The sequence below is a fragment of the Actinomadura sp. DC4 genome (assembly GCF_030406325.1).
In the GTDB taxonomy this organism is placed as follows: domain Bacteria; phylum Actinomycetota; class Actinomycetes; order Streptosporangiales; family Streptosporangiaceae; genus Actinoallomurus.
Genome location: NZ_JAUEQY010000034.1, coordinates 57672 through 113012 on the forward strand (window position 1 = coordinate 57672; position 55341 = coordinate 113012).

At 73.0% G+C, this 55341-nt stretch carries 44 protein-coding genes and 1 pseudogene (1 of these 45 cut by a window edge); 15 read left to right on the forward strand and 30 right to left on the reverse strand.

The features are described 5' to 3' along the window. From QWU11_RS39260 to QWU11_RS47540, 8 genes and pseudogenes are all read right to left on the reverse strand, one after another. A protein-coding gene (locus QWU11_RS39260) for a glycosyltransferase (RefSeq protein WP_290119630.1) crosses the window boundary here: on the reverse strand, window positions 1–634 show its 5' portion. The gene continues 284 nt to the left of window position 1, outside the view; the window shows 634 of its 918 coding nt (coding positions 1–634); its start codon is at window positions 632–634; the stop codon falls past the left edge of the window. Beyond that, window positions 631–1620: a glycosyltransferase family 9 protein gene (locus QWU11_RS39265; RefSeq protein ID WP_290119631.1), complete on the reverse strand. Its 990-nt coding sequence runs from the start codon at window positions 1618–1620 to the stop codon at window positions 631–633. Before QWU11_RS39265 ends, QWU11_RS39260 begins: the two co-directional genes overlap by 4 nt. Beyond that, on the reverse strand, window positions 1617–3077 hold the full coding sequence (locus tag QWU11_RS39270; RefSeq protein ID WP_290119632.1) for an HAD-IIIA family hydrolase: 1461 nt from the start codon (window positions 3075–3077) through the stop codon (window positions 1617–1619). Before QWU11_RS39270 ends, QWU11_RS39265 begins: the two co-directional genes overlap by 4 nt. Next, window positions 3074–4684, reverse strand: a complete 1611-nt coding sequence (locus tag QWU11_RS39275; protein WP_290119633.1) for a carbamoyltransferase C-terminal domain-containing protein — start codon at window positions 4682–4684, stop codon at window positions 3074–3076. The genes QWU11_RS39270 and QWU11_RS39275 overlap by 4 nt, the downstream gene beginning before the upstream one ends. A 149-nt stretch (window positions 4685–4833) precedes the next feature. After that, window positions 4834–5037 carry a hypothetical protein gene (locus QWU11_RS39280; protein ID WP_290119634.1) on the reverse strand — a complete coding sequence of 68 codons (204 nt, stop codon included), beginning with the start codon at window positions 5035–5037 and terminating at the stop codon, window positions 4834–4836. 53 nt (window positions 5038–5090) lie between these two features. Then, on the reverse strand, window positions 5091–8435 hold the full coding sequence (locus tag QWU11_RS39285) for a S8 family serine peptidase (protein ID WP_290119635.1): 3345 nt from the start codon (window positions 8433–8435) through the stop codon (window positions 5091–5093). A 165-nt stretch (window positions 8436–8600) separates the two neighbouring features. Then, entirely contained in the window at window positions 8601–9041 is a 441-nt protein-coding gene (locus tag QWU11_RS47535) for a hypothetical protein (RefSeq protein ID WP_354670937.1), read from the reverse strand. Between the two features lie 91 nt (window positions 9042–9132). Beyond that, a pseudogene (locus tag QWU11_RS47540) lies at window positions 9133–9279 on the reverse strand (malic enzyme-like NAD(P)-binding protein); the annotation flags it as partial. 135 nt (window positions 9280–9414) lie between these two features. Between QWU11_RS47540 and QWU11_RS39295 the strand changes: the two are divergent. The 5 genes from QWU11_RS39295 (at window position 9415) to QWU11_RS39315 (ending at window position 15756) form a co-directional block, all read left to right on the forward strand. Further along, the gene (locus QWU11_RS39295) at window positions 9415–10110 is read left to right on the forward strand and encodes a TetR/AcrR family transcriptional regulator (RefSeq protein ID WP_290119637.1); all 696 of its coding nucleotides are present in this window, start codon (window positions 9415–9417) and stop codon (window positions 10108–10110) included. A gap of 9 nt (window positions 10111–10119) precedes the next feature. Then, a complete protein-coding gene (locus tag QWU11_RS39300) occupies window positions 10120–11256 on the forward strand; it encodes an NAD(P)/FAD-dependent oxidoreductase (RefSeq protein ID WP_290119638.1) in 1137 nt (378 codons plus the stop codon). Continuing rightward, window positions 11253–12149 carry an NADP-dependent oxidoreductase gene (locus QWU11_RS39305; RefSeq protein WP_290119639.1) on the forward strand — a complete coding sequence of 299 codons (897 nt, stop codon included), beginning with the start codon at window positions 11253–11255 and terminating at the stop codon, window positions 12147–12149. The genes QWU11_RS39300 and QWU11_RS39305 overlap by 4 nt, the downstream gene beginning before the upstream one ends. A gap of 59 nt (window positions 12150–12208) precedes the next feature. Then, window positions 12209–13651: an MFS transporter gene (locus QWU11_RS39310; RefSeq protein ID WP_290119640.1), complete on the forward strand. Its 1443-nt coding sequence runs from the start codon at window positions 12209–12211 to the stop codon at window positions 13649–13651. A gap of 182 nt (window positions 13652–13833) precedes the next feature. Continuing rightward, window positions 13834–15756, forward strand: a complete 1923-nt coding sequence (locus QWU11_RS39315; RefSeq protein WP_290119641.1) for a hypothetical protein — start codon at window positions 13834–13836, stop codon at window positions 15754–15756. Between the two features lie 58 nt (window positions 15757–15814). Here the strand turns inward: QWU11_RS39315 and QWU11_RS39320 are convergent, their stop codons facing one another. Continuing rightward, entirely contained in the window at window positions 15815–16534 is a 720-nt protein-coding gene (locus QWU11_RS39320) for a response regulator transcription factor (RefSeq protein ID WP_290119642.1), read from the reverse strand. After that, the gene (locus tag QWU11_RS39325) at window positions 16531–17802 is read right to left on the reverse strand and encodes a histidine kinase (RefSeq protein WP_290119643.1); all 1272 of its coding nucleotides are present in this window, start codon (window positions 17800–17802) and stop codon (window positions 16531–16533) included. Before QWU11_RS39325 ends, QWU11_RS39320 begins: the two co-directional genes overlap by 4 nt. A gap of 226 nt (window positions 17803–18028) precedes the next feature. Between QWU11_RS39325 and QWU11_RS39330 the strand changes: the two genes are divergently transcribed. After that, window positions 18029–18721, forward strand: coding sequence for an ABC transporter ATP-binding protein (locus QWU11_RS39330; RefSeq protein ID WP_290119644.1), 693 nt, complete (start codon window positions 18029–18031; stop codon window positions 18719–18721). Beyond that, window positions 18718–21069, forward strand: a complete 2352-nt coding sequence (locus QWU11_RS39335) for an ABC transporter permease (RefSeq protein WP_290119645.1) — start codon at window positions 18718–18720, stop codon at window positions 21067–21069. The genes QWU11_RS39330 and QWU11_RS39335 overlap by 4 nt, the downstream gene beginning before the upstream one ends. Window positions 21070–21107: 38 nt before the next feature. Here the strand turns inward: QWU11_RS39335 and QWU11_RS39340 are convergent, their stop codons facing one another. The 8 genes from QWU11_RS39340 to QWU11_RS39375 all read right to left on the reverse strand — a co-directional run bounded on the left by QWU11_RS39340 (window position 21108) and on the right by QWU11_RS39375 (window position 32085). After that, window positions 21108–21503 (reverse strand): hypothetical protein, encoded by a 396-nt coding sequence (locus QWU11_RS39340; protein ID WP_290119646.1) that lies wholly within the window; start codon window positions 21501–21503, stop codon window positions 21108–21110. A 262-nt stretch (window positions 21504–21765) separates the two neighbouring features. Then, window positions 21766–23766: a beta-galactosidase gene (locus QWU11_RS39345; RefSeq protein WP_290119647.1), complete on the reverse strand. Its 2001-nt coding sequence runs from the start codon at window positions 23764–23766 to the stop codon at window positions 21766–21768. Next, window positions 23763–25559, reverse strand: a complete 1797-nt coding sequence (locus tag QWU11_RS39350) for a sialidase family protein (RefSeq protein ID WP_290119648.1) — start codon at window positions 25557–25559, stop codon at window positions 23763–23765. Before QWU11_RS39350 ends, QWU11_RS39345 begins: the two co-directional genes overlap by 4 nt. 13 nt (window positions 25560–25572) lie before the next feature. Next, window positions 25573–26502 (reverse strand): dihydrodipicolinate synthase family protein, encoded by a 930-nt coding sequence (locus tag QWU11_RS39355; protein WP_290119649.1) that lies wholly within the window; start codon window positions 26500–26502, stop codon window positions 25573–25575. Next, window positions 26499–27524 (reverse strand): ABC transporter ATP-binding protein, encoded by a 1026-nt coding sequence (locus QWU11_RS39360; RefSeq protein ID WP_290119650.1) that lies wholly within the window; start codon window positions 27522–27524, stop codon window positions 26499–26501. Before QWU11_RS39360 ends, QWU11_RS39355 begins: the two co-directional genes overlap by 4 nt. Then, window positions 27521–29476 (reverse strand): dipeptide/oligopeptide/nickel ABC transporter permease/ATP-binding protein, encoded by a 1956-nt coding sequence (locus QWU11_RS39365; protein ID WP_290119651.1) that lies wholly within the window; start codon window positions 29474–29476, stop codon window positions 27521–27523. The genes QWU11_RS39360 and QWU11_RS39365 overlap by 4 nt, the downstream gene beginning before the upstream one ends. Further along, window positions 29476–30435 carry an ABC transporter permease gene (locus QWU11_RS39370; RefSeq protein ID WP_290119652.1) on the reverse strand — a complete coding sequence of 320 codons (960 nt, stop codon included), beginning with the start codon at window positions 30433–30435 and terminating at the stop codon, window positions 29476–29478. The genes QWU11_RS39365 and QWU11_RS39370 overlap by 1 nt, the downstream gene beginning before the upstream one ends. A 42-nt stretch (window positions 30436–30477) precedes the next feature. Further along, the gene (locus tag QWU11_RS39375) at window positions 30478–32085 is read right to left on the reverse strand and encodes an ABC transporter substrate-binding protein (RefSeq protein WP_290119653.1); all 1608 of its coding nucleotides are present in this window, start codon (window positions 32083–32085) and stop codon (window positions 30478–30480) included. 178 nt (window positions 32086–32263) lie between these two features. Between QWU11_RS39375 and QWU11_RS39380 the strand changes: the two genes are divergently transcribed. Further along, window positions 32264–32989, forward strand: coding sequence for a FadR/GntR family transcriptional regulator (locus QWU11_RS39380; protein ID WP_290119654.1), 726 nt, complete (start codon window positions 32264–32266; stop codon window positions 32987–32989). Between the two features lie 5 nt (window positions 32990–32994). On the opposite strand, the gene QWU11_RS39385 is transcribed toward QWU11_RS39380, so the two are convergent. Beyond that, entirely contained in the window at window positions 32995–34182 is a 1188-nt protein-coding gene (locus QWU11_RS39385; RefSeq protein WP_290119655.1) for a sialidase family protein, read from the reverse strand. 207 nt (window positions 34183–34389) lie between these two features. Here QWU11_RS39385 and QWU11_RS39390 point away from each other — a divergent pair, with 207 nt between their 5' ends. Beyond that, the gene (locus QWU11_RS39390; RefSeq protein WP_290119656.1) at window positions 34390–34947 is read left to right on the forward strand and encodes a MarR family transcriptional regulator; all 558 of its coding nucleotides are present in this window, start codon (window positions 34390–34392) and stop codon (window positions 34945–34947) included. 114 nt (window positions 34948–35061) lie between these two features. Further along, window positions 35062–35334: a hypothetical protein gene (locus QWU11_RS39395; RefSeq protein WP_290119657.1), complete on the forward strand. Its 273-nt coding sequence runs from the start codon at window positions 35062–35064 to the stop codon at window positions 35332–35334. Window positions 35335–35486: 152 nt separating this feature from the next. On the opposite strand, the gene QWU11_RS39400 is transcribed toward QWU11_RS39395, so the two are convergent. After that, the gene (locus QWU11_RS39400; RefSeq protein WP_290119658.1) at window positions 35487–36035 is read right to left on the reverse strand and encodes an EF-hand domain-containing protein; all 549 of its coding nucleotides are present in this window, start codon (window positions 36033–36035) and stop codon (window positions 35487–35489) included. Between the two features lie 355 nt (window positions 36036–36390). Here QWU11_RS39400 and QWU11_RS39405 point away from each other — a divergent pair, with 355 nt between their 5' ends. Further along, window positions 36391–37908, forward strand: a complete 1518-nt coding sequence (locus tag QWU11_RS39405) for an MFS transporter (RefSeq protein WP_290119659.1) — start codon at window positions 36391–36393, stop codon at window positions 37906–37908. Window positions 37909–37966: 58 nt separating this feature from the next. Here QWU11_RS39405 and QWU11_RS39410 read toward each other — a convergent pair whose 3' ends face one another. From QWU11_RS39410 to QWU11_RS39420, 3 genes are all read right to left on the reverse strand, one after another. Then, window positions 37967–39301, reverse strand: a complete 1335-nt coding sequence (locus QWU11_RS39410; protein WP_290119660.1) for a PP2C family protein-serine/threonine phosphatase — start codon at window positions 39299–39301, stop codon at window positions 37967–37969. A gap of 157 nt (window positions 39302–39458) precedes the next feature. Further along, window positions 39459–40937: an NADH-ubiquinone oxidoreductase-F iron-sulfur binding region domain-containing protein gene (locus QWU11_RS39415; protein WP_290119661.1), complete on the reverse strand. Its 1479-nt coding sequence runs from the start codon at window positions 40935–40937 to the stop codon at window positions 39459–39461. Further along, window positions 40934–41701, reverse strand: a complete 768-nt coding sequence (locus QWU11_RS39420; RefSeq protein WP_290119662.1) for a hypothetical protein — start codon at window positions 41699–41701, stop codon at window positions 40934–40936. Before QWU11_RS39420 ends, QWU11_RS39415 begins: the two co-directional genes overlap by 4 nt. Before the next feature lie 545 nt (window positions 41702–42246). On the opposite strand from QWU11_RS39420, the gene QWU11_RS39425 reads away from it, so the two are divergent. The 4 genes from QWU11_RS39425 to QWU11_RS39440 all read left to right on the forward strand — a co-directional run bounded on the left by QWU11_RS39425 (window position 42247) and on the right by QWU11_RS39440 (window position 48377). Next, window positions 42247–43101, forward strand: a complete 855-nt coding sequence (locus tag QWU11_RS39425; protein ID WP_290119663.1) for a ricin-type beta-trefoil lectin domain protein — start codon at window positions 42247–42249, stop codon at window positions 43099–43101. A 107-nt stretch (window positions 43102–43208) separates the two neighbouring features. Then, the gene (locus tag QWU11_RS39430) at window positions 43209–43976 is read left to right on the forward strand and encodes a hypothetical protein (RefSeq protein ID WP_290119664.1); all 768 of its coding nucleotides are present in this window, start codon (window positions 43209–43211) and stop codon (window positions 43974–43976) included. Between the two features lie 404 nt (window positions 43977–44380). Then, window positions 44381–47284: a M36 family metallopeptidase gene (locus QWU11_RS39435; RefSeq protein WP_290119665.1), complete on the forward strand. Its 2904-nt coding sequence runs from the start codon at window positions 44381–44383 to the stop codon at window positions 47282–47284. A 118-nt stretch (window positions 47285–47402) separates the two neighbouring features. After that, window positions 47403–48377, forward strand: a complete 975-nt coding sequence (locus QWU11_RS39440; RefSeq protein WP_290119666.1) for a DUF5914 domain-containing protein — start codon at window positions 47403–47405, stop codon at window positions 48375–48377. Between the two features lie 106 nt (window positions 48378–48483). On the opposite strand, the gene QWU11_RS39445 is transcribed toward QWU11_RS39440, so the two are convergent. The 7 genes from QWU11_RS39445 to QWU11_RS39475 form a co-directional block, all read right to left on the reverse strand. Continuing rightward, window positions 48484–50013: an FAD-dependent oxidoreductase gene (locus QWU11_RS39445; RefSeq protein WP_290119667.1), complete on the reverse strand. Its 1530-nt coding sequence runs from the start codon at window positions 50011–50013 to the stop codon at window positions 48484–48486. Next, a complete protein-coding gene (locus QWU11_RS39450; protein WP_290119668.1) occupies window positions 50010–50717 on the reverse strand; it encodes a class I SAM-dependent methyltransferase in 708 nt (235 codons plus the stop codon). Before QWU11_RS39450 ends, QWU11_RS39445 begins: the two co-directional genes overlap by 4 nt. After that, window positions 50714–51025 carry a lycopene cyclase domain-containing protein gene (locus QWU11_RS39455; RefSeq protein WP_290119669.1) on the reverse strand — a complete coding sequence of 104 codons (312 nt, stop codon included), beginning with the start codon at window positions 51023–51025 and terminating at the stop codon, window positions 50714–50716. Before QWU11_RS39455 ends, QWU11_RS39450 begins: the two co-directional genes overlap by 4 nt. Then, window positions 51022–51342 (reverse strand): lycopene cyclase domain-containing protein, encoded by a 321-nt coding sequence (locus tag QWU11_RS39460; RefSeq protein WP_290119670.1) that lies wholly within the window; start codon window positions 51340–51342, stop codon window positions 51022–51024. The genes QWU11_RS39455 and QWU11_RS39460 overlap by 4 nt, the downstream gene beginning before the upstream one ends. 11 nt (window positions 51343–51353) lie before the next feature. After that, entirely contained in the window at window positions 51354–52307 is a 954-nt protein-coding gene (locus tag QWU11_RS39465) for a phytoene/squalene synthase family protein (RefSeq protein ID WP_290119671.1), read from the reverse strand. A gap of 115 nt (window positions 52308–52422) precedes the next feature. Continuing rightward, window positions 52423–53928, reverse strand: coding sequence for a phytoene desaturase family protein (gene crtI / locus QWU11_RS39470; RefSeq protein WP_290119672.1), 1506 nt, complete (start codon window positions 53926–53928; stop codon window positions 52423–52425). Between the two features lie 82 nt (window positions 53929–54010). Then, a complete protein-coding gene (locus QWU11_RS39475; RefSeq protein WP_290119673.1) occupies window positions 54011–55135 on the reverse strand; it encodes a serine hydrolase in 1125 nt (374 codons plus the stop codon). Window positions 55136–55341 lie beyond the last annotated feature (206 nt).

Below are 55341 nucleotides of genomic sequence, written 5' to 3' on the forward strand. Positions count from 1 at the left end.
GGTGGACGTAGACCCGGCGCCGGGCCAGTTCGGCGTGCATGCGGTCCTGGGGGAGGTCCTCGTGGGTACGGCAGCCGGTCAGCCCGCCGACCTTCATCCCGAACACGTCCAGCGGCGCGCCGAGCCGGGGCAGCAGGTCGGTGCCGACATAGCGGCCCCGGCGCAGCGGCTCGTTGACGACCACGGCGGCGCGCGGCAGCTCGCCGGTCCACAGCGGCCCCGGGTCGACCACGCCGTGCTCGATCACCGTCGTCGGCGTGGACCCGGCGTCCCAGAACAGCGCGTTGAAGTGGGTGACGTGCACCAGGCGCACGTCGTGCCGGTCGGCCATCGGGTGCCGGGTGAGCGGGACGTCGCCCCAGGGCGCGTCGTGCTCGAGGTAGACCATCGGGACGCGTCCGAGGGGGCCGATGAGCTCCAGCTCGTCCGGCCGCTGGAGGATGACCACGTCGGGTTCGGCCTCGGCGAGCCGGTCCAGCGGCACCTCGCGGGCGGACGCCGGCCAGTCCCACGTACGGGCACGGCCCCGCCCGTACGGCCCGCGGCCGGGCGTCACCGGGATCAGGTACTCATGCGCGCCCTGCACGAGGGCGGTCGTGTACGAGCCGTGGACGTGCCAGAGCAGGACCCTCACGCCGTCATCTCCTCGACGGCGGCCACGACGTCGGCCGGGCCCACGGACGTCAGGCAGGGATGCCCGGGGACCGGGCACTCCCGCGCGCGGGTGCCCCGGCACGCCGCCTGCTGGTCGCCGAGCAGCACGTGCCGGACGCCGTACGGCGCCCAGCGCACGGCCGGGATCACCGGGGCGAACAGCGACACGACCGGTGTGCCGACGGCGGCGGCGAGGTGCGCGGGACCGGTGTTGGCGACGACGATCGCGCTCGCCCCGTCCAGGACGCCGGCCAGCTCGGCGAAGGTCGTACGGCCGCCGAGGTCGAGCCCGGCGTCGCCGGCGACCCGTGCGGTCAGCGCCCGCTCCGCCGGCCCGCCGGTCACCACCGGCCGCCAGCCGCGCGCGGCGAGATCGCGCACGGTACGGACGTAGTGCGCCTCGGGCCAGGCGCGGGCGGACACCGAGACCCCGGGATGAAGCACCACGTAGGACCCGGCGATGGAGTGGGCGCGGGGCAGCGGCCGGCGGACGGCGAGGCGGCCCTCGTCGCCCGGCGGCAGGGAGAAACCCGCCGCGCGGGCCAGGGACAGGGCACGTTCGGCCTCCGGGATGTCGTCCTCGACCCGGTGCCGGACGTCGAGCAGCGACCCGGGGTAGTCCTCGCTGATCGCCGCGACGTGCCGGACGCCGGCGAGGCGCAGCAGCAGGGCGGCCGGGAGCGGCGACTGGTGGAAGGAGGTCACGACGATCGCCCGGTCGAACCCCTCCAGCCGCGCGACCACGTCGTCGATGCCGGCGCGGTCCACCGGCGGCGGATCGAACCCGGCCCAGGGCGCGCGCCAGACCAGCACCTCGTCCACGCCGGGCAGCATCCGCGCGGCGTCGGCACCGTGCGGTCCGGCGAGCATCGTCACCGTCCGCGATCCGGCCGCGATCGCCCGTACGGCCGGGCCGCACAGGAGCACGTCACCGGCGTTGTCGAGCCGGACGACGAGCGTCCTCATCGTCTCTCTCCGAGGGCGAAGCGGACCGCGTCGGTCAGGGAGACGGCCACGCGGGCTCCGCGGACCTCCGCCGCCAGGGTCGCGGCCGTCGGGACCAGGACGCTGCGTGCCCCGGCCGCCCGCGCGGCGGCCACGTCCGAGCCCACGTCGCCGATCAGCACGCACTCCTCCGGGCGTACCCCCAGCGCCCTGGCGGCCTCGACCACCAGCCCCGGCGCCGGTTTGCGGCAGCCGCATCCGTCCGCGTGCGGGCACACCTTCCAGGTGCCGAACGGGCCGAGAAGCTCCTCCACCCGCTTGTTGACGTGCTCGACCTGGTCCTCGGTGATGAGGCCGCGGGCGATGCCGGACTGGTTGGAGACCACTCCGGTGCGCAGCCCCGCCGTCCTCGCCAGGCGTACCGCCTCGGCCGCGTCGGGCATGGGCTCCACCTGGCCGGGATCACCGTTGTACGGCACGTCGCGTACGAGCGTGCCGTCGCGGTCGAACAGGACGGCCCGCGCCGGTCCGGGCCAGGCCCGCTGGTGACGGGCCGCCGCCAGCCCGCGCAGCCAGTGCCAGGTGGCGAGCGGCGGGATGAACACGCTGGTCACGGCCATCGTCAGGACCTCGTCGCGGGTTCGCGGGCCGGGCGCGATCCGGGCCGCGGCGAACTCCGCGACGCCCGTGAGAGCGACGGCGCCGGCGAGGGCCGCGGACCCGCGGCGGCCGGCGAGCGCCAGGCCGGCGGCCAGCGTCCCGGCGGCGGTGATCGCCAGGTGACCCGCGCGGCGGCCCGCCCGGGCCCTGGCGCGCAGGTGCCAGCCGGGGCCGTGGACCGCGCGCATCAGCGCGTCGTCGGCGTTGCCGGCCTGCGCCCGCAGGCTCGCCCACCGGGACGCGGCACGTACGGGATGGATCGTGTGCCGCTCGCCCCTGACCAGGACCCAGCCGGCGTCCAGCGTCCGCAGCGCCAGGTCGGCGTCCTCACGGAACGCGCGGGGAAACCGCTCGTCGAAACCGCCGGTCTCCACGAGGGCGTCGCGCCGGTAGGCCATGTCCGCGGTGATCCACGACGCCTCGGCCAGGCCGGCGGTGCCGCGCTCCCGATCGGTGGGCCGCCGGCCCGCGGGCAGCGGCACGGTGACGTGGCCCTGGACCCCGCCGGTCTCCGGTGAGGCGTTCGCCAGGTCCCGTACCAGGTCCTCGCGCCAGGCCCCGGTGACCCGCACGTCGTCGTCCAGGAACACCACCCACGGCGCCACCGTCGCCCGCCAGCCCGCGTTGCGCGCCGCCGCAGGTCCCCGGCCGCCGGTGCGGACGACCCGGCCGGGCACGTCGAGGGGCGGCCCGCCGCCGGGCCGGTCGTCGACGACGACGATCTCCTCCGGTTCAGGACCCCGCGCGCGGGCGAGCGCGGTCAGACAGTCGGCGAGGCACGCGCGGCCGATGGTCGGGACCACGACGGCGTACCTCACGCCGGCCTCCTCAGCACGAACGGACCGATTGCCAGCAGGTCGACGGGGGTCGCGCCGAAGCACTCCAGCGCGTCGCGCGGGCTGTCGACCATCGGCCGGCCCGCGGTGTTGAGGCTGGTGTTGACCACGACGGGCAGGCCGGTACGCCGTTCGAACGCCGCCAGCATCCGCGCGACGAGGGGCTCGGCCCCGGCGTCCACGGTCTGCACCCGCGCGGTGCCGTCGACGTGCACGACGGCCGGGATCCGGTCCTGCCAGGCGGGCGCCACGTCGTGCACGAACAGCATGTAGGGGCTCGGCAGCGGGCCGCGCGTGAAGATCTCCTCGGCACGGTCGGCCCGCACCATCGGCGCGACGGGACGGAACTGCTCGCGCCCCTTGACGTCGTTCAGCCGCTCCAGGTTCGCCCGGCGGCCCGGATGGGCCAGGAGCGACCGGTGCCCCAGCGCCCGCGGGCCGTACTCCCCGCGGCCCTGGAACCAGGCGACGATGCCGTCCCGGGCGAGCGTCTCGGCCACGGTCTCGGCCACGTCGGCCGGCCGCTCGTACGGCACCCGCGCGGTCCGCAGTGCCCGTTCGATCTCCGCGTCACCGAAACCGCGGCCCAGGTCGGGGACGAACTCCACCGGCCCGCTCCGCGCCAGGTGCAGCGCCGCGCCGAGCGCGGTGCCCGCGTCGCCCGCGGCCGGCTGTACCCAGACGTTCTCGAACGGGCCCTGGCGGGCCAGCACCGTGTTGGCCACGCAGTTGAGCCCCGTGCCGCCGGCGATCATGAGCGTCCGGTCCCCGGTGCGCTCGTGCAGCCAGCGGGCGAGCTCCAGCAGCACCTCCTCCAGCCGGCGCTGGAGACTCGCCGCCAGGTCCGCGTGCTCGTTGGTCCACGGATCGCCTGGAGCGCGGGCCGGCGCGAGCCGGGGCCAGTCGATCCCGCCGGTGACGAAACCGCCGTCGCCGGTCGTCCGCACGACCGCTCGCAGCTGCTCCAGGTGGCGGGGCTTGCCGTAGGAGGCCAGCGCCATCACCTTGTACTCATCGCTGGATCGCAGGAAACCGAGGTGCTCGGTGAGATCCTCATACATCAGGCCGAGGGAGTGCGGCAGATCCTGGCTCGCCAGGACCTCCAGGCCGTCGGGGGAGTTGCGCCCGGCCAGGTGGGAGGCGCGCTCGCCGCGGCCGTCGCACACGAGCACGCTGCCGGTACGGCCGAGGGTCGCCGAGGCGGCGTGGGCGACGTGGTGCGGGACGAACCGGACCTTGCCCGGGTCCAGCCCGGGAAGGGCGCCGGCCAGGAGACTCGGCGCCTCCTCGGCGTACATCGTCCGCAGGTGGTCCCACGGATCGGCCAGCCCCATCTCCGCGACCGGCCGGACCAGCGACGGGTCGTAGGAGAACCCGACGAGGTCGACGTCCTCGGACCGCAGACCGGCGTGGTCCAGGCACCAGCGCGCCGAGAGCACGGGCTGCTCCCACGCCGAGAACGGAACGGGACGCTTGCCGTGTTTCCGGCGGCTGAAGCGCTCCTCCTCGGCCGCCGCCACGATCCGCCCGTCCACCACCAGCGCGGCGGCCGGATCGTGAAAGACGGCGTTGATCCCCAGGACCCGCACGTCCCACCCCCCTCGCGCTCACCCGTCTCACCAGGCGTTCTACCCCCGCGACCGCCCGATCACGTGTACGGTCCGGCGGTGCGTGCGGGGGCGTAATCGGGGTGTAAAACGAGCGTGAAGTTTCGCCCAGGCCGGGGGCGAGGAGACGCTCAGAGCGGCCGTTCGAGCCGGTCGGGGGTGACCGACACGACGTCCTCGAGGGCGGCGAGGCGGGGCAGGTCCGCAGCCGAGCGCAGCGTGAGGACCACTCGGTCCGGCGGCAGGTCCCGTACCGGCCGAGCGCCCTCGATGGCGCGCAGCCGTACGCGGAAGTCCGCGATCGTCCCGGAGACACCGACGATGTAGACGAACAACGATCTCAGCTCCGTACGGCGGGGCCCGGCAGGACCGGGCCCCGCCGAGCCGGTCAGTGCACCGTGATGTCGTCGACCTCGGCCGTCACGCCCCGTACGAGCGGCGTGGAGATCAAGGTCGTCACCGGCGCGGTGCCACGGCCGGTGCCCTTCAGGATGAAGGAGTACTTCAGCGAGCCTCCCGCGGCACCCGGCGTGCTGGTGACGCGGAGGTCCTCTGTCGGCGTGCCGGAGATCTGCGAACCGGCGGTGCCCTCGTCGTTCTCCGCGCCGACCGTGAGGCCGTAGCCGGCGGGCGGCGCGGCCGGCAGGTTGTCCGGATCGTAGGTGTAGGAGATGTCCTCGGCGCCGTTCACTCCGATCCACTGCTCGAACACCCGGGAGCTGTTCGTGCCGAAGACGTTGAGACGCCACTCCACGACGACCCAGGTGTCGACGCCGTCGGTGAGGCTGGCCACGTACACGCCCGGCGCGCCCGTGCCGTCCAGGTCGGTCCAGAACGGTGCCAGTTCGCCGTTCGGCCGGGCCGGGTCCGGCAGGGTCTGCGGCGTCGGGTTCACGTCGTCCGGCGTCGCGCCGCCGGCGACCGTGTAGCCGTCGGAGATCACGCCCAGACTGGTGTAGGTCTTACCGGCGAAGGTGTACGCCGGCACGGTGAAGTTGATCGACTGCTCGTCGCCGATCGGCGTCGGGCTGACCCCGAAGGCGTCGAGCGGCAGGTAGCCGGCCGGCGTCGCCCCGGGGGCGATCTCCGGCCTGTCGGGCTGGCGGCGCGCCAGGTTCGCCTGGGCGGCGACGTCGTGCGCGCCGACCTTGGTCGCGCCGCTCACCGCGGTCAGCGACAGCCGCGAGTCCAGATGGCTCTCGGCGATCACCTTGGTGTCGGACAGCGAGGTGTTCTCGACGCCGACGCTGCACGTCGACCGGCCGCTGTTCAGCGCGATGGCCGTCGGTGTGCAGGTCTGGTTCAGGCTCACCACGCCCTGCTTGCGGACGAACGCGACCGGCAGGTGCAGATCATGACTGCCGCCCCGCTGGCGCAGGTCGACCCGGCCGAAGTACTGCCCGTTGGCGAGGGCCGGCGCGGTGATCGTGATCCGTACCCGGGCGGTCTTGCCCGGCTTGACGCTGAACGTGCCGGGGGAGACCGAGACGGACGCGCCCTTCACGGTGGTCCCCGACGCGCTGTAGGTCAGCGTCCGGCTCGTGACGTTCTTGAGCGTACGGGTGGTGCTGATCGCGCCGGGCATCACCGGAGCGTTCACCGACGGCACGTTCAGGTCGATGCGGTGCAGCGGGTCGGCCGCCGAGGCCGCGTAGTCCGCCGCGGTCTCGTCGAGGGTCAGCCCGGGGTCGCCCGCCTTGGTGAGGTCGATGCGGCCGCCACCGAGGTCGAACGGGTCGGCGGGCGTCTTGCGGTCGTGCTTGACCACCGAGGTCTTGCCGGTGGTCTCCAGCGCCGACTTGACCTGGCCCGGCGTCCAGTTCGGATGCAGGGCGAACAGCAGGGCCGCCGCCCCGGTGACGTGCGGCGCCGACATGGAGGTGCCGGCGATCACCTGGTAGAGGGTTCCGGGCGGCCCCAGCGACGGGTCGTCCGGGACCGGCGTCTGGCCGCCCATGATCTGCAGGCCGGGCGCGGTCACGTCGGGCTTGAGGAAGTCGCCGCCCGGGCCGCGTGAGGAGAACGCGGTCATGACGTCGCCCTGCCCGTTCGCCTTCACTCCCTGGGTGAAGGTGGCACTGGTGCCGGTGTGGGAGCCCAGGAACGCCAGCAACTGGTCGGCCTGCGGCTTCTCCAGGTGCACGGCCGGCAGCCAGTGGTTGTCGGTCATCGTCTGGGACAGCGTGTCGTTGTACAGCAGCATCCCGGCCGCGCCGCCCTTGAAGACGTTGTAGCCCTTCATGACCCGGCCGCGGTTGAGCAGCCGGCAGGCGACGATCTTGCCGGTGAACGTGCCGGGGGCGGCCTCGGTGTCACAGTCCGGGTCCCCGTACGGCGCCGCGGACGCGAGCACCACCGGGAGCGGCGAGGTGATCCCCTTGGTGATCGACGCGCCGGCCAGCTTCAGGCTCGTGCTCCCCGCCTTCAGCGTGACGGTGGACTGGAAGACCCGCTGCTGCGTGGACGCGGCGACCGTCGTCACCCAGGGCCCGTTGTGGTTGACGGTGCCCGCGGTGGGGCCGTCGTTGCCGGCCGACGCCGAGACGAGCACGCCGGCGGCGTACGCGTCGAGGAAGGCCAGCTCGACCGGGTCGCTGTACGGGTCGACGCCACCGGAGATCGAGTAGTTGATCACCCGGACCTTGTCGAGGATCGCGCGCTGCACGGCGGCCACGGAGTCGGACTGGAAGCAGCCCTGGGCGCCGCACACCTTGTAGACGGCGACGTGGGCGGCGGGCGCGATGCCGTGGATCGCGCCGCGGTCGATGCCGAGCGGGTCGGCGTGGCTCACCGCGGAACCGGCCGCGGTCGTGGAGGTGTGCGTGCCATGCCCGTCGGAGTCGCGGGCGCTGTCGGGGAACTTCTCCCCGCCGACCACCGCGTTGTAGGTGTCCAGGAACGGCTGGCCCGAGATCAGCTTGTGGTCGCAGACGTACGGGTCGTCGGCCGGCGTCAGCGGGTTGTCGCCGAAGTCGCACGGCCGCGCCGCGCCGTCGGCGGTGGGCGGTGGCGCGGGCAGGTGCCCGCGTTCCTTGTACGAGGGGTGCTCGGGCCAGGCGCCGCTGTCCAGATCGCCGACGATGACGCCCTTGCCGGAGCTGTCACTGCCGCCGAGCTGGTTGTAGATCGTCGGAGCGCCGATGAAGCCGGGGCTGGAGTCGGTCAGCGGCTTGGCCACGGCGTCCTCCTGGACGGCGGCCACGCCCGGCAGCTTGAGCAGGCCGGCGACCTTGTCGCCGGGCAGCGTCACCGCGAGCCCGCCGTACACCGTCCGCAGTCCGCCGCCCGCCTTGGCGCCCGGCAGGCTCTTGCCGAGGGCGGCGCGGAACCGGTTCTCGACGCCGCCGATGTAGCCCTGGTAGCGGCGTGCGCCGGCACCGGACGGATTCAGCGCGTGGCCGGTCACCGAGGGGCTCGTGGCGGCGTACCCGGGAATCCCGCCCCGGTACGCGGCGAGCGCGTCGTAGTCGAGCTTGACCATGACGTGCACGGGTTTGCTCGACCGCAGGCGCAGCAGGCCGGCGTCGCTCTTGGCGAGCCGTCCGGTCGTCGACTTGAAGCCCTGGACGACGGTTCCGCTGAGCGGGGTGGCCGTCCAGTGCCTGCCACCGGCCGCCGGCGGCGGCGCCGCCGACGCGGGCGCTCCGGCGAAGATCACGACGGCGACGCTCATGAGGGCGGTGAGGGACAGCCCTCGCCGATAGTGCTTCCGTGAGCCGCGCGGATTGTGCACGGCGCCTCCATAACGCGGGGGGGGTGAACCGGGGGGAGTACCACCCGCGGAGGTGCCGTGCGGGCGCCCGGCGGCGACCTGCACAACCCCTGTTCCCACGAGCGTCGAGCGGCCGATCGCCGGGTGAAGCGCTCGGATTACCCCGGGAGTCTAAGTACGGGTGCTTTACCGGGAATAGACGATTTCTTTGCCTATTCCGGCCACAAACGCCCACTTCCGGTCAGGGGTCGGCATGGGCATGATGGACCGCGCCGGGCAGGCGTCAGCCTGCCCCGACCGCCCGGTATCCGGGCGGTCGCGTCGCCTACGCGACGCACCTCCTGACGCGGGCGGGTTCCTCCTCCGCCCGTGCTGCCGCCACCGCGAGGCGCCGGGTGGGTGTCGGCCGGCTCTGGTCGGCCGGTGCTCCGGCTGCCACATCGCGTCGCGTACCTGGGGGGCGGGGTCGTGCATCGTGACCCGGGCCAGGTCCTCCTCCGCCGCCTGGGCGGCTGCGGCGACCGTGACCGAGACCTCGCGGAGGTCGTCGACCGGTGGCAGCGGCGGCGCGCCCGGGGCGGTGGCGTCGACCATCCCCGCGACGGCCTCGGCGGCGGCGCGCAGCATCGTGTCGTCCACCCGGCTCGCGGGAGACGACCGCGCCGAGGCCCGGGTACAGCAGGGCGTTGTTCGCCTGGCCGATGGTGTGCGTCACCCCGTCATGGGTGATCGAGTCGACCGGTACGCCCATCGCGACGAGTGCGCGGCCGTCGGTCCAGCGGATCAGGTCCGCCGGATCGGCCTCCATCCGCGAGGTCGGGTTCGAGATCGGCGGGATGAGTGGCCGCTCGACGCCGGCGGCCATCGCGCGGACGATCTCCTCGGCGAAGGCCGGCAGGCATCGGGCCACCCATCCGTTGACGCCAAGTGATCTCTTCCCATCCGCGCACGAGAGGAACGAACATGTTCGTAACGAACATGTTCGTGATAGCGTGTCCGCATGAGCTCGGACGAGAACCCGCGAACCCCCCGCAGCAGGCGAGAACGCCCGGCCAAGCCGGCCCTGACCCGCCAGGGGATCATCGACGCGGCGCTCGTGATCCTGCGGGACGAGGGGCTGAGCAAGGTGACGATGCGCCGCATCGCCGCCGCGCTCGACACCGGCCCCGCGTCGCTCTACGTCTACGTCCGCGACACCGAGGACCTGCACGCGCAGATCCTCGACGCCCTCCTCGGCCCGGTCGGCGCGCCGCCGGCCGGCGCGGGCACCTGGCGGGACCGGCTGCGGACGCTGCTGGCGGCGTACCGCGACACGCTCTTCGAGCATCCGGAGATCGCGCGGATGGCGATGTCCACCCAGCCCAGCGGGCCGAACTACCTGGCCATGGCCGACGCGATCCTCGCCCTCCTCGCCGAGGGCGGCGTATCGGGCCGGGCGGCGGCCTGGGGCCTGGACCTGCTGCTGCTGTATCCCACCGCGGTCGCCGTCGAGCACGCGCCGAAGTCGTCCGCGCGCCAGGACGAGGAGCTGTCCGCCCTGGGCGCGACGATCGCCGCCGTGGACCCCGCCCGCTACCCCCACATCGCCGGGCTCGGCGGCGAACTCATCTCCGGCGACGGCCTCGCCCGCTTCGACTGGGCCCTCGACGTCCTCGTCGAGGGCATCCTCGCCGCCGCCCGCACACCCACCCGATAGGAGCACGTCATGTCCCCTCCCTCCATCGCGATCGTCGGGGCGGGCCTGAGCGGCCTCACGCTCGCGCGCGTCCTGCAGACGCGCGGCATCGCCTCGACCGTCTACGAACTCGACACCGGCCCCGACGCCCGCCGGCAGGGCGGCGTCCTGGACATGCACGAGGAGTCCGGGCAGCTCGCCCTGCGCGCGGCCGGGCTCTACGAGGAGTTCCACCGCCTCACCCACCCGCTGGGCGAGACCATGCGCGTCTTCGACAAGACCGGCGCCCTCCGCCTGGAGGACGCGCCCGAGGGCGGTGAGGGCGGCCGTCCGGAGATCGACCGTACGGACCTGCGGAACCTCTTCGTCGACTCCCTGGACCCCGGCCGGATCGCCTGGGGCAGGAAGGTCACCGAGGCCGCCGCGCTCGGCGGCGGAGGGCATCGCCTGACCTTCGCCGACGGCACCACGGTCTCGGCCGACCTGGTGGTCGGCGCGGACGGCGCGTGGTCCAGGGTGCGCCCGCTCCTTTCGGCCGTCACGCCGGAGTACGCCGGGATCTCCTATGTCGAACTGCACCTGACCGACGCCCGCGAGCGGCACCCGGACTCGGCCGCGCTCGTCGGCCCCGGCATCATGTTCGCGCTCTCGGACGACAAGGCGCTGATGGCCCACGGCGGCGAGCACATCCACGTCGGCGCCTCGTTGCGGGTCCCGCAGAACTGGGCGGCCGAGAGCGGTGTCGACTGGTCCGACCCCCAGGCCGCCCGCGAGGCGCTGCTCAACGAGTTCGCCGACTGGAGCACCGGGCTGACGAATCTCATCCGTGACTGCGACGACACGATCGTTCCCCGGCTGATCTACGCGCTGCCCACCGGGCACTCCTGGGAACGCGTCCCGGGCGCGACGCTGGTGGGCGATGCCGCGCACCTGATGTCGCCGTACGCGGGCGAGGGTGCGAACATCGCCATGCTCGACGGCGCCGAACTCGCGCTGGCCATCGCCGAGAGCGACGGCGACGTCGAGGCCGCGCTGACCCGGTACGAGACGGCCCTGTTCCCGCGCGGCGCCGCCGCGGCCGAGGCCTCCGCCCAGGGCCTCGAGATGTGCTTCGCCGCGGACTCCCCGCGCGCGATGCTCGACTTCTTCGCTGAGGAGAACCGATGAAGGCAGTGCAGTTCGCCGAGTACGGAGGGCCGGACGTGCTCCGGCTCGTCGACGTCGAGCCCCCGCACCCCGGCCCCGGCCAGATCCGGATCGCCGTGCGCGCGGCGGGCGTGAACGGGATCGACTGGAAGCTCCGCACCGGCAACATGCCCGGCCGGCGGGAGCTTCCGTCCGGCACCGGCGTCGACGCGGCCGGAGTCGTGGACGAGGTCGGCGCGGGCGTGGAGGGCGTGACCGTGGGCGATGCCGTCTTCGGCTCCGGCAGCGCGACGTACGCGGAGCAGGCCGTGCTGTCCCACTGGGCGAAGAAGCCGACCGGGCTGTCCTTCGAGGAGGCCGCCGGCTACCCGATCCCGGTGGAGACCGCGATCCGGATCCTCCGCGAGGCCGGGGTCGAGCCGGGACAGACGCTGCTGGTCAGCGGTGCCGCGGGCGGGGTCGGCTCGGCCGTCGTGCAGATCGCGCGGGAGCGCGGCGTCACGGTGATCGGCACCGCGAGCGCGCGCAACCAGGACTACCTCCGCGAGCTCGGCGCGGTCGCCACCACGTACGGGGACGGCCTGGCCGATCGTGTCCGCGCCCTCGCGCCGGACGGCGTCGACGCCGCGCTCGACATCGCCGGCTCCGGCGTCATCCCGGAGCTGACCGGCCTCGTCGGAGACCCCGCCAAGGTGGTCTCGATCGCCGACTTCACCGCCACGGAGCACGGCGCCCGGGTCTCCTTCGCCTCCGCCGACCACGCGGCGGCGTTCGCCGAGGCCGCGCGGCTCTTCGAGAAGGGCGTCTTCCGCCTTCCGGTGGCCAGGACCTACTCCCTCGCCGAGGCGGCCGAGGCCCAGACGGCCAGCGCCGCAGGTCACGTCGCCGGACGGATGGTCGTCGTGGTCCCCTGAACGGCCGTCGCCCGGCGGGACTTGAACCTGACACCGATGGCAACTTCTACCGTGTCGGGATGACGAGCGAGACACTCCTCCACCCGCGCCCGCCACGGCTCCGCCACCCTGGATGGTCACTGGCGCTGCTGGCGTTCGCGCAGTTCATCATCGCCGCCGACTACAACGTGGTCTACGTCGCGCTGCCCCGGATCGGCCGCGACCTGGACTTCTCCGGCCAGACGCTGCAGTGGGTGGTCAGCGCGTACGCGGTCGCGCTCGGCGGCTTCATGCTGCTCGGCGGGCGCGCGGCGGACCTGCTGGGGCGGCGCCGGATGTTCGTCCTCGCCCTCGTCCTGTACGCCGTCTCCTCGCTGGCCGGCGCCCTCGCCGGAAGCCCGGGCGTGCTGATCGCGGTCCGCGCGGCGCAGGGACTGGGCGCGGCGCTGCTGTTCCCCGCCACGCTCTCGCTCATCGGCGGCACCTTCCCGGAGGGCCGGGAGCGCAACCGCGCGCTCGCCGTCTGGGCGGCCGCGGGCGGCGGCGGCCTCGCGGGAGGCGCGCTCCTCGGCGGGGTGCTCACCGACCTGTTCGGCTGGCAGTCGGTCTTCTTCCTCTTCGTCCTGCTGGCCGGGGTCGCGCTCCCGGCCGCGGTCCCGCTCCTGCCCGCCGACGCCGCCCGCGCCGCGGTGGGGAGGCGCCGCTTCGACCTGCCGGGAGCGCTGACCGCGACGGCCGGGATCACGCTGCTGGTCCTCGTCCTGGCGCAGGGACCCGGGTGGGGATGGACCTCCTCGTCCGTCCTCGCCGCCTTCGGCCTCGGCGTCGCGCTGCTCGTGGCGTTCGCCGTGATCGAGGTACGCGGCCGTGACCCGCTCATGCCGCCGCGCCTGTTCGCGCGCGCCGGCCTGGTGACGGCCATGGGGGTCACGGCCGTGTTCGGGGCCGGCCTCGGCGCCCAGTACTACCTGCTGACCGTCTTTCTCCAGGACGTCCTCGGCTACGACCCCCTGCGTACGGGACTGGCGTACCTGCCGCTCACGCTGCTCAACATCGCCGGCACCCGGGTCGCCGAGCGCCTCGTCACCCGTACGGGCATGCGGGCCGCCCTGACCGCAGGACTGGTGTCCGGCGCGGCCGGAATGGTCCTACTCGGCCTCACACTGTCCCCGCACGCGCCGTTCGCCGCGGTACTGCCCGGCGTCATGGTGACCGGCTTCGGGATGGGCGTCGTCTGGACCGCGATGTGGATCGCCGCGGGCGACGGGGTGGCGGCGGAGGAGCAGGGCGTCGCCTCGGGGATGGCGTCCGTGACCCACCAGGCCGGGCTGGCGGTCGGCGTCGCCCTCATGGTCCTCATCACGAACGCCGGAACCGGCGGTCTCACCGGCGAGCCGCTGCGGCGCGAGCTCACCGGAGGCCTGAGCACGGCGTACGTGCTGGCCGGCGGCGTGACACTCCTCGGCGTCCTGATCGCCCGGCTCGGCCGCGGCCGCCGCTCGATCCGGGCCGGCGCCGCGTGACGGCGAACGTGTCGAATCTCATTCGGAGTTTTCTGAACCAAATGCGAGCCTCATCCGTGCCTAGTGCAGTTCGCGGTCCTGCAAACGGCGGGGGAAGCCGGGGACCGCCCGGACATGACGGCGGCGATGGGGATCGCCGCCACGGGGGTATGCCTGTGGGAACGTCAGGGAAGTTGGCGGTGGTGAGCCCCACCGCCGGGGAGAGCGAACGGTCGGCCCTGCTGGTCGGCGAACGCGCGCTGTTCGTCGAGGGAGACCTGCGGACCGGCCGGAAGTGGCTGGACGCGGCCTACCACGAGGCCGAGCGGAACCACGACGAGCAGGCGATGGCGCGTGCGGCGCTGGGCCTGGGCGGACTCTGGGTGCACGAGCACCGTACGGCGGGAGACGCGGCGATCGTACGGGAGCGTCAGCGCGACGCCCTGACGATGCTCGACGCGGACTCCTCGCTCGCGCTCCGGCTGCGCGTACGGCTGGCCGGGGAGGAGGACTACCGCAACGGGACGCACGCCGCGATCCTCGCGATGGTGACGGAGACGCGACGGGCGGGCGACGAGGTCGCGCTCGCCGAGGCGCTGAGCCTGGCCCACCACTGCGTTCTTGGCCCGGCGCACGGGGCGCTGCGGCTCAAGCTGGCCGGTGACCTGATCGCCGCGGCGGCGCGGACGAGGCGCCGCGGCGACCGGATGATGGGCCTGATGTGGTACACGGTCGACCTGTTCCTGGGCGCCGATCCGCACGCCGAACGCCGCCTGGAAGAGCTGCGCGGCGCGCTCGCGGACGACGACCATCTGGCGGTCGGCTTCGTCGTCGGCGCGATGGAGGTGATGCTCGCCATCAGAGACGGCCGTTTCGCCGAGGCCGAGACTCTGTCCGGCAACTGCGCCGAACGCGGGGTGGCGGCCGGCGACGTCGACGCGGTCGGCTGGTACGGGGCGCAGCTGGGCTCGATCCGGTGGTACCAGGGCCGGATCGCCGAGCTCGTGCCGATGCTGTCGGAGCTGGTGGACTCGCCGACGCTGAGCACGGTGGACAACGCCTACTTCGCGGCCCTCGCGGTGGCGGCGGCGAGCGCGGGGGACCGGCGGCTGGCGGAGGGCATGCTGGCCCGCCTGCGCGGCCGGAACCTGGCGGCGCTGTCGCACTCGAGTAGCTGGCTGACGATGATGTACTGCGTCGTGGAGGCGGCCCACCTGCTCGGCGACACCGAGACGGCGGCCCAGTCCTACGCCCTGCTCAGCCCGTTCGCGCGGCTCCCGATGATCGCCAGCCTGGGCGTCACGTGCTTCGGGTCGGTCCACCACAGCCTGGGGGTCGCCTCGCTGACCAGCGGCGACGTGGCGACGGCGATCGAGCACCTGAACGCGGCCGTCCGCGCGAACCTCGCCCTGGGACACTGGCCGGCCGTGGTCCTGTCCCGGTCGCGCCTCGGCCAGGCGCTTCTGCTGCGGGACGGACCGCGGAGCGAGGCGGCGCACCGGGAGCTGGCCCTGGCCGCGCAGGACGCGGCGGCGCTCGGCATGGCGGCGCCCGCCGTCGCGGAGCACGGTCTCGCGGCCGGGGCGGGGGCGCCCGCGGTGGTGTGCCGGCGGCGCGGCCGGCAGTGGCACGTCGAGCTGGGCTCCCGGTCCGTGCTCGTCGAGCACAGCGTGGGGATGCGGCACCTGGCGAGCCTGCTCGCCAACCCGGGCTATGAGATCCTCGCGACCGACCTGGCCGCCGGGGCCGGCCTGCTCGACGCGGCGGGCGTGGCCGAGGGCGTCGCCGTGGAGTCCGCCCAGCCGGTCCTGGACGAGGTGGCCAAGCAGAAGTACGAGGCGCGGCTGGCGCAGTTGCGCGATGAGATCGAGGAGTACGGGCCGAACGGGTCCGCGACGGACGCCCTCCGTGTCGAGCGCGACTGGCTGATCGCCGAGATGTCCGCCTCGGCCGGGCTGGGCGGGCGGTCGCGGGAGTTCGCCGGCAACCCCGAACGGGCCCGGATCGCGGTCGGCAAGGCCATCCGGCGCGCGCTGAGCCGGATCACCGAGGCCGACCCGGTGATCGGCGCCGAGTTACGCGCCACCATCCAGACCGGCATGCGCTGCTGCTACCGGCCTGGCTGACCGCCGTCGGCGCAGACCCCGCCGCCGGGCGCGGCGGGGCTCATCTACATCATCACTGTCAGTCGGCGTCGGCCGGGGCGCCGGGGGAGATCAGGCCCGTCTCGTAGGCGAGCACCACGGCCTGGACGCGGTCGCGCAGGCCGAGTTTGGACAGGATGCGCGCCACGTGGGTCTTCACCGTCGCGGCGCTCAGGGTCAGGCGGGCGGCGAGCTCAGCGTTGGACAGCCCGGTGCCGAGCAGGCGGAGCACCTCCAGCTCGCGCGGTGTCAGCTCGGACAGGTCGCGGTGCAGGCTCGCGCGCGTCTCGTCGCGGGCGGCGAAGCGCTCGATCAGGCGGCGGGTGATCTTCGGTGCGAGCAGGGCGTCACCGGCGCGGACCAGGCGTACCGCGGTCACGAGGTACTCGGGCGTGACGTCCTTGAGCAGGAACCCGCTCGCGCCCGCCGTGAGCGCGCCGTACACGTAGTGGTCGAGGTCGTAGGTGGTCAGGATGATGACCCGGGTCTCGCCCCCGTCGGCCAGGATCCGCCGCGTGGCCTCCAGGCCGTCCATCCGCGGCATGCGGATGTCCATGAGCACGACGTCGGGCCGGGAGCGGCGTACGGCGGAGACCGCCTCGACCCCGTCGACCGCCTCGGCCACCACCTCGATGCCGTCGGCGGCGAGGATCATCCGGAACCCGGTCCGTACGAGCGACTGGTCGTCGGCGATGACCGCGCGCAGGCGCGCGCCCCCTCCTTCGCCGGAGGAGGGGGCGTTGTCGGTTCGTTCGCTCATGTGCCCGTCCAGGGGAGCCGTGCGCTGAGGCGGAACCCGGCCGGGAGCCGCCGCCCGGTCTCCAGGGTCCCGCCGTAGACGGCCAGCCGCTCGCGCAGCCCGATCAGGCCGCGGCCCGCACCCGCTCCGGCGCCCGGCGTCCCGCCGGTGTCGGCGACCTCGATCTCCAGCCAGTCGCCGTCGTAGCCGATCGTGACGGTGGCCGTCGCGCCGACCGCGTGCTTGATCGTGTTGGTCAGCGCCTCCTGGACGACCCGGTACGCGGTCAGGTCGACCCCGGGGGGCAGGGACCCGGGCGGCGTGGACACCGCGACGTTCACCGGGACCCCCGCGGCGCGCACCCCCTCGATCAGGCCGTCGAGCCGGTCGAGCCCGGGCTGCGGCTCCAGCCCGTCGGGCCGCTCGTCGTCGGTGGCCGACAGCAGGCCCATGACGTGCCGTAGCTCGGACAGGGCGGCCCGGCCGCTGGCCTCGACCGAGAGCATGGCCTCCTTGGACAGCTCCGGCTCGGCGTCCATCACCTTGCGCGCCGCACCGGTCTGGATCACCATCACGCTGACATTGTGGGTCACCACGTCGTGGAGCTCGGCGGCGATCCGGGCGCGCTCCAGCTCGACGGCCTGGCGGGTCGCCTCCTCCTGTGTCCGCTGCAGCTCGGTCAGCCGGAGCTGGCTCGCCCGCAGCCGCCGCTGCCACGAGCGGATGAGGGTGGCGACGACGCCGGCGACCAGGAGGACGAAGAACGGCCCCGACCAGCCCGGCAGCGACGGGTCGGTGTGGCGGAACGCGACCCCGGCCAGTACGGCCGCCAGCACGAGGCTCGCCGTCGCCTGCGCCCGGTAGCGGCTGTACGCGATGGCGCTGTACGCGGCGATCACGTACGCGAGCACGGTGATCAGGGTCGCGCCGTCGCGTACCTCCTGCGCGGCGAACATGACGATCCAGAAGACGACCAGCGGATAGCGGCGCCGGGCGACCAGCGGCAGCACCGTGAGCACGGTGAGGAGCCAGGGCGTGTGGTGGAACACGACGCCCGGAGGCGGCGGCTCGGGCGGCTCGGGCGGTGCGGGCGGGTCCCCGACGCGCGGGTCCACGTGGACGACCGTGTCGGAGGGCCGGTGTGCCGACGCCAGCGCGAGGAGGGTCAAGACGACGGCGAGCACCGCGTCGGAGACCGTCGCCACCCGGGACGGCGGAGCGCCCTTCGGCTCCGGGCGCAGCATGTCGCGCAGCTGCTGCCACCGGACGCGCCACTCGACCCTGTACACCGTCTCATTGTCACGCCTCCCCGGAGGCCGGCGCATCGGCCCGATTGACCAGGGGCCCGTTCCCGCGATCTACATCGCAGTGATGACACCGCGGCGGGTCCTCCGCATGGGGTATCCGATCTCGACGCGGCGGGCGACGCGCGCGGCCGGGACCCACGCCTACCTTCGCTTTCACCAGCCTCGGCCGCGGTTCGCGGCCCGCCGATCGCGGAAGGACGAACCCCTCGTGGGAAACCTGATCGAGTTGGAACGCACGACCAAGGGATACGACGGCGCGGACACGCGGGCGCTGGGACCGCTGACGCTCACGGTCGAGGCCGGTGAGGCGCTCGCCGTCACCGGGCCCTCCGGCAGCGGGAAGTCCACGCTGCTCAACCTCATCGCCGGTCTCGACAAGCCGACCTCCGGCACCGTGACCGTGGCCGGCCGGCGGATCGAGCGGCTCGGCGAGCAGGCGCTGGCGCGGTACCGCCGCGAGCGGATCGGCATGGTCTTCCAGTTCTTCAACCTGCTCGACGACCTGACCGTCGCCGACAACGTCCTGCTGCCGGCCCAGCTCGCCGGGATGCCGCGCGCCAAGGCCGCCGCCCGTACCTCCGAGCTCCTGGAGACGCTCGGCATCGAGCGGTACGCACACGCGTACCCCGGCCGGCTGTCCGGCGGCGAACGCCAGCGCGTCGCGATCGCGCGGGCGCTGGTCAACCGCCCGGCGCTGCTGCTCGCCGACGAGCCGACCGGCGCGCTGGACACCGCGTCCGGCCAGGACGTACGGGAACTGCTGGTCGAACTCCACCGGGGCGGCCAGACCATCGTGCTGGTCACCCACGACCTCGCCCTCGCCGAGGCGTGCGCGAGCCGGACGGTCCACCTGGTCGACGGCCACGTGGCGTCCGACCAGAGGGCGGAGCTCACCCGATGAGGGGACTCGGCGCGATGAGCCGGGTCGTACGGTCCGGAGTGGGCCGGCGGCGCGTCCAGACCCTGGTGGTCACCCTGGCCACGCTGATGGCGGTGGCCTCGGCGGTCGTCGCGGGATCGCTGATGGTCGCCTCCTCCCAGCCGTTCGACCACGCCTTCGCCCGCCAGCACGGCCCGCATCTGATCGCGCAGGTGGACACGGCCAAGGCGAGCGCGGCGCAGCTGGCCGTGACCGCGCACCTGTCCGGCGTCACCGCGAGCGCCGGGCCGTACGAGACCGCGGTGATCAACCCGCTCGACCCGAAGGGCGTCCGGGCGCCGCAGCTCACGGTCGTCGGCCGGGCCACGCCCGGCGGCGGCGTCGACGACCTCACCCTGGACTCCGGGCGGTGGGCGGCGAAACCGGGCGAGATCGTGATCCCGACCGGCTTCCCGCCCGAGATCTTCCCGCTCGGCTCCGTCCTGCGGGTCCCGGACGGCCCGGCGCTGACGGTCGTCGGCCGGGCCCAGTCGGTCAGCCAGACCGGGGACGCGTGGGTCGTGCCCGGCCAGCTCCGCGCGCTCCGGGCGAAGGGCGCCCCCGCCACCGCGGAGATGCTCTACCGCTTCGCCTCCGCCGGCACCAAGACGCAGATCGCCGCCGGCCGGACGACACTCGCGTCGGCGCTGCCGCAGGGGGCGCTCGTCGGCACGCGGTCCTACCTCGACACCAAGTTCAGCGCCGACGCGTCCTCGGGCCCGTGGGTGCCCTTCCTCATGGCCTTCGGCGCGCTCGGCCTGTGCATGTCGGTCATCATCGTCTCCAGCGTGGTCAGCGGCGCGGTCGGGTCGAGCCTGCGCAGGATCGGCATCCTCAAGGCGATCGGCTTCACCCCCGGCCAGGTCGTCCGCGCCTACATCGCCCAGGCGCTCATCCCGGCCGTGATCGGCACCGCCCTGGGCGTCGTGCTCGGCAACCTGCTGGCGCTGCCGCTGCTGGGCGACGCGGGGCAGGTGTACGGGAGCCCCAAGCTGTCGGTGGCCTGGTGGGTCGACCTCGCCGTGCCTGCGGTCGCCCTGGCCGTGGTCGTGGCCGCCGCACTCGTGCCGGCGCTGCGCGCCGGGCGGCTGCGGTCCATCGAGGCGATCGCCGTCGGCCGCGCGCCGAGCACCGGTCGCGGCCAGTGGGCGCACCGCGCCGTCGGACGGCTGCCGCTGCCGCGCGCGGTGACCCTCGGCCTGGCGAGCCCGTTCGCACGCCCGGTCCGTACGGCCGCCATGGTCGCCGCGGTGGTGTTCGGCACGGCCGCGGCGACCTTCGCGGTCGGCCTCACCTCGTCGCTGAACGCCGTCGCGGACGCCCAGCATCCCTCGGCGGAGGCCGCGGTCTCGGTCCTGGTCAAGCAGCCCGCGTCGGGTGCTCCGGACGGGCCGCCCAGCCTGTCCGCCGCCGACCGCGCGCAGATCACCGGCGCCATCAAGGCGCAGCCGGCCACGCAGTCGTACTACGGGAAGGCCCACCACGAGGTCAACGTCGAGGGCGTCGAGGGTACGGTGCCCGCCCAGCTCTTCGAGGGCGACTCGCGCGACGCCGCCTACGAGATGATCGCGGGGCACTGGTTCACCGGCCCGGGACAGGTGGTCGTGCCGACCCACTTCCTCAGCGCGAGCGGCAAGAGGATCGGCGACACCATCACGGTCGTCGACCAGAGCGTACGGGTGCCGCTGCGGATCGTCGGCGAGGCCTTCGACCCGGGCGACGACGGGATGAAGATCGACGCGGACGCCGCCTCGTTCGCGGCGATCAAGGGAGGGGCGCCCATCGACTCCTTCGACATCGTGCTGAAGCCCGGGGCCGACGCGAGCGGCTACATCGTGCGGCTCAACGGGGCGATGGCGTCGACGAACGGAGAGGCGGTGCGCAACGACGACTCGGGCGGCGGCCTTCTCATCATCATCGAGGCGATGGCCGCGACCCTCACGCTCCTGCTGGTCGCCGTCGCCGGGCTCGGCGTGCTGAACTCCGTCGTCCTGGACACGCGGGAACGCGTCCACGACCTGGGCGTCTGCAAGGCCGTCGGGATGTCGCCCCGGCAGACCATCACCATGGTGATGGCCTCGGTGGCGGCGCTGGGCCTGGTAGGCGGGGTCATCGGCGTGCCGATCGGCGTGGCGCTGCACGGCTTCGTCCTGCCACGGATGGGAGAGGGCGCGGGCACGGCGCTCCCCCCGGACGTCCTCTCGGTCTACCACGCGCTGGAGCTGGTGTTCCTCGGGCTGGCGGGAGTGGCGATCGCGGTGCTCGGCGCCTCACTTCCGGCCGGCTGGGCCGCCAAGGCCCGTACGGCCACGGCGCTGCGCACCGAGTAGACGGCGCGCGGCCCCGGCCGGACCGGGGCCGCGCGTGGTCAGCCGACGGGGGCGCCGCTCACGGTCCCCACCGGCGGGCCGATCGGGGGCCGCGGGTCCGGCTTCAGCGGGGGAGCAGGAGGGACGTAGCAGTGATGGTTGTGCGCGCAGGGGTCCGCCTGGGAGCCCCAGGAGTGGTGACGCGACCGGCCGTGGCGGGCCGCCGCGGAGCGCGCGGGCGTGGCCTTACGGTGTTTGCGCACGGCGTGACGGGGCGCGGGTGTGGGCGTGGGGCTGGGCGCTGGCGTGGCCAGGAGGAACGGCGACGGCGTCATCCGCGTCCGGGCGGCCACGTCGCGGGACCCGTGCCCGCCGAAGACGCCGGCCAGTACGGCCGCCGCCGCGACGAGGAGCACGACCGCTCCGGCCACCGAGAACACCCAGCGTCTGGCCACGGAGACCTCGACCTTCGAGAGGGAACAGAGGGGCGCATCCTGCGGACAAGGCTCAGGCGGCCCCACACGCCCCTTCGGCCAAGATCGGACGGAAGCCGGTAGAACGTATCAATCCCCCCGCAGCCCCGCCACCGAATACGACGAGGCCGAAGAGAGCTGCCATGAGGATGTGGATCAGCGGCGGGTGTGGCGGGAGCCATCGTCCCCGGTCAGGTCGAATCCCGAGCCTGTGCCAGGCGGCGGCCTTCATGGATCGATTCGGTCAGGCCGGGCGCAGGACCGCCACGCCGCGTGCGGGGAGGCGCAGGAGCCCGGACGGTTCCGTTCCGGTCAGTTCGTCGCGCATCGGCGTGGGCAGGGGGACCTCGGCGGCCTCGGTTCCGTGGTTGAGGACGATGTAACGCGGCCCGTCCTCGGTCTGGCGGACGCGCGCCTGGACGGTCTCCGGCAGGCCGGGCAGTACCGGGTCCACCCCCGCCTCCTCCCGTACGCGGTCGAACAGGTGGCGCATGGTGGTCCGGTCGGGCCGGGTGGCGAGGTACCACGCCGTACCCCGGCCGAAGCGGTGCCGGGTCACGGCCGGCCGCCCCGCGAGGGCGCCCGCCGCGAACAGCTCGACGGCCTCCGCGCCCTCAAGGCACACCTCCTCCGACCACACGCCGCCGAGGCCGCGCGACAGGGGGACGGTCCCGCCCGAGGGCAGCGGATGGAACTCCTCGACGCGCAGGCCGAGCATCCGCCGGAACGGCGCCGGGTAGCCGCCCAGGTGCACGCGGTCGCACGGGTCCACGATGCCCGAGAAGAATCCCATGACCAGCGTGCCGCCCTCCTCGACGTACCGCTCCAGGCCGCGCCCGGCCTCCGGGGAGGTCAGGTAGAGGTTCGGCACGACGACGAGCCGGTACGCCGACAGGTCGCCGTCCGCCCGTACGACGTCACACGCGACGCTCGCGTCGTGCAGCGGGCGGTGGCAGGCCCAGGCGGCGTCGAGGAAGCGCACCTCCGAGCTCGGATGCGCCGGGCCCTCCAGCGCCCACCAGCTCGGCCAGTCCAGCACCAGCGCGGCGTCGGCTCGCGGCGCACGCGCGCCGGCCAGCGTACGGGCGGCGGACAGTTCCCGGCCCAGCTCGCGCACCTCGCCGAAGATCCGGCTCGACGGGCCGCCGTGCGGGACCATCGCGGAGTGGAACTTCTCCGCCCCGCCGCGTGACTGTCGCCACTGGAAGAACATCACCGCGTCGGCGCCGTGCGCCACCGCCTGCCAGCTCCACAGCCGCATCGCGCCGGGCGGCTTGGCGGCGTTGCGCGGGCGCCAGTTGACCGCGCCGGGGGCCTGCTCCATCAGCATCCAGGGCTGCCCGTCGCGCAGCGAGCGCATGACGTCGTACGACAGCGCGACCTTGGCGACGGCGTCATCGTCGTCCGGATCGGGGTAGGCGTCGTACGCGACGACGTCCAGGTGCGGCGCCCAGGTCCACTGGTCGACCGGGCGCAGCGACGGCGGGAAGTTGGTCGTGACCGGGACGTCCGGCGTGACGCGGTCCAGCACCTCCTTCTCCGCCAGGTGGCAGGCCAGAAGTTCGTCGGAGGTGAACCGCGCGTAGTCCAGCTCCTGCGCGGGGTTGGCGAACGGCGCCGGCGAGCGCGGCGGCAGCACCTCCTCGAACGCGCCGTACCCCTGCGCCCAGAACCGCGTCGACCAGGCGTCGTTCAGGCCGGCGACCGAGCCGTACCGGGCGGCGAGCCAGCGCCGGAACGCCGCCGCGGACACGTCGCAGTGGCAGGGGACGACGTTGCCGTACTCGTTGCCGACGTGCCAGAGCGCCAGCGCCGGATGGCCGCCGTAGCGGGTGGCGACCCGCTCGGCCAGCCGTACGGCGTGCTCGCGGTAGACCGGGCTGGACGGGCAGTAGTGCTGCCGCCCACCCGGCGTGATCGCCCGCCCGTCCTTCCGTACGGTGAGCATCTCCGGGTGCAGCGTGGTGAGCCAGGGCGGCGGCGAGGCCGTCATGGTCGCCAGGCAGGCCGCGACGCCGCCGGCCGCCAGCCGGTCGAGAACCCGGTCGAGCCACCCGAAGTCATACTCCCCCGGACGTGGCTCGACCGAGGCCCAGGAGAAGATGCCGACGCTGACCAGGGAGACGCCGGCCTCCCTCATCAGCGCCAGATCCTCGTCCCAGACGTGCTCGGGCCACTGCTCGGGGTTGTAGTCGCCGCCGTAGGCGACGCCGAGCCGGTCCCGCAGGCGGGCGATCCGCCTCACCCCTCACCGCCGATCCGGTCCAGCGGGAGCGACAGGCGCAGGCGGCGGCGGGCGGTGGCGAGCTCGTCGTCGGGGACGGCGCGGGAGTAGATCCGCACGTCGGAGACGGACCCGTGGAAGCGCTGCACCCCGTCGAGGCGCTGGCCGACGTCGATGCCGTCGATGGTGAACTGCTGCCCTTCGGTGACCGACCCGCCGGGATCGGCCACGGACGCGGCCCGGCCGTCGACCGACAGGGCGAGCGTCCCGGCCGAGCGCCGCAGGACGACGTCGTGCCACTGCCCGTCGTTGTAGGCCTGCGTCGTGCTCACGGTCGCGGTGCCGCCGCCGGTCCCGATGAGGGCGACGAGCCGCTTGTTCGCCGGTTCGGCCCGCAGCCAGACTTGCGGAGCGCTGCTGCCCACCCTGTAGGCCCACAGGATGACGTGGGTCCCGGCCGTGTCGGAGTAGCGGATCCGCGCGTGCCAGGTGAAGTCGCCGGCGCCCAGGTCGAGGGAGCGCGCCCATGGGACCTGCACGTAGTCGTCGACGCCGTCGAACTCCCCCGGAACGGTCATCTCGCCACGAACGTAGCCGTCGTTGCGGTACCCGGACAGGTCGGGCGTCGTCGGGCCGGGCGCGGGCGGCCTGGGCAGGCCCGGGGGAGTCCCGTTGGGCGTCTTGAGGTACGCGTCGTTGAACCGGGCGAAGCGGATCTCCTCGTACGGCCCGGCCTGGCCCGCCTCGTACAGCAGCCCGAGCCGGCCGCCGCCCTGGTCGATCAGGTCCGAGTACGCGGACGGGCCCCAGTAGACGACCTTGCCGACCTTCTGGAAGTTCCGTCCGTTGTCGGACGACGTGCGGACCGCCATGATCTCGCGGCTGACCGGGTGGTCCGGGACGGACAGGAAGATCCGGTGCCCGACCCGCAGCACCGAGCCCTGAACCTTCGGCGCGTCGAGCCTCGGCAGTGTGCGGAACGGGGCGTCGAAGGTCCGCCCGCCGTCGCTGCTGGTGGCGATGGTCCGGTTGCCCGGGTCGGTGCCGGTGTTGTCACGCGCGTTGACGTAGATCCGGCCGTCGGCGAGCTCGGTGGCGCTCAGCTCACCCGGGCTCACGTCGTTGGTCGTGCGGGTGTCCTCCGCGCCGATCTTCCAGGTCGTGCCGCCGTCGTCGCTGTAGTCGAGGTGGCCGCCCTGCGGGCCGCCCGCGAGCGCGCCGCCGTCCCCCTCGTGGTTGGCCGCCACGATGAGTCGTCCCTTGTGCGGTCCGTGCCGGAGCTGGATGGCATGGCCGGGACCGGTGGCGTACCAGGAGTTCCAGGCGGGCTTGACGAGCTGACCGGTGAGGTCGCGCGCCGCGGACCACGTGGCGCCGTCGTCGTCGCTGTACTGCACGAACGGGTGCCGGATGGTGGCGTCGGCCCCGGGGTTCCAGGTCGTCATGAGGACGATGCGGCCGGTCCGCCGATCCACGACCGGGGCCGGGTTGCCGCGTGTGTCCCCGTCGCCGGGCAGGACGACCTGGAGCGGGCCCCACGTACGGCCGCCGTCGGTGGAGCGCTTGAGCACGAGGTCGATGTCGCCGGCGTCGCCGCAGCCGTTGACGCGGCCCTCGGCGAAAGCGAGCAGGGTGCCGTCCTTCGCCCTGACGACGGCGGGGATGCGGAAGCAGAAGTAACCCTCGGTGTGCTGGGAGAACAGCACCTGTTCGGCGAACTCCGGAGCGGTCCTGACACTGGTGGCGGCCGTGGCGAACGGAAGCGCCGCGGCGACGAGCGCCACGACCGTACGAGGGGATCGGAGGTGGGGCACGCTGTTCTCCCGGTCAGATGAGGGCGGCCTTGGACAGGTGGTCCTTGACCCGGGCGATGTCGTCGGCGTCGAGAGGGATCTGCGGGAGAGCGGTCGTGGGATGGGCGATGACGCCGCGCAGGTAGAGCGCGGCCTTGAACGCGCCGAGCGCGGAGGAGCTGCGGCCCATGTGCGGCCCGCCGACGTGCACGAGCTGGAACAGCTGGAACAGGCGCTCCTGTTCGGTACGCGCCGCGTCCCAGTCGCCTCGCGACGCGGCCTGGTACAGCCGCACGTAGCCGTGCGGGTCGACGTTGCCGAGGCCCGGGACGACGCCGTCCGCGCCCATCCACAGCGCCGAGTCGACGGTCAGCTCCGAGCCGGTCAGCACGGCGAACGAGGACAGGTCGCGCTCACGGCGGCGCAGGAGCACCTCGCGCAGCCCGCCCTCGTCGCCGCTGGAGTCCTTCAGCCCCGCGAGCACGCCCTCGTCGGCGAGTTCCAGCAGCAGGTCCGCGCTGAGCTTGCTGTGCACCGAGACCGGCAGGTCGTAGGCGTACACGGGCACGTCCGACCGGGCCGCGATCGTACGGAAGTGGATCGCGATCTCCGCCGGATGGGTACGCGTGTAGAACGGCGCGGTGGCGACGAGGCCGTTCGCGCCCGCCTCGACCGCCACGCGCACGTGGTCGACGACACGGGGCGCGGTCATGTCGATGACGCCCGCCAGCACCGGGACCTGGCCCGCCACATGGCCGATCACGGTGTCCAGCACGGTTCTGCGGTGGCCGTCGGGCAGGAACGCGACCTCGGAGGAGGAGCCGAGGATGAAGAGCCCGTCGACCCCGCCGTCCAGCAGGTGGTCCACCAGCCGGGTCAGCGAGGCGGTGTCCACCTCGTGGTCCGGGGTGAGCGGGGTGCACACCGGGGGGATGACGCCGGACAACGTGGCGGCGTTTGTCATGAACGCTCCTGTGCTTGGCTGATCAGTTCGCGGTCGGTGGCGCCGGAGAGGACCGGGTGGTGGCAGCGGAAGAAGCCCTCGCCGTCCGGTTCCACGGCGGGCATCTCCCCGGCGCAGAGGTCGTCGGCCTTCCAGCAGCGGGTGCGGAAGGGACAGCCGCTCGGCGGCCGGGTGGCCGAGGGAACCGGTCCCACCAGGGGGATCGGGTCGATGGGGGACAGCAGGCCGGGCGTGGAGGAGAAGAGCGCCCGCGTGTACGGGTGGCGCGCGCCGCCGGGGACCGCGTCCGCCCGCGTCTCCTCGACGATCCGCCCGAGGTACATCGTCACGACGCGGTCGCTCATCCGGCGCACGGTCTGGATGTCGTGGGAGACGAAGACCATGGCCAGCCCGAAGCGCTGCTTCAGGTCGTCCAGCAGGTTGAGGATCTGCGCGCGGACCGAGACGTCGAGCGCGCTGGTCGGCTCGTCCGCGACGAGCAGCCGTGGCCGCAGCGCGAGAGCCCGCGCGATCGCGACCCGCTGCCGCTGGCCACCGGAGATCTGGCCGGGCAGCAGGTTCGCGGCGCCGGCGGGCAGCCCGACCAGGTCGAGCAGCTCGCGTACGCGCTCGTCGCGCTCGGCCGGCGTGCCCACGCGGTGGACGTCGAGCGGGTCGCGGAGCACGCGGTGGATCGGCAGCCTGCGGTTCAGCGCCGTGGACGGGTCCTGGAAGACCAGGCCGACGTTCGAACCGATCGCGTGGCGGCGTTCGGTGTCGCGCATCGCCCAGATGTCGCGGCCCGCGCAGGAGACCGTGCCCGCGGCCGGTCTCTGCAGCCCGACCAGGACCTTGGCGAGGGTGGACTTGCCGCAGCCGGACTCGCCCACGACGCCGACGGTCTCGCCGGGTTCGATCGCCAGGTCGGCGCCGGTGAGCGCGTACACCCGGTCCCGGGTGAACAGGCCGCCGGAGCGCGCCTTGTGGACGACGTGGACGTCGGCCAGCTCGACGAGTGGTCCTGGGGCGTTCTCGTCGTTCATGAGCCCTCCGGGGTGCCGGCGGCGGACAGGGGAGCGGAGACGTCGAGCGCGGGATGGTGGCAGGCCACCGAGTGGCGGTCGCCCTTGCCGGCCAGGCGCGGCGTCTCGGTCTCGCAGATCTCGGTGGCCGCGGGGCAGCGGTCGGCGAACCGGCACCCGGCGGGGAAGTCGGCAGGGGAGGGCACCACGCCGTGGATCTGGGTGAGGCGCTCCGCGCCGGACTCCAGCGAGAGCACCGAACCCAGCAGGCCGCGGGCGTAGTGGTGTGCGGGCGCGCCGACCAGCGCGGAGGTCACGCCGGTCTCCACGATCTGCCCGCCGTACATCACGACGACCCGGTCGGTCACGTCGGCGACGAGCGCCAGGTCGTGGGAGACGAGGATGAGCGCGAAGTCCAGCTCCGCGCGCAGCCGCAGCAGCAGCTCGATCACCTGGGCCTGCACGGTGACGTCCAGCGCCGTCGTCGGCTCGTCGGCGACGATCAGCTTGGGCTCGCGCGACAGCGCCATCGCGATCAGCACGCGCTGCCGCTGGCCGCCGGACAGCTCGTGAGGATAGGACGAGAGCGTACGGCCGGGGTCCAGGCCCACGAGCTCCAGCAGTTCGGCCGGGCCGCGGTGGCCGCCGCGCCGGACCACCTGCTTGAGCTGGGCCCGTACGGTCATTGCCGGGTTGAGCGACGACAGCGCGTCCTGGTAGATCATCGCCATGTCGTGGCCGAGCAGCCGCCGCCGCGCCTTCCGCGGCACCTCCAGCAGGTCCTTGCCGTCGAAGCGGATCTGGCCGCCGACGCGGGCGCCGCGCGGCTCCAGGCCCATGATCGTGAGCGCGGTCAGGGACTTGCCGCAGCCGGACTCGCCCACGAGCCCGAGCACCTCGCCCGGACGTACGTCGAAGGAGATGCCGTCGACGATGTCCACGCCGTTGTGACGGCCCTCGAAGCCGATGGTGAGGTTCTCCACGCTCAGGACCGGGCGGCCCTCCGGCAGTGGACGGGCCCGGCCGGCCAGCCGGCGCGCGGCCTCGGTGAGGTCCGCGAGCTCGACGCTCCGGCCCGGCGCCGTCCGCTCGCGGGCCCGTACGGGGGAGGTCTCCGCCTGGCGTTCGGCCGGCGCGGCCCAGGCGTCGGAGACGCCTTCGGCCAGGATGTTCAGCGCGAGCACGGTGATGAGGATCAGCAGGCCGGGAAAGACGGTCGCCCACCAGCCGCCGAGCAGCACCATGTTGCGGCCGTCGGCGATGACGCTGCCCCATGAGGGGTCCGGCGGCCGTACGCCCGCGCCGATGAACGACAGGGACGCCTCGAAGACGATCGCGTCCGCCACCATCACGGTGCAGAACACCAGGACGGGCGCGGCGCAGTTGATCGCCACGTGCCGGAGCAGGATGTGCGGCGCACGCGCGCCGATGACCCGCTCGGCGGCGACGTAGTCCTCGCCGTACTGGGCCAGCACGTTCGCGCGGACGACCCGTGCCACCGACGGCATGTAGAGGAAGGCGATCGCGAGCACCAGCACCGGGATGCCGCCGCCGAAGACCGCGACCAGCACCGCCGCGAGGGCGATGCCCGGGAACGCCATGATCACGTCGAGCGTGCGCATGATCGCCTCGTCCACCGACCTGCGGGAGATCGCGGCGATCGCGCCGACCAGCGCGCCGCAGACCAGCGCGATCGCCGTGGCGCCCAGGCCGATGACCAGCGACCAGCGTGAGCCGTACAGCAGCCGCGTGAAGATGTCGCGGTTGGCGCTGTCCAGGCCCATCCAGTGCGACACGCCGGGACCGCCGCCCTTGGCCTCCTGCACGTACGGCGAGTGCGGGGCCAGTACCGGCGCGAAGATCGCGGCGAGGATGATCACGACCACGACGCCGAGGGCGATCCACGAGGCCGGGCCGAGCCGCCGGAAGCCGATGCCCGCACGTGACAGTCTCTTCGCGAGTCCGCTGCGCATCAGCCGGCGCTCCTCAGTCGGGGGTTGACCAGCAGGTAGAGGACGTCGATGACGAGGTTGATCACGACGAAGCCGGTCGCGATGGTCAGCACGACGCCCTGGACCACGGCCGGGTCGCCGTTCCGTACGGCGGTGATCATGAGCTGGCCCATGCCGGGGAGCGCGAAGATGGTCTCGATCACGACCGCGCCGCCGAGCAGGTAGCCGACCCGCAGGCCGAGCACCGTCAGCGGGTTGATCAGCGCGTTGCGCAGGACGTTGCGGCCCACCACGACGATCGGCGGCAGGCCGCTGCCGATCGCGGTGCGCACGTAGTCCTTGTCGAGCTCCTCCACCATCGACGTGCGGATGATCCGGGTGAGGTAGGCGGCGACGGGCAGCGACAGGGCCAGCGCCGGCAGGGTCAGCGACCGTATCCAGCCGCTGGGGGAGTCCGCCGGGTTGACGTAACCGCTGGTCGGGAACCAGCCGCGGTCGACCGCCAGGTACTGGATCATCAGCAGCGCCAGCCAGAACGCCGGCGCCGCCACGCCGACCAGCGACACGAGCCGGATGAGCTGGTCCGGCCAGCGGTCCCGGAAGATCGCCGCGGTGACGCCGAAGATCAGGGCGAGCACGACGGCGATCACCAGGCCGAACAGCGTGAGCTGGAGGGTCAGCGGCAGTGCGGTGGCCACCGAGGCGCGTACGGGCGCCTTGGTGAGCACGCTCGTCCCCATGTCGCCGCGGACGAGCTGCCCGACGAAACGTACGTACCGTACGGGCAGCGGGTCGAGCAGCCCGTTCTGCACCTGGAACTGGTGGATCTGCGCCGCGGTCGGGTTGGCGCCCTGGAAGTAGGCGTACTCCGGCTTGTTGTCGGAGAACCGCATGACGACGAAGACGAACAGGACGACGCCCAGCAACAGGGGAATCAGGATGAGGACGCGGCGCACCAGCATTCTGGCGACGACTGCCACGAGTGCCTCCTCGGTGGTCGGATCGGGGTTGGGGGCCGCGGCTCAGGTGCGCTTGGCCTGGAGCAGGGTGACGCCGGGGTAGGCCTGGGCCCGGACCCCGGTGAGCTTCTTGGGGTTCCAGGCGGTCATCAGCTCGGTGTGCACGACCGGATAGAGCACGGCCTGCTCGGCGATGACGTCGATGTACTGGTGCAGGAGCGCGAGCTTCTTCTGGCGGTCCGGCTCCTCGGCGGCCTTGTCCATCAGCGAGAAGAGCGCGGTCGCATCCGAGCTCTTGTCCCACTTGGTGTACTTCATCCAGGTGCCGCCGGACGTGTAGTTGTAACGCAGGATGAGGTCGGCGTCGAGACCGAACTGGTTCGGGTTCGAGGCCGCCGCGACCACCTGGTAGGACTGCGACTGGTCCATCTTGGTGAACAGCGCGCTCGTGTCCTGCGGCTCCAGCGAGGTCTTGACGCCGATGGCCTTCCAGGAGTTGGCGATCGTGGGCAGGCAGTCGACGATCCAGCTCACGTTGACGGCCATCAGGTCGATCGTCAGGTCGGTGACGCCAGCGGCGGCCAGGAGCGACTTGGCCTTGGCCGGGTCGTAGTCATAGACCGTCTTCGCGCGGGCGTACGCCGCGTTCTGGGGGTTGAGGAAGCTGCTGGCCGCCGTGCCGTGCCCCTTCAGCGCCACGTCGATCATCTTCTTGGTGTCGATCGCGTAGAAGAGCGCCTGCCGGACCCGTACGTCATCGAACGGCTTCTGGCCCGTGTTGAACATCAGGAACATGTGGTTCATGCCCTTGCCGCCGTCGACGGTGAGCCCCTGCTTGCGGAGCTGGTCGATGTTGGCGTACGGGACGTTGTCGGCGATCTGCGCCTCGGCGCTGCCGCCGGAGATCTTCGCGACGCGGGCGGAGGCGTCCACGATCGACAGCCAGTTCATCTTCTGGATCACGGGCTTGCGCGGGCCGTTGTAGTCGGGGAAGGCCTCGAACGTGGTGTTGGACTTCGGGTTGTGCGCGGTCATCTTGTACGGGCCCGAGCCGACGGCCTTGCCGTTCTTGGCCGCGTCCCAGCCGCCCGGGGCGCCGAACACGTGCTTCGGCATGATCTTGGCGATGGTCAGCCGCTGGAGCGCGTCCGGGAAGGAGAACTTGAAGACCAGCTCGACGGTGGTGTCGTCGACCTTGCGGACGTCCTTCAGCCAGGTGGCGAAGAAGGAGGAGGTCAGGGTGGAGGAGTCCCGCACGCGGTCGAAGGAGAACAGCACGTCGTCCACCGTCACCGGCTGCCCGTCGTGCCACTTGGCGCCCGGACGCAGCGAGAACTTCCAGGTGGTCGCCGCGGGATCGGCCGGGAGCGCGGTGGCCAGCGCGGCGTACGGGGCGCGCGTGATCGGGTCGGTGTCGACCAGGCCCTCGTAGATGTGGTTGTTGCCGGCCATCGCGAAGGCCGACGCGCTCATGCTCGGGTCCCAGCTCTGGTCGTTGCCGTAGCCGATGACGACCGTGGCGAGATTCTTGTCGCCGCCGGAGCCGGTGGAGCCGGTCGAGGCGGGGCCGCCGCATGCGGCGACCGTGGTGGAGATGGCGGCCGCGGCACTGAGCGTCCCGCTGTAGCGCAGGAAATCACGGCGGCTGAAGGCGGATCGAGGGGCGCTCACGGTGTCTCCTGTAGTGGACTGTCAGGCGGGCGGCGGATCTGACGGCGAACAAGAGGTAGATATGGGACGTCCCACGTCCTATCTCCTGCTAGCGTTGGAGACTAAGAGCCGGTCTTGTCCCGAGTCAAGAGCAGATGATCAGGAGATTTCCGTGACGTTGCGCGACGGTCGTCCCGGTGTGACAGTCCCCACTCGGAGCCGCAGGTTCAGCCGTGCGCTCGAGGTGCAGGAGGCGGTCAAAGAGATCATCGTGCGGCGCGGTCTGGTCGCCGGAGACCCGCTGCCGACGGAGTCCGAGCTTATGCAAGAACTGGACATAGGCCGCAATTCGGTCAGAGAGGCATTGAAAGCCCTCCAGGCCGTCGGCATCGTCGACATCCGCCACGGCTTCGGCATGTTCGTCGGTCAGATGTCACTGAACGGCCTGGTCGACGAGCTGGCCTTCCACAGCCGGATCACCCCGCAGGACGAGCCGAGCCACCTCGCGCACCTCACCGAGATCCGCGAGATCCTGGAGAACGGCCTCGCCCGGCGTCTGATCGACCGGCACAGCGGCGCCGACCTGGAGGGGCTGCTCTCCCCGGTCCGCGAGGTGATCGAGCAGATGGAGGCCGAGGCGCTGGTCGGCGCGGTCTCACCCGAGACCGACCGGCTCTTCCACGACCTGCTCTACCGGCCGCTGGGCAACCCGCTCGTCGGTCAGCTCCTCGGCGCCTTCTGGCAGGTCTACCACCAGCTCAGCGACGATCTGGGCACTCCCGACGAGAGCCCGGCCTACGTCGCCCGCAAGCACCGCGACATCTACGCCGCGGTGGTGACGGGGGACCGGGCGGCCGTCGAGGCGGCGATGCGCGCGCACTTCGCCGGCATCCACGCACGGCTCGCCCGGCTCCGTCGTGACTGAACGCCCTACCCCAGGTCGCGCAGCGCGACCCGGCGGAAGGTGATCGTCTCGTTCGCGCCGGCGTTGCCGGTCTCGTAGAGCAGGCCCACGGTGCGGGAGTCGACCTGGACCAGGTCCGAGTAGGAGGCCGGGAGCTGCGACAGCGTGAGCACCGGCTGCCACGTGACGCCTCCGTCGTGGCTGGCGCGCAGGGTCATGACGGCGCGTTTGGCCGGGTCGGCAGGCCCGGAGTACAGCAGCGGCGCCCTGTGCCCGCGCGTCTGCAGGACGCTGCCCTCGACGACCGGCCCGGCGAGCGCCGGCTGCGGCGCGAACGGCGCGCGCAGCGTACGGCCGCCGTCCCGGCTGTAGGCGCCGGCCCGGGTGCCGTCCGACGTGCCGTTCTGGTCGCGGGCGTTGAAGTAGACCCGGCCGTCCGTGAGCTCCGTCGCGGTCGTCTCGTTGACGTTGACCACGCCGTCGGTGTTGTCGTCGACATAGCCGATGTGCCAGGTCCGGCCGTTGTCGTCGCTGTAGAGGTCATGCCCGCCGTAGTACTTCGCCTCGGAGCCGAGGTCGGCGGAGCCGGCCGGGGGAGCGATCGAGTGGTTGGCCGGGACGACGAGCCGGCCGCGGTGCGGGCCCCGGGTCAGCCGGGTGGCGTGACCGGGCCCGGTGGCGTACCAGCGCCAGCCGGGCAGCTTGGCCGTGGCGGTGATCTCGCGCGGCGCGGACCACTTCCTGCCGTCGTCGTCGCTGTACTGCACGAAGACGCGCCGGCCGTCCTCGGCCGAGACCTGCCCGCGCAGGATCGCCGCCTCGGTCGCCGTACCGGCGTTGTAGGTGGTCAGCAGCACGATGCGGCCGCTCGCCGTCACGACCGGAGCCGGGTTGCCGGAGGTGTTGGCGCCGCTGTCCTGGACGACCTGCAGGGGGCGCCAGGTGCATCCGCCGTCGGTCGAGCGCTTCACCACGGTGTCGATGTTCCCGGCGTCCCCGAGCCCGTCGGACCGGCCCTCGGCGAACGCCAGCAGGTCACCGGACCTCGTGGTGATGACCGCCGGGATGCGGAACGCGCTGTAGCCCTCGGTCCCGGCCGTGTACGGCACGGACATCGAGCACCGGGCCGACGCCGCTTGGGCCGGCGTCGCGCCGACGGCCGCCACCAGAGCCGCTGCGGCCAAGGCAGGCCCGCCGTGCTTGTACAGACGCATGACTTCCCCTTTCAGGAAGACATGGGACGTCCTATGTCCTCGGCAAGTTAACGGGGCGCATCTAGATCGTCAAGCGGGCTCCCGCGCCTTCCACTGGCGACGCTGGGTGATCACCGAATCTGCGCTGTGCGACAAATCATGCCTTGACCTGGGAATACTCGAAGGTTTGCCGAGAGTTTCCCAACCGGAGCGATAGGAAGGCAGGAGATGAGCGAGTACGCGGTCGAGCGCGCACGGCAGATCTTTCAGGCCCGGCAGGCCGGCGAGAAGAGACAGGTACGCCGGCTCGCCGAGGCCGGGCCGGACGCGGGCGCCGAGGACGTGCGCTTCATCGGCACGCTGCACCTCATCCACTCACGCCTCCGCCACCTGGACGGATGGCTGCGCGAGGAGCACCAGCTCAACCTGACCGAGATGCACGTGCTCTCGATGATCCCGGCCGACCCGGCGGCCCGGCGCGAGGCCGGCCGCGGCGAGGCGGCGGCGCGGCTGGCGCGCGAGGTCGAACTCTCGCCCAGCGGCCTGACCCGCCTGGTGGACCGGCTGGTGGCGCGCGGCCTGGTGGCCCGCAGTATCGACACCTGGGACCGGCGCGTGACGCATCTGGTGCTGACCGACCGGGGGCGCGACATCCGCGACGCCGTCCTTCCCCGGGCCGTCGCGCACATCCGCGACAGCGGCGGCGACGACCGGATGCCGCTGGAGCGCCTGGGCGATCTTGCCGGCCCGTCCCACCGGAGCGCCGACGGTCCCGGCCGGCGGTGACGCGTGATTTATTTCCGATCATTGCGCCGGACAAGGATTCCGAAGAATCGGCCGTCCGCGGTCCTTGGGACTGACACGCGGCGAGCACGCCGCCCGGTACGGAACCAAGGGGACATGATGAAGAAGACGGTCGTTTCACTGAGCATCGCGGCGGCCGCGTCGGCCGGGACACTCCTCCTCACGGGCTCGCCCGCCTCGGCGGCCACGCAGGCCGACGTGACCTATGCCCGGCAGACGGGATACCACGGAGACCATCGCGGTCACGGACGGGTCCATCACTGGCACCACCACGGCGACTACTACGGGTACCACCGCGACGGCTGGTATCGCGGCGGTGGCCACACCCGGATCGTGATCAGCTACCACGGCGTCTCGATCGACGACTAGGACACCGACTCAGACCAACAAGGCCGGGCCCCGTACATGGGGTAGGGGTCCGGCCGGCCGTACGCCGCCCGGTGCAGCGGCGACATGGACCGACCGGTCCCGAGCCTGCTTTGGGGGCGGCCTCGGGGCCGGTCGGCCGTACGTCGTGCGGCTCACCTGCTCGGCGGCGGGACCGCCATCAGCGGCGTGTCGTCGACGAAGGCGCCGGAGGCGGTGCGGACGAGCTCGGCGAGCGTGAGGAACCCGTCGCCGTCGACGTCCAGCAGATGGAAGGCCGCGGCGGCGTCCGCCTCGCCGGCGTTGTACCAGCTCCCCATCAGGCGGGTGTACTCCTCCTGGTCCAGGCGCCCGTTGCCGTCGACGTCCGCGAGCCGTACGACGTCGGCCAGCAGGGTGCGGAAGACCTGGTCGAAGACGTCCGCGTCACCCATGACGCCGTCGGCGAAGGCCCTGACGTACTCCTCCTGGCTGATCCGGCCGTCGGCGTTCGCGTCGGTGTGCTCGACGAGCACCTGCCAGAACCTCCGGCAGGATTCGACGAGGGCGAGCCGCTGGGGCGCGTCCGAGGCCCGGCCGAAGGCGTTGCCGAGCCGCCTCACGGCGTTTTCCATGTCGGACCACTCGATGAAGCCGTTGTGGTCGCGATCCCAGTGCTGGAAGCGCACCCTCAGCGCGTGCGCTTGGGACTCAGAGATGGCCATTCCGGGGTCCTTCGCAGCCGTGGACGTGTCGCCCCCGTTTTTAACCCGGCGAACAGGAGAAAGACACGGTACGTAGCGAGTTGGCCACTATCGGCATAACGCCGTCAAGGGGTGTACGGGCGACGCCGGGGCGTTATGGCGCGATTACTCCTGACCTGCGGAGTCGCGGCTCGGTGTCCCGTTTCCGGCTGATGTGGCGATTGATTCGCCGGTCTGATCCCGCTTACGCAGTGCTTAGTGGCTGTTTTTCGCGTGGATTTCCCCTTTTTCGCAAGTTCTATATACATGTTATGTATGAGTGCCTATCGTCATCGTCTCGTAACGGATTGGTACCGCAACCGAAAAGGAGGAGACGATGGCAGAGGCCGCCCCGCAGGCCATCGTGCGCAGTCTCGTACCGGCCAGGATCGACCGGCTTCCCTGGTCCCGCTTCCACACTCGGATGATCATCGCGCTCGGCGTGGCATGGGTGCTGGACGGGCTGGAGATCCAGATCGCCAGCATCGTCGGCCCGGTCCTGCAGCACGCCGGCACGCTTCATCTCACCTCACAAGACGTCGGCTTCTCCGCGACGATCTACCTGATCGGGGAGGTGGTCGGCGCCCTGGTGTTCGGCCGGCTCTCCGACAGGTTCGGCCGGCGCAAGCTGTTCGTCGCGACGCTCGGGCTCTACCTGGTCGCCAACGGGCTGACCGCGTTCTCGTTCAACTACGGGATCTTCCTGTTCTTCCGCTTCGTGGCCGGCATGGGCATCGGCGGAGAGTACGCGGCGATCCACTCGGCGATCGACGAACTGATCCCCGCCAAGTACCGCGGGCGTGTCGACCTCGCCGTGAGCGGCACCTACTGGTTCGGCGCGATCATCGGCTCGCTCAGCGAGTACCTCCTGCTCAACCACTCGCTGCTCGCCGACGACGTCGGCTGGCGCCTGGGCTTCTTCATCGGCCCGATCCTGGGCGTGGCGATCTGGACGCTGCGCCGCACGCTTCCCGAGAGCCCGCGCTGGCAGCTCTCCCACGGGCAGGCCGAGGAGGCCGAGCGGACGATCGCGCGGATCGAACGCGAGGTGGAGGGCTCGGGCAAGGAGCTGAAGCCGGTCGGCGAGGACCGGTACCTCGAGATCAGCCCGCAGGAGTCGATCTCGTTCCTGCAGGTCGCCAAGACGCTCTTCCGCGAGTACCCGACGCGGTCGCTGCTCGGCGCGACCCTGATGATCAGCCAGTCGTTCCTGTACAACGCGATCTTCTTCACGTACGGCCTGGTGCTCAAGCACTTCTACGGGGTCGCCGACCACGACGTGGCCAAGTACTTCTTCGCGTTCGCCGCCGGTAACCTGCTGGGGCCGTTGCTCCTGGGACGGCTGTTCGACACGATCGGCCGCAAGCAGATGATCGCGGGTACATACCTGCTGTCGGGCACCCTGCTCGCCTTCAGCGGCTACCTGTTCAAGATCGGCGCGCTGACGGCCGTGTCGCAGACGGCGCTGTGGACGGTCATCTTCTTCATCGCCTCGGCCGCCGCGAGCTCGGGCTACCTCACGGTCAGCGAGATCTTCCCGATGGAGCTCCGCTCCCAGGCGATCGCGCTGTTCTTCGCCATCGCCCAGGTCTTCGGCGCACTCGGCCCGACCATCTTCGGGTCGCTGATCGGCGACCAGGACCACCCGAACCCGGGACGGCTGTTCGTCGCCTACCTCATCTCCGCCGGGATCATGATCCTGGCGGGAGTGATCGCGGCGATCTTCGGGGTGAAGGCCGAGGGTGCCTCGCTGGAGGACATCGCGGCCCCGCTCAACGCCGTACGGGCGGCGCCCGCCGGGAGCCCCGGCGGCAAGACCGAGGCCGACAGCGGCTCGGTCGCCTCGGTGACCTGACGGCGCGACGCCGGCCCCCGCGCGGTTCACGCCGCGCGGGGCCCTGCCGTCCGCGGCGTCAGAGCGTGAGCTGGTGCTCAGGCCGTTCGGGGAGCCATTCGAGCAGGATCACCGTCGCGTCGTCGGTCAGGCGGTCGCGCTGGTGGTCGAGGATCGTCCGGTTCAGGTAGCGGAGGATCTCCGGCGCGGACCTGCCCTCGGCGGTGTGCTGCAGGATGAAGTCCATGAGCCGGGCGAGGCTGTACTGACGGCCGTCCTCGCTCCGGCCCTCGATCACGCCGTCGGTGTAGAGCAGCAGCCGGTCGCCCGGCTGCAGTTGCTCGGTGTACCCGGGCACGGGCGCCTGGTCGTAACGGGCCTCGTCACCGGCCTCGTCACCGGCCTCGTCACCGGCGGCCCGGTCGTCGTCGATCTCGCCGAGGCCCAGCGGAAGGCACGGGAGGCGTTCGAGCTCCCCGACCACCTTGCCGTCCCGGATGAGCAGCGGCGGCGGATGGCCGCAGGGCAGCCAGGTGAACACACCGGTCCTGGTGTCGAGGTCGCACAGGAGCGCGGTGGCGAATCGGAACTCGCCGAACTCGGCGGCGATCGCCCTGTCCGCGCGTATCGCGATCTCGGTCAGGTCACCGCCGGTACGGCGGGTCGTACGGCACGACGCCATCGCGACGCTGGAGATCAGGCCGGCGGTCAGGTCGTGGCCCACGGAGTCGAAGAGCGCCACGTGGAGGTGGTCGCCGATCAGCGAGTGGTCGAAGGCGTCGCCGCCGACCTCGTACGCCGGTTCGAGCGCCGCGGCGAGCAGCACCCGGTCGGTCGCGAACGTACGCGGCGCGATGAAGGCCCAGACCATCTCCGCCTGCGGCGCCATGGCCCGGCTGCGCTGGATCTCGGTGTAGAGGTCGCTGTAGGTGCCCTTGCTGGAGATGAGCAGGGCGGCGAGCGAGGCGAGGACCCGGCATCGTTCCAGCGTCGTCCGGCTGAGCCGGCCCTCGGCCAGGGCCTCGTCGGTGGCGCCGGCGGCGGCGAGGCGGAGTTCGAGCACGCCCAGCCGCTCCACGCCTTCGACCAGCGGAATCCAGAGCCGGTACCGGCCCTCTCCGTCGCTCGGGCGTTCGATCTTGGAGTACCGGACGGTGATCGTCTGGAAGGCCCGGCCCGCCGTCGTCGACTCGACCTCCAGCTGCGGGGCCCTCTTCTCGGACCCGTCGGGCATCGGCCGCAGGCAGTGCTGCTGGAGATCGGCGAGATAGACGCGCGCGGTCGCCACTCCCAGTGGCCGCGCGGCCTCCGTCAGATGGTCCGCCAGGCTTCCCGGCGGCATCAGGTGCGAGTCGAGCAGCAGGCTCGACAGCATCTGGGCGACGACCGGATCGTCGATGTCAGAGGAGTGCATGGGCCCTTCCCCGGTCCGGTTGCCGCGATCACGTCCGGGCGGCCGTCAGCATGCCGCCGCCACGAGACTATGACCGGACATCGGCCCCTACCAGCCGCAGATCCCAGGTATTTGCTCGTGCCCTGGAGCGTACGGCCCCGGGTCGGGTGCTCGCGCCTCAGTCGGTCTCAATGAGGCGCAGCGCGAGAGCCGGGCACTTCTCCACCGCCTCCTGCGCCTCGGACACCAGCCGGTGCGGGACGTCGGCGTCCGCGATGATCGGGTAGCCGTTCTCGTCGAGCTGCACCAGGCCCGGGGCCAGATGCCCGCACAGGCCGTGGGCGGCACAGCGCGTCCAGTCGACCTCCAGGCGGACGCTGGACGCCTCGGCCTCCGCGTCCGGCGCGTCCTGCCGTACGACGGGCATCAGCCCGGCCACCGGCCGGCCGCAGGTGCCGTGCGCGAGGTGGGCCTCCACGTCCTGGGCGAAGGTCGTGACGGTGGACTCGATGAAACCCACCGAGCCGTCGGGGTGGTTGCAGGCCCCCCGGCCGGGCACCGTCTGGACACCGCGCCGCAGAGCCTCCAGGCCCTCGGCGGGACGGTCGCCCGACGCCAGCAGGCCGAACGCCTGGGCCATGGCGGGCAGGCCGAGCCGGCACGGGCCGCACTGCCCCGATGACTCCGCGCCGAGGTAGGCCGCGACCAGGGCGGCCTCGCCGAGCGGGCAGACCTGCGGGTTCAGCGGCAGGATGACGCCCGCGCCGAGGCGGCTCCCGGCCTTCTCCATGTCCGCGCGGGAGACGCGCGCGGACGCGGCTGCCTCGGGTGCGAGCCACATGCCGTGGTAACCACCGATCAGCACGCCCTGGCCGACACCCGCGTCGCAGAGGTTGAGCACCTGGACGAGGGGCACTCCGGTCGGGGTCTCGACGACGTTCGGCTGCCCGTCGGTGCCCCACACGGTGAGGAGGACGGTCCCCGGCTCGTCGGGCGTGCCGACGGCCGCGTACCGGTCGGGGCCGAGCCGGGCCAGGAGTGCGAACTGGGCGAAGGTCTCGGCGTTGGACAGCAGGGTGGGCAGCCCGCCCACGCCGTTCTCCGAGGTGCGCACCTTGCGGCCGGGCGGCAGCGGGAGCCCGCCGTTGACGCAGCTGACGAGCGCCCCGCTCTCCCCGGTGACGAACCGCTCGGGCACGGACGCGACGCGGACGAGGTCGGCGAGGCCGCCTTCGGCGACGGCCGCCCGGATGGAGCGCCGGGCCTGACCCCGGTCGGTCACCGCGACCACGACCTGGCGGGCGCCCAGCGCACGCGCGGCGAGCACCGCGCCGTCGAGGATCAGGTGCGGCGTGCGCGCGAGCAGGAAGTGGTCCTTCGTGCTGGCCGGTTCGCCCTCGGTGGCGTTGACCAGCACGACCGTCGAGCAGTCGCGGGAGCGCGCGGCCGAGGCCACCGAGGTCAGCTTCCGCGCGAACGGGAACGCCGCCCCGCCGCGCCCGCGCAGGTCCACCTTCTTCGCGGCGGCGACCAGGTCGTCCAGGCTCCCGGCCGGGAGCGGGCCGTGTACCTCCTGGTGAGCGGCGAAGTCGACGCGCGGCCGGCGGTCGAGCCCGGACAGGAGGCGGACCGGGCTGAGGTAGCCGAACTCCGTCATCGCCGATCACCCGGCCGCCCGGCCGTACGGGCCGGTCCGGCGTCGCCGCCGTCCATCAGGCTCGGCACGGGAGCGTACGGTTCGGAGATCCGCTCGGAGACCACGCGCCGTTCCCGTACGAGGCGGGGGAGGCGGCTCGCCACCGCCAGCAGGATGGCGGCGGCGCACACGGCGTAGCCGAGGACCACCCACGTCTTCGCCGCACGCCCGGCCATGAGACCGTGCAGGACCGCGAGGGGCCACATCGCGTACGCCGCGACGTGGAAGGTCCGCCACAGCCAGGGCCACCGGCCGGCGGCGAACCGGGCCCGCAGCAGTCCGGTCACCACGACCAGGAGCAGCAGGTCGCTCGCGAGCGTGCCGAGCCCGATCCACACGGACCGGCCGCGCCCGGAGGAGAAGGGGACGACGGCGTCGAGCAGCGCGGCGTGCCCCTCGTTGATCTTCAACGCGACGTGGGCGGCGAGGAAGCCGATGGCGATCACGGTCGTCGCCCGGTGCGTCGACTGGATGACGAGGCGGAACCGCACGGGCACGAGAGCCTCGGCCGCGGCGACGCCCGACAGGACCGCCTCGGTCAGCGCGAGGAGCGCGAAGACCCCCGCGACGTACTCCAGCATGTCGCGCAGGCGGGCGACCGCGCCGGAACCGGGCCGCGTCAGCACGGCCGCCGCGAGTCCGCCGGCGACCAGTAACACGGCGATCAGCGCGTAGCGGGCCCAGTGCGCGGGCGTACGGGACGGTTCCCGGTCAGAAACGGCCATCGAGGTTTCCCGGTGCGCGGGTAATTCGAAGATATCGGCTGGGCACGTGTGCCTCCTGATGGATCTGGCGCGATCCAAAACGAATGCCCCGAGTGTAGGAGATGGCGGCCATTTGTTGAATGGGTACTCCTGGGATTGTCGCGGGACGTGCCGATGATATCGCCGGAGCGCGGCGGGGGACGCCGTCGATGGGTGCTCTGACCAGGTACTTCGTCAACAGGTGAACTCTTCGCGCCCCCGCGGCCGTGTTGATGGTACGACGCCCCGGAGGGACCCGGGGCGATGACCTGTTGCACCGGGCGGCCCGGAAGGAATGGCGGATGTGAACGAAGTGACGGCGGTCGGCGTGTCCTGAGTGGGTACGGATCTGCTTTGTGGCTTTGGCCGGTGGAAAATGGCCGAAGCCTCGCCGGATAATGCGCGCTTTCATGGCGCGGCGGGAGAGTGAGTCGAATTGACTCCGAACACATGTCGCCGGGATGGGTGACCACGGCACGGGGGGAGAGAGCGGGAGACGGGTCCGGCGCGCCTCGACGCTGCCGCGGGTGAGCACGCCTCCCCAGACCGGGATGTTCGCTCCGGGAACGTCCCGGGCGCCGGGGAAGGCCGGGACCGAGGTCGCCCCCTCGCCGGCCGCGCCCGCGCTCGGCGCCGAGACGGCGACGCCGGCGGCGCACCGGGCTCCGTCACGCCTGGTGCCGTTGAAGGTGGCCGTCGCCGTCCTGGTGGCCGCGCCCTTCGCCGTGACGCTCGTGTCGTCCCGGCCGGTCCTGGTCCGCCACACCGCGAACGGCGGCAGGCCGGACGCCGGACGGCAGGGCGCGCCGAGACCGACCGCGTCCGCGCCGCGCCGCCGCCCGTCGCCGTCGGCGAGCGCCGACCCGTCGCGTTCGGGGCGCGCCACACCGCGGCCGTCGCTGACCGGAGCCGTGCACGCCCGCGTGGCGCCGACGCCGTCGGGCCCTCCGTCGTCGGAGTCCCCGTCGGCGGCGCGGCACGGTGGCACGCGGAGCGCGCCGACGCGCTCGCTCGTGAGCGAGGCGTCGGGGCGGTGCATCGACGTGACCGGCGGCGAGCCCAAGGACGGCACGCCGTTGCGGATACGCGACTGCACCGGCGGCGCGCGGCAGCGGTGGACGTTCGAGCGGGACGGCACCGTACGCTCCCTGGGCATGTGCATGGACGCCGCGTGGGGCTCCTCGGACGACGGCACCGTCATCCAGCTCGTACGCTGCCACGGCGGCTCCGCCCAGCACTTCGCCCTGACCGGCGACGGGGACCTGGTCAACCTCGGCTCGTACAAGTGCGTCGACGTCGTGGACCAGGAGACGGCGAACGGCACCCGGCTGCAACTGTGGGAATGCGCGGGCACGTCGAATCAGCGTTGGCGCGCACTCTGAGCCTTACGCGGGTGAGGCCGGATTCGGCCGTGGGTCCCTTTGCCGTCACGTGACGTGATAGTCAGATAACGGTAAGCAACGAATCGCGAGCCGTTATGGAGTCGTCCATGTTCGTGAGCATTCTCGCCGTCGTCGCGGCGGTCGCCCTGGTGGCGATGGCCGCCTGGCTGTTCGCGCGGTGGGGGCGTGGCTCGGACGACAAGACACATGACGGCACCACCTCGAAACACACCGGCGCGATGCTCTCGGCGCTGTTCCTCATGGCGTTCGCCATCGCGATCGTCGTGCCGTGGACCACGGCCGACGCGGCCCGGCAGAACACCCAGGCCGAGGGCGAGGCCGTCATCGGGGCCTACTGGGCGGCGGCGGAGATCCCCGCGCCGCTCGGCCCGCGGGTGCAGGCCGGCCTGCGCGGCTACGTCGACTTCGTCGTGGGCAGCGAGTGGGCCGCGATGCGGCACGGCCGGCTCGACCCGGCCGGCTGGGCGCGCCTGGACGGCCTGCGCGCCGAGGTGGTCCGGATGAAGGCCACCACGAGCCAGGCCGAGGACGCCCGCACCACGCTGCTGGCGCAGTTCCAGGCCATCTCCGCGGCCCGGGGGCAGCGCGCGCTGGACGCCCGGGCGCGGCCGCCGCTGGCCCTGCTGTACCTCACCGCCCTGACCGGGCTCACGACCGTGATCTTCCCCTTCATCGTCGGCGCCCGGCCACGCGGCATGACGATGATCCCGCTGGGCGTGATGGCCGCGCTGCTCGGCTTCGGCCTCTACCTGACCTTCGACATCTCGCATGTGTTCCGCGGCGGCCTGCGGGTCGGCCCGGACGCCTTCCAGGTGGCGCGGCAGGAGTTCCGGCACGTGCCGACGAGCGGCTGACCGCCGAGAGCGCGTGGAGCGCCTTCTGGCACCATGTGGCCGCGCATTCGCGCAATGCGATCACTGATCACGCCTTGACCTCACACTATTACATTCAGTAAGCGCCGGTTCGCGATTTGCCCCGTTGACGGTTAATTTATCCCCGCCTTATGCTCCCCACGGATTTACCGGGCGTGAAGGGAGGCGGCGCGTCAGGCCGTGGCCGTCAGTGCCGACGCAGCATATTTCCGTCCCCGCCGATGCGCGCCGAACACGGTGAATCCATTCCTGAATCAGGCCGCCCCGCTCCTGGTAAACCCCGATGAGGTGGTAGAGCCGTGCGCAGAAAAGGCAGCAGAGCAAGGGTTCGCCGACTGACCGCACTGGTGTCGGTCGGCGCGCTTTTGACCGTCGGAACGAACGGAGTGGCCTCCGCGGCCCCGGCCGACCAGGCGAACCACCAGGGCGCCGGTGACCGCGACTTCCGGCCGGGCCAGCGCGGCCCGTCGTCGCGGCAGCGCGACCTCGCCGCGCGGCAGGGCGTCACCGCCCGGTGGAACAAGCTCGGCACGCCCGCCATCCTGGTCCCGCAGGGACAGGCGCTCGCCACCGGCCTCGCCGCCGACCCGGCGACCGCGGCCCGCGCCTACCTCTCGCAGCAGCGCGAGCTGCTCGGCGTGTCCCAGCAGGCCGTCGACTCCCTGGAGGTCGTGGCGGTCAACCCGATCGGCGCGGGCTCCGCGGTCCTGTTCCGCGAGCGGTTCGGCGACCTTCCGGCCGGCTACGACGGCCTCGCCGCGGTCGGCGTCGCCGGCGGCAAGGTGTACATGGTCAACTCCACGCTGGCCCCCGACGTCTCCACGCCCGAACCGGCCACGCTCACCGAGACGCAGGCGCTGCGGAACGCGAGCAGCGACACCGGCCTGAACAGCGGCACGGTGACCTCGGAGGGCTCCTCCGGCGGCTGGAGCCGGTTCACCGCCAGCGGCCTGCAGGGCACCCAGAGCGTCAAGCTCGTCGCGGTGCCACTGCCGCAGGGCGGGGCGCGGTCGGCGTACGAGGTGTCCGTCAACGACAGCGGCGCGAGCGGCGCCGAGTCGTACACGAGCTACGTCGACGCGCGTACCGGCGACGTCCTGATCCGTGAGGACAACGTCGCCGACGACGCCGAGAACCCCGAGTGGAAGGCATTCCCGGAGAACCCGCCGGCCGACTACTCCTCGCGCGACACCCGGGAGACCTGGTGCCTGACCAGGACCGCCGGCTGTGACCGCGTCATCGCCAACGCGGCCTCGCCGCTGCCCTGGGACGTCGACCCGAGCGTGAGCGCGACGGAGTCGACCCAGACCACCCGCGGCAACAACGAGTGGGCGGCGCAGGACTGGCTCGACGCCACCGGCCGGGGCTTCAACCTGGCCGGGTTCGCCACTCCGCGGCCGGACCGGAACTACACCTACCCCTGGACCAACCAGTGGTACAAGACCAAGTGCGACCCGAGCACCTTCGACAGCCCGCAGCGCAACGACATCGACGCGGCCGACGCGAACCTGCTCGCCATGCACAACCGCATGCACGACTTCTCCTACAACCTCGGTTTCACCGAGAGCGCGTGGAACCTGCAGGATGACAACTTCGGCAAGGGCGGCCTCGGCGCCGACCCCGAGCACGGCAACTCCCAGTCGGGCGCGCGCGTGCCGGGCTCGCTGATCCGCGACAACGCCAACCAGGCGACGCCGCCGGACGGGAACCCGCCGACGACCAACATGTATCTCTGGCAGTCGATCGCCGGCTCGTTCTACTCTCCCTGCGTCGACGGCGACTACGACCAGTCGGTGATCGGGCACGAGTACACCCACGCCATCTCGAACCGGATGGTGGCCGGCCCGGACCGCGGCCTCACCGGCTTCCAGGCCGGCGCGATGGGCGAGTCGTGGTCGGACCTGGACGCGATGGAGTACCTCGCCGCCAACGGCCTCGTCCCCGCCGGCCAGTCGGCCTTCGTCACCGGCCAGTACGTCACCGGCAACAAGGTCCGCGGCATCCGCGACTACGACCTGTCGAAGAACCCGCTGAACTACAGCGACCTCGGCTTCGACCTCACCGGGCCCGAGGTGCACGCCGACGGCGAGATCTGGAACGGCGTCAACTACGACCTGCGGCAGGCGTTCATCGCCAAGTACGGCGCCGGCAGCGCCGCGCTGCGCCGTTCGTGCGCCGAGGGCCGTACGCCGGTCACCAGGTGCCCCGGCGACCGGCGGTGGATCCAGCTCGTCTACGACGGCTGGCTGCTCATGGCCAACGGCGCCGTCTCGATGCTGGACGCGCGTGACGCGATGCTCGCCGCGGACCAGATGCGGTTCGGCGGCGCCGACCAGGCCCTGCTGTGGAACACCTTCGCCCACCGGGGCATGGGGAGCGGCGCGGCCAGCAACACCAACGCCGACAGCGACGCGACGCCCGGCTTCTCCTCGCCGACGGCGAGGAACGCCACGGTCCGCTTCACCGCCGTCGACGACACGGGCGCCCCGGTCCAAGGCGCGCGGTTCTTCGTCGGCGACTACCAGGCCCGCGCCGTGCCGGTCGCGGACGGCGACGCGGCCACCGCCCTGCCGGACACCGCCTCGATCGTGGCGGGGAGCTACACCTTCGTCGCGCAGGCGCCGGGCCACGGCATGACCCGGTTCACCGCCCGGCTGTCGGCGGGCTCGCACCGTACGGTGAAGGTGAAGCTGGCGCGCAACGTCGCGTCGGCGGCCGGCGGCGCGACCGCGAGCGGCGACGGCGTCGACCTCGGCTCGCTCATCGACGACGACGAGGCCACCACCTGGGCCTACCTCGGAGCCCAGGCGGCTCCGCTGGACGGCAGGGGCGTCACGGTCAAGCTCGCCGGGACCGGCCCGCAGCAGGTACGGCGGGTCCAGGTCAGCGCGCTGCTGCGGCCGGCGAACGCGCAGGACCCCGGCGGCGACACGCAGACCCAGAACCGGTTCACCGCGCTGCGGTCGTTCCGGCTGCTGGCCTGCAAGGCCTCGGCCACGGTCGACTGCTCACAGGCGAAGGACTACCACCGCGTCTTCACGAGCCCGCGGGACGCGTTCCCGGCGGCGAAGCCCCGGCCGGTGGCCCCGAACCTGACGATGCGGTCGTTCTCCATCCCGAAGACGACCGCCACCCACCTGCGCTTCGAGGTCGTCGCCTCGCAGTGCTCCGGCAACCCGGACTACGCGGGTCAGCAGACGAACGACCCGAACGTGCCGACCGACTGCGTGTCGGGGAGCGCGATCTCCGGCCAGGTGCGTGCGGCGGACTTCCAGGCGTTCACGCGCTGAGCACTTTTCCTCGGACCCGCCGGCACACCGTGCCGGCGGGTCCTCATCGTTTCGCCGGGGTTGACGGTGGCCGTCGCCGGGAAGATGGCCGGTGACCTGCGAAGATGGGGGGCGGACGGTGGCAGATCCGAGTCCTGGCCGCTGGCCGCTGCGGCCCGTACGGCGCCCGCGCTGGTCCGCGCAGCCGCCCACGGCGGGGGACGCGGACCCGGCGTTGATCACTTCTGCGCTGAAGCGCGCGCAGGCGCGGCCGTCGGGCAACTGGTTCGTGGTGGCGGCGAGCGCCGACGTACGGCCCGGCCGGCCGGCCGGTGCCCGCGTCCTCGGGCGCGAACTCGTCCTGTGGCGCGACCGTACCGGCGCGCCGGTCGCGGGGCCGGGCGCGTGCCCGCACCTGGGCGCGCCGCTGGCCCGCGGCCGCGTGACGGACGGCTGCCTGACGTGCCGCTGGCACGGCCTGTGCCTGCCGGCCGAGGGCACGGAGGAGTGGAGACCCCTGCCCGCGCACGACGACGGGTTACTGCTGTGGGTGCGCGTCGACGATGCGGGCGAGACCCCGCTGCCGGCGCCCGTCGCGACGCCTCGGCCCGCGGATGCGGTCAGCGCGGTGACCCGCCTGGCCGGGACGTGCGAGCCGGGCGACGTGGTCGCCAACCGCCTCGACCCCTGGCACGGTGCGTGGTTCCACCCGTACGCCTTCACGCGGCTGAACGTGGTCTCCGTGCCGGCCCCGGACGACGACCGGTTCGTCGTCCGGGTGACCTTCCGGGTCGGCCCGTGGCTCGGCGTCCCGGTAATGGCCGAGTTCGCCTGCCCGGAGCCGCGTACGGTCCTGATGCGCATCCTGGAGGGGGAGGGCGAGGGCAGCGTCGTGGAGACGCACGCCACCCCGCTGGGCGCGGGCCGGGACGGCCGCCCTCGGACGGCGGTGATCGAGGCGGTGGCCGCGACGTCGGCGCGCCCCGGGTTCGCGGTCGCGAAGGCGGTCGCACCGTTGATGCGCCCGCTGATGCGGCGCGCCGCGACACGACTGTGGCGCGACGACCTGGCCTACGCCGAACGCCGCTACGCCCTGCGCTCCGGCACGGTCTGAGCCTCGGGGTCGGTGCCGCCGGAACGCAGGCCGCCTCGGCCCGGCTCGGGAGGCCGTTCTCGTACGGCGGTGGTCGCCCTTCCACGCCACCACCGGCGCGGATCAGCTACCTGCTGCGGTCCGGCACGGTTCGGGTGGATCGGAGGAAGGGTGGGGAGAAGCGGCCGCGTAGCGGCACCGTCGTCAGCGGGTGGCCGGCCAGGCCCCAGTCGGACAGGAGCAGGTTCGCGGCGTGCCAGCCGGTCGTCGCGGCGCGTTCCATCAGGGCGACGGGCAGGTCGATCCGCACGCCGTCGCCCGCGAGCACGAGACCGGGCAGCGGACCGGCCACGGCCGGCCGCCGGTGGAACGTCCCCGGGGCGAACAGCGGGCAGTCCTCGTGCCATTCGGAGAACTCGCCCACGGCGACGGCCTCCGCCGTCTCGGGATAGACCTCGTGCAGCCGCGCCAGCAGCCCGTCGGAGACCGGCGCGCGCGGCGCGAAGACGGCGTACGCGTGCAGTTCCACCACCGACCCGCCGGTGGACCGCGCCCACGCCGCCGCCTCGCGGTCGTACCGCTCCAGCACACTGACGTTGTCCAGCGGCGCCAGCCCGCCGGTGGCCAGGAAGGCGGGCCGGTGCGCGGCCACCGGCCGGTCCAGCCACAACCGCCGGACCAGGAACGGCGGCGCGGTCGCCAGCGCGGCGACGCGCCGCCGCCACTCCGGCGTGCCCAGCCCGGGAGAGGCCGCGACGAGACGGCGCAGACCGGGCGGGTCGAGCGCGAGTACGACCGCGTCGGCGCGCACGCTCTCACCCGCGACCTCCACCCGGAACCCGTCCTCCGAGGGCACGACGGCCTCGACCGGGGCCGCCGGCCGTACCCGCGCGCCCAGGGCCGCCAGGCGCTCGCCCAGCGGCGTCCACAGCTCGGCGAAGGGCACGTTCGGGACGTCGAAGAGCAGCCCCTCCGCCGAGCCGAGGAAGTACAGGTGGAACATGACCGCCAGCTCGGCCGCCGACAGCCGGTCCGGCGGGGCGAAGAAACTGCGCGAGAACACCTCGAAGGCCAGGTGCCGCGCCGCCGCCGGGAAGCGCAGCCGGGTCAGGAACTCCTCGGCGGTCAGGTGGTCCAGCCGCTCGTACGTCGCCGGGACGCGGACGTCCATCAGCGGCAGCGCCGCGCGGGCGTTCAAGGCCAGCAGGTCCCGCGGCGTGAAGGTCGGGCTGCGCACGGCGAAGGCCAGGGCGTTCCACGGCGGCGTGCGCGGCAGCGCGCGGAAGGTGTCCGTACGGCCCTCGGCGTCGACGAGCGGGTAGTCCGGGACGCCGGTGAGCCGGTCGAGACCCGGGTCGGTACGGCGTAGCAGCGCGCGCAGGTTGTAGTACTGCCGGAAGAACGCGTGGAACCCGCGGCTCATGCCGACGCTCGTGCCGTCCGGCAGCGTCTCGGTCCACCCGCCGACGCGCCCGCCGAGGTGGCCGTGGCGCTCGTACAGCTCGACGGCGACGCCGCGCTCGGCCAGCGCCGTCGCGGCGGTGAGCCCGGCGATCCCGCCACCGACCACGACGGCGCGCGGCCTCCGGACCAGCAGCCCGGCATCGGGCAGCCCGGCGTGCGGCGGGTGGTACACGCGCCGCCGGTCGCGGCTCATGGCCGCCGGCCCTGGAAGGCGTGCACGATGCCCCTCTGCCAGCCGGTCATCGTCGCCGCGCGCACGTCGGTGAAACCGGCGCCGCGCATCCGGTCCGCGAACGCCTCCGGTCCGTCGAAGGCCAGCGCGCTGTGCCACAGGTAGCGGTACAGGGCCGCGTCGCCGGTCAGCAGCCGCCCGGCCGGGATGATCACGGTCCAGCACACCGTGTGCCACACGAGCCGGGCCGGGCCGTCCCGTACGGAGTAGTCGTGTACCACCAGCAGGCCGCCGGGGCGCAGAAGGTCACGGAGCGAGGCCAGTACGGCGTCCGGTTCGGGGAGGTTCCGGACGAGATAGGCGGCGAAGATACCGTCGAACGGCCCCGTGACCCCGGCGCCGGCGAGGTCCTCGGCGCGGCCGTGCACGAACTCCACGCCCGCCGGCCACCTCTTGGCCCGCGCGCGGGCGAGCATGCCGGCCGAGGCGTCCACGCCGACGATCCGCGCGCGGGGGAGCGCCGCCAGCAGTGCCGCGGTGGAGGCGCCGGTCCCGCACCCGGCGTCGAGCAGCCGCGTCCCCGCGCCGCCGTCGGCGAAGCCGAACGTACGGGCGGATCGCCGCAGGTGGGCGTGGTAACCGGGGTTCGCGCCGACGAGCCGGTCGTAGGCGGAGGCGCCACGGTCGAACGCCGCGGGCACCTGCCGGCGGAGCAGCCCGGTCACCGGACCTCCCCCGTACGCTGCCAGGCCAGCAGGACCGCGGTGACCAGCGCGAACCCGAACAGGAAGTCCTCGACGGGGATGTCGAACGGCACGCGTAGCCCGGTCAGGTGCCGGGGGTCGTAGACGACGACCGGCGACGGCAGCCGGGTCAGCAACCCGTCGACCACGACCTGGAAGCCGAACACGATCGCCATCGTGATCCAGTACGCGCGCCGCCGGAACAGCCCGGTGCGAAGCCTCCCGAGCTCGATCGCGACCACCGCGGCGGCCGACGCGAGCGCCGGAAACGTGTAGCCCAGTCCGCTCACCGCAGGCCCGACCGCTCCGACAGCCGCCGTACGGTCTCGAAGGTCAGCACGGCGCACACCGGGACGACGAGGAAGAACAGCGCCTCCTCCAGCGGCAGCGACAGGGGCAGGCGGACCCCGGTGACGTAGCGCGGGTTGTACCGCCACACGCCCGCCGCGATGGCGACGACGTCCCAGACCGCGAACACGGCGGCGACCGGCAGCACGGCGCGTGCCAGGCGGGCGGGCCGCCGGTAGACGCGGCTGCCGGAGAGTTCGAGCGGGAGCGTGACCGCCACGCATCCGGCCAGCAGCAGCAGGTACCGCAGGTGGTCCATGTCGCTCCTCATCACGGGTGTTCCCCGGCCGGAGGCGTACGGGCGCGTGCCCACATCGCGTGCGTGACCGCGCCTCCGGCCAGGACCAGCCGGCGGCCGGCGCCGACGGAGACGCGACCGGCGAAGACGTTGTAGCCGCGTGCCTCGATGCGGTCGAGGATGCGGCCGTACAGGGTGCAGGCCGTGGCGACGCAGGGCCGCGAGGCGGGGTGCAGCAGCGCGATGCCGGGCCGGGCCCGCCGGTAGACGGCGCGGGTACGGGCGATCTGGTCGGCGAGCGCCCGGCGTACCCGCGGCTCGGGCCGGCCGGCCGCCCGGCACCGGGAGAGCAGGTCACGGTCGACGCCGTACGCGGCGAGCTCGTCGGCGGGCAGGTAGACGCGCCCGCGGTCGAGGTCCTCGGCGACGTCGCGCAGGAAGTTGGTCAGCTGGAACGCCTCACCCAGGGCCGCGGCGGCGGTCTCCGCCTCGGCCGGGTCGCACACCGTGCCGAGCACGGGCAGCAGCTCCAGGCCGATCACCTCGGCCGAGCCGTAGGTGTACTCCCGCAGCGCCGCGCGGGTCGGATAGCCGGTGACGGTGAGGTCCATGCGCATCGAGCGCAGGAAGGCGGCGAACAGCGCGCCGTCGATGCCGTACCGCGTGGCGGTGTCGACGACCGCCGCGAGCAGCGGGTCCTCGCACCGGCCGGTGCGCAGCCCGGCGGCGAGCGTGCCGGCGAGGTGGTCGAGCCGCGCGCTGATCCGGCCGGCGTCCAGGTCCGGCGCGGGCTCGTCGACGAGGTCGTCGGCGTGGCGGGCGAAACCGTACAGCGCGTGGATCGCCGGCCGCCGGCTCGGCGGCAGCAGCCGGGTCGCGAGGAAGAAGGTCCGGCCGTGCCGCGCGTTGAGCGCCCGGCACCGGGCGTACGCGGCGCGCAGCGCGGGGCCGGCGATGCCGGCGGCGTCCAGCTCCCGGCCGCTCATCGGCGGCCCGTGGAGGTGACGAGGCGCCGTGGGCGTACGGCCGGTGTGCGCGTGATGCGGTTCGCGGCCGGTCGTGCCGACGGCGGCGCGGGGCCGGTGTCCGGTTCGCGGCCGCTCATCGGCGGCCCGCCGAGGTGATCACGCGCCGTGGGCGTACGGCCGGTGTGCCCGTGACGCGGTCCGCGGCCAGGCGTCCCGACACCAGCGCGGTCGGGACGCCGACGCCGGGCACCGTGCCGCAGCCGGCGAGCACCACGTTGTCCGTCGTACGGGGCAGGTTGGCCGGGCGGAACGGCCCCGTCTGGGCGAACGTGTGCGCGAGGCTGAACGGCGTCCCGTCGATCAGCCCCTGGCGGCGCCAGTCGGCGGGCGTCAGCACGTGCAGGATCTCGGGCCTCTCCCGCGGACCGGACCGCTCGGCCAGCAGGTCGACCAGCTCACCGGCGTACGCCGCGCCGAGACGGTCCCAGTCGAGCGCGGCGCGGGCGAGGTTCGGGACCGGGGCGAGGACGGACAGGAGCTGGCGTCCGGCCGGGGCGAGCGCCGGGTCGGTCGCGGTGGGCCGCGTCACCAGCAGGGACGGGTCCCGCATCGTCCGCCCCTCGCGGGTGAGTTCGCGGAACGTCGTCCGCCAGGCACGGCCGAAGAGCAGGGTGTGGTGCGCGGTGCCGCCGGGGTCGCCGGACACGCCCAGGTGCACGACGACCGCCGAGGGCGCGGCCACGACCGGGCGCGCGACCTCTTCCAGCAGCCGGTACGCGGTCGTCAGCTCGCAGGTCAGGACGACGGCGTCGCAGAGGAAACGCTCGCCGCCCGCGGTACGCACGGCGGTGACGCGGTCGCCCCGTCGCTCCAGCCCCGTGACGGTCGTGCCGTGGCGGAACTCCACGCCGGCGTCGGCCGCGGCGGAGGCGAGCGCGTCGGGCAGCGCCCGCATGCCGCCGCGCGGGAAGTACACCCCGCCGATCGTGTCCATGTAGGCGATCACCGCGTACAGCGCCAGCGCCCGCCGCGGGTCGAGCCCCGCGTAGAGGGCCTGGAAGGTGAAGACGCGGCGTAGCCGTTCGTCGCGCAGGAACCGGCCGACCGCGCGGTCCCAGCGGCCGAACCCGCCGAGCGCCGCCAGCCGCGCCAGCCCGGGCGTCAGGAGGCCGAACGGCGAGTCGACGTTGGCCGCGATGAACCCGGCGAACTCGGCCTCGTACAGCCGGGTCAGCCAGTCGCGCAGCCGCGCGTACCCGGATGCCTCACGCGGCCCGGCGAACGCGCGGACCGCCTCGGTCATCTCCTCGCGCCCGGTCCGTACGTCGAGCACGCTGCCGTCGGCGAAGCGCGCGCGGTAGGCCGGGTCGAGCCTCACCAGCGTCAGCCGGTCCGCCATCGAGGCGCCGACGGCGGCGAGCGTGTCCTCGACGATGTCCGGCATGGTGAGCACCGTGGGCCCGGTGTCGAGCCGGTACCCGCCGACGTCGTGCCGCCCGGCACGCCCGCCGGGCACCTCGTCCCGTTCCAGGACGGTGACCGACCGCCCCCGGCCGCGCAGGTGCAGCGCGGCGGCGAGCCCGGACAGTCCCGCGCCGACCACGACGACGTGATCGGTCCTGCCGGGGACGGTGCGCATACGGCACGAGTACCCCGTTCACCAGGCTGTTTACCCCTGCCGCCCGCGGGAGACGGCGCAACCCGGGACACATCCGGCGTCGTCAGGTGAGCGCCTCGGTGACGACCTTGCTCGCCTCGGCCGGGCCGAATGTCGGCGGCTTCGGCCGGGGCTCGGCGGTGCCGAGCCGGACCACGACGGTCTTTGAGCCCGGGTCCACCTGGACGAGCTGGTTGCCGAGGCCCAGCGCCCAGAACATGTTCTGCGGGGCGCCGTGGACCAGCGGCCCCTGGACGGTCTTCAGGTGGCCGGCCGCGCCCAGGTCGGTCGCCGACAGCGGCCCCGCGACCGTGCCGGGCCGGTTGAGCCACCACAGATACCCGTACGCCGCGTTGAGCGGGCTGGAGGAGTGGCCCGTCGCCTCCTGGACCCACTTCGCCGACACGACCCGCCTGCCGTTCCAGCGGCCCTGGTCGAGGAACAGCGACCCGAAGCGGGCCATGTCACGGCAGTTCGACTGGACGCCCATGAACATCTGCGCGTTGCCGGCCCGGTCGGCGGTCATGTCGCTCTTCGTCATCCCGAGCGGTTCGAACAGGCGCGTGCGGGCGTACGTCGCGACGTCCTGACCGGTCGCCTGCCGGAGCACGCGCTGCAGGGTCTGCACGGCCGCGTTGTTGTAGGCCCAGACCTTCCCGGGCGCGTGCTGCTGCTTCAGGCCGACGGCGAAGTCCGTACGGTCGCGGGCGCGCAGCAACTGCGGATAGTCGGTGCGCATGCTCCATTCGCGGCCCGAGTCCATGCTCAGCAGGTCGCGGACGGTCACCGCGCTCGCCGAGGTGCCCCGCCATTCGGGGATCCATTTCGACGCGCTGTCGTCGATGCGCAGATCGCCGTCGTCCTGCGCGATGCCCACAAGGGTGCTCGTGACCGATTTCGTGGCCGAGAATATGTTCTGCGTCGTATCCGGCGTGGTGCCGTGGAAGTACCATTCACCGGCCATTTTCCCGTCGCGGACGACGGCTAGGCAGTTCGACTTGCCGGTCCTGGCCGTGGCCGCGATGGCGTCCAGCTTTCCCGGGTCCAGGCCGGCCGCGGCCGGGGAGACGCTCGGCCAGCCCGGGTCGGGGGCCGACCGGGGCGTGCGGTCGGACCGGCAGGAGGCGCTGAGAAGGAGTGCGCCGCAGACGACCGGGGCGAGAAGGCGGGGCCCCAAGGAATGGCTCATGGGAAAATCCTGGTAACTCGCGAGGTGCCGCGTAAGTGGGGAACACCCTACGAACCGGGCGGAGTACGGTGACGGCATGATCGACCGAGGCCGGTTCACGGCGCCGTTCCCGGGCCTTTCCAGCGTGGCCGGCTGGGCGCGCGTGGCGGCGGCGGGGCGCGCCGCCGGGCTGGCGTGGCTGCGCGGCGACGCCGCCGGCTGCGAGG

Excerpts from the sequence above, each read along its gene's own strand:
- QWU11_RS39395 (WP_290119657.1), top strand. The coding sequence starts at position 35,062 with ATGATGAAGAAGACGGTCGTTTCACTGAGCATCGCGGCGGCCGCGTCG.
- QWU11_RS39405 (WP_290119659.1), top strand. The coding sequence starts at position 36,391 with ATGGCAGAGGCCGCCCCGCAGGCCATCGTGCGCAGTCTCGTACCGGCC.
- QWU11_RS39300 (WP_290119638.1), top strand. The coding sequence starts at position 10,120 with ATGTCCCCTCCCTCCATCGCGATCGTCGGGGCGGGCCTGAGCGGCCTC.
- QWU11_RS39420 (WP_290119662.1), bottom strand. The coding sequence starts at position 41,701 with ATGGCCGTTTCTGACCGGGAACCGTCCCGTACGCCCGCGCACTGGGCC.
- QWU11_RS39295 (WP_290119637.1), top strand. The coding sequence starts at position 9,415 with ATGAGCTCGGACGAGAACCCGCGAACCCCCCGCAGCAGGCGAGAACGC.
- QWU11_RS39365 (WP_290119651.1), bottom strand. The coding sequence starts at position 29,476 with ATGCGCAGCGGACTCGCGAAGAGACTGTCACGTGCGGGCATCGGCTTC.
- QWU11_RS39445 (WP_290119667.1), bottom strand. The coding sequence starts at position 50,013 with ATGAGCCGCGACCGGCGGCGCGTGTACCACCCGCCGCACGCCGGGCTG.
- QWU11_RS39390 (WP_290119656.1), top strand. The coding sequence starts at position 34,390 with ATGAGCGAGTACGCGGTCGAGCGCGCACGGCAGATCTTTCAGGCCCGG.
- QWU11_RS39360 (WP_290119650.1), bottom strand. The coding sequence starts at position 27,524 with ATGAACGACGAGAACGCCCCAGGACCACTCGTCGAGCTGGCCGACGTC.
- QWU11_RS47535 (WP_354670937.1), bottom strand. The coding sequence starts at position 9,041 with ATGCTGCGCGCCGCCGCCGAGGCCGTCGCGGGGATGGTCGACGCCACC.
- QWU11_RS39305 (WP_290119639.1), top strand. The coding sequence starts at position 11,253 with ATGAAGGCAGTGCAGTTCGCCGAGTACGGAGGGCCGGACGTGCTCCGG.
- QWU11_RS39310 (WP_290119640.1), top strand. The coding sequence starts at position 12,209 with ATGACGAGCGAGACACTCCTCCACCCGCGCCCGCCACGGCTCCGCCAC.
- QWU11_RS39355 (WP_290119649.1), bottom strand. The coding sequence starts at position 26,502 with ATGACAAACGCCGCCACGTTGTCCGGCGTCATCCCCCCGGTGTGCACC.
- QWU11_RS39320 (WP_290119642.1), bottom strand. The coding sequence starts at position 16,534 with ATGAGCGAACGAACCGACAACGCCCCCTCCTCCGGCGAAGGAGGGGGC.
- QWU11_RS39430 (WP_290119664.1), top strand. The coding sequence starts at position 43,209 with ATGTTCGTGAGCATTCTCGCCGTCGTCGCGGCGGTCGCCCTGGTGGCG.
- QWU11_RS39410 (WP_290119660.1), bottom strand. The coding sequence starts at position 39,301 with ATGCACTCCTCTGACATCGACGATCCGGTCGTCGCCCAGATGCTGTCG.
- QWU11_RS39415 (WP_290119661.1), bottom strand. The coding sequence starts at position 40,937 with ATGACGGAGTTCGGCTACCTCAGCCCGGTCCGCCTCCTGTCCGGGCTC.
- QWU11_RS39475 (WP_290119673.1), bottom strand. The coding sequence starts at position 55,135 with ATGAGCCATTCCTTGGGGCCCCGCCTTCTCGCCCCGGTCGTCTGCGGC.
- QWU11_RS39400 (WP_290119658.1), bottom strand. The coding sequence starts at position 36,035 with ATGGCCATCTCTGAGTCCCAAGCGCACGCGCTGAGGGTGCGCTTCCAG.
- QWU11_RS39265 (WP_290119631.1), bottom strand. The coding sequence starts at position 1,620 with ATGAGGACGCTCGTCGTCCGGCTCGACAACGCCGGTGACGTGCTCCTG.
- QWU11_RS39335 (WP_290119645.1), top strand. The coding sequence starts at position 18,718 with ATGAGGGGACTCGGCGCGATGAGCCGGGTCGTACGGTCCGGAGTGGGC.
- QWU11_RS39460 (WP_290119670.1), bottom strand. The coding sequence starts at position 51,342 with ATGGACCACCTGCGGTACCTGCTGCTGCTGGCCGGATGCGTGGCGGTC.
- crtI (WP_290119672.1), bottom strand. The coding sequence starts at position 53,928 with ATGCGCACCGTCCCCGGCAGGACCGATCACGTCGTCGTGGTCGGCGCG.
- QWU11_RS39465 (WP_290119671.1), bottom strand. The coding sequence starts at position 52,307 with ATGAGCGGCCGGGAGCTGGACGCCGCCGGCATCGCCGGCCCCGCGCTG.
- QWU11_RS39385 (WP_290119655.1), bottom strand. The coding sequence starts at position 34,182 with ATGCGTCTGTACAAGCACGGCGGGCCTGCCTTGGCCGCAGCGGCTCTG.